The organism is Virgibacillus kekensis, from assembly GCF_042654125.1.
Taxonomy (GTDB): domain Bacteria; phylum Bacillota; class Bacilli; order Bacillales; family Amphibacillaceae; genus Lentibacillus; species Lentibacillus kekensis.
Genome location: NZ_JBHSFU010000004.1, coordinates 519044 through 576714, shown reverse-complemented (window position 1 = coordinate 576714; position 57671 = coordinate 519044). Strand labels below are relative to the sequence as shown.

The 57671-nt window shown below is 37.6% G+C and carries 44 protein-coding genes, 5 pseudogenes and 2 riboswitches (2 of these 51 running past the window's edge); of the genes and pseudogenes, 44 read left to right on the top strand and 5 right to left on the bottom strand.

Annotated features, from left to right (window positions below; genetic code table 11):
• The 8 genes and pseudogenes from ACFO3D_RS07040 to ACFO3D_RS07005 all read left to right on the top strand — a co-directional run.
• Positions 1-508 (top strand): annotated as a pseudogene (locus ACFO3D_RS07040) (Cof-type HAD-IIB family hydrolase) (it extends 272 nt beyond the left edge of the window).
• Positions 509-867: 359 nt separating this feature from the next.
• Positions 868-952: riboswitch (cyclic di-GMP riboswitch) on the top strand.
• A gap of 95 nt (positions 953-1047) precedes the next feature.
• The gene (locus ACFO3D_RS07035) at positions 1048-9618 is read left to right on the top strand and encodes an RHS repeat-associated core domain-containing protein (RefSeq protein WP_390294201.1); all 8571 of its coding nucleotides are present in this window, start codon (positions 1048-1050) and stop codon (positions 9616-9618) included.
• Between the two features lie 16 nt (positions 9619-9634).
• A complete protein-coding gene (locus tag ACFO3D_RS07030) occupies positions 9635-10171 on the top strand; it encodes an imm11 family protein (RefSeq protein WP_390294199.1) in 537 nt (178 codons plus the stop codon).
• Positions 10172-11019: 848 nt separating this feature from the next.
• Complete coding sequence (locus ACFO3D_RS07025) at positions 11020-11244, top strand: DUF1659 domain-containing protein (protein ID WP_390294197.1); 225 nt, start codon at positions 11020-11022, stop codon at positions 11242-11244.
• 34 nt (positions 11245-11278) lie between these two features.
• Positions 11279-11494, top strand: a complete 216-nt coding sequence (locus ACFO3D_RS07020) for a DUF2922 domain-containing protein (protein ID WP_390294195.1) — start codon at positions 11279-11281, stop codon at positions 11492-11494.
• Between the two features lie 95 nt (positions 11495-11589).
• Complete coding sequence (locus ACFO3D_RS07015) at positions 11590-13290, top strand: aryl-sulfate sulfotransferase (protein ID WP_390294193.1); 1701 nt, start codon at positions 11590-11592, stop codon at positions 13288-13290.
• A 154-nt stretch (positions 13291-13444) separates the two neighbouring features.
• Complete coding sequence (locus ACFO3D_RS07010; RefSeq protein WP_390294191.1) at positions 13445-15322, top strand: S8 family serine peptidase; 1878 nt, start codon at positions 13445-13447, stop codon at positions 15320-15322.
• 220 nt (positions 15323-15542) lie between these two features.
• The gene (locus tag ACFO3D_RS07005; RefSeq protein WP_390294189.1) at positions 15543-16385 is read left to right on the top strand and encodes a nuclease-related domain-containing protein; all 843 of its coding nucleotides are present in this window, start codon (positions 15543-15545) and stop codon (positions 16383-16385) included.
• A gap of 459 nt (positions 16386-16844) precedes the next feature.
• Here the strand turns inward: ACFO3D_RS07005 and ACFO3D_RS07000 are convergent, their stop codons facing one another.
• The 4 genes from ACFO3D_RS07000 to ACFO3D_RS06985 all read right to left on the bottom strand — a co-directional run bounded on the left by ACFO3D_RS07000 (position 16845) and on the right by ACFO3D_RS06985 (position 20873).
• Complete coding sequence (locus tag ACFO3D_RS07000; RefSeq protein ID WP_390294187.1) at positions 16845-17069, bottom strand: hypothetical protein; 225 nt, start codon at positions 17067-17069, stop codon at positions 16845-16847.
• Between the two features lie 87 nt (positions 17070-17156).
• Complete coding sequence (locus ACFO3D_RS06995) at positions 17157-19169, bottom strand: putative bifunctional diguanylate cyclase/phosphodiesterase (protein ID WP_390294185.1); 2013 nt, start codon at positions 19167-19169, stop codon at positions 17157-17159.
• Positions 19170-19241: 72 nt separating this feature from the next.
• A riboswitch (cyclic di-GMP riboswitch) is annotated at positions 19242-19327 on the bottom strand.
• A 150-nt stretch (positions 19328-19477) separates the two neighbouring features.
• Positions 19478-19642: an aspartyl-phosphate phosphatase Spo0E family protein gene (locus ACFO3D_RS06990; RefSeq protein ID WP_390294183.1), complete on the bottom strand. Its 165-nt coding sequence runs from the start codon at positions 19640-19642 to the stop codon at positions 19478-19480.
• A gap of 223 nt (positions 19643-19865) precedes the next feature.
• Entirely contained in the window at positions 19866-20873 is a 1008-nt protein-coding gene (locus ACFO3D_RS06985) for a C40 family peptidase (protein WP_390294181.1), read from the bottom strand.
• A 255-nt stretch (positions 20874-21128) separates the two neighbouring features.
• On the opposite strand from ACFO3D_RS06985, the gene ACFO3D_RS06980 reads away from it, so the two are divergent.
• The 27 genes and pseudogenes from ACFO3D_RS06980 (at position 21129) to istB (ending at position 49285) form a co-directional block, all read left to right on the top strand.
• Positions 21129-21893: a YveK family protein gene (locus tag ACFO3D_RS06980; RefSeq protein WP_390294179.1), complete on the top strand. Its 765-nt coding sequence runs from the start codon at positions 21129-21131 to the stop codon at positions 21891-21893.
• Positions 21868-22563: a CpsD/CapB family tyrosine-protein kinase gene (locus ACFO3D_RS06975; RefSeq protein WP_390294177.1), complete on the top strand. Its 696-nt coding sequence runs from the start codon at positions 21868-21870 to the stop codon at positions 22561-22563. The genes ACFO3D_RS06980 and ACFO3D_RS06975 overlap by 26 nt, the downstream gene beginning before the upstream one ends.
• A 192-nt stretch (positions 22564-22755) precedes the next feature.
• Positions 22756-23526, top strand: a complete 771-nt coding sequence (locus ACFO3D_RS06970) for a tyrosine-protein phosphatase (protein ID WP_390294175.1) — start codon at positions 22756-22758, stop codon at positions 23524-23526.
• Positions 23527-23622: 96 nt separating this feature from the next.
• Positions 23623-24390 carry a tyrosine-protein phosphatase gene (locus ACFO3D_RS06965; RefSeq protein ID WP_390294173.1) on the top strand — a complete coding sequence of 256 codons (768 nt, stop codon included), beginning with the start codon at positions 23623-23625 and terminating at the stop codon, positions 24388-24390.
• A 94-nt stretch (positions 24391-24484) separates the two neighbouring features.
• Positions 24485-25144 (top strand): response regulator, encoded by a 660-nt coding sequence (locus tag ACFO3D_RS06960; protein WP_390294171.1) that lies wholly within the window; start codon positions 24485-24487, stop codon positions 25142-25144.
• A 115-nt stretch (positions 25145-25259) separates the two neighbouring features.
• Entirely contained in the window at positions 25260-25925 is a 666-nt protein-coding gene (locus ACFO3D_RS06955; RefSeq protein ID WP_390294169.1) for a transcriptional regulator, read from the top strand.
• Positions 25926-25992: 67 nt separating this feature from the next.
• Positions 25993-27822 carry a polysaccharide biosynthesis protein gene (locus tag ACFO3D_RS06950; protein WP_390294167.1) on the top strand — a complete coding sequence of 610 codons (1830 nt, stop codon included), beginning with the start codon at positions 25993-25995 and terminating at the stop codon, positions 27820-27822.
• Between the two features lie 21 nt (positions 27823-27843).
• Complete coding sequence (gene galU, locus ACFO3D_RS06945) at positions 27844-28725, top strand: UTP--glucose-1-phosphate uridylyltransferase GalU (protein ID WP_390294165.1); 882 nt, start codon at positions 27844-27846, stop codon at positions 28723-28725.
• Between the two features lie 311 nt (positions 28726-29036).
• Complete coding sequence (locus tag ACFO3D_RS06940; protein WP_390294163.1) at positions 29037-29381, top strand: type II secretion system protein; 345 nt, start codon at positions 29037-29039, stop codon at positions 29379-29381.
• A gap of 394 nt (positions 29382-29775) precedes the next feature.
• Positions 29776-30891, top strand: a complete 1116-nt coding sequence (locus tag ACFO3D_RS06935; RefSeq protein WP_390294160.1) for a DegT/DnrJ/EryC1/StrS family aminotransferase — start codon at positions 29776-29778, stop codon at positions 30889-30891.
• The gene (locus ACFO3D_RS06930; RefSeq protein ID WP_390294158.1) at positions 30891-31544 is read left to right on the top strand and encodes a sugar transferase; all 654 of its coding nucleotides are present in this window, start codon (positions 30891-30893) and stop codon (positions 31542-31544) included. Before ACFO3D_RS06935 ends, ACFO3D_RS06930 begins: the two co-directional genes overlap by 1 nt.
• The gene (locus tag ACFO3D_RS06925) at positions 31541-32059 is read left to right on the top strand and encodes a GNAT family N-acetyltransferase (protein ID WP_390294156.1); all 519 of its coding nucleotides are present in this window, start codon (positions 31541-31543) and stop codon (positions 32057-32059) included. The genes ACFO3D_RS06930 and ACFO3D_RS06925 overlap by 4 nt, the downstream gene beginning before the upstream one ends.
• 1 nt (position 32060) lies before the next feature.
• Positions 32061-33116 carry an aspartate aminotransferase family protein gene (locus ACFO3D_RS06920; protein ID WP_390294154.1) on the top strand — a complete coding sequence of 352 codons (1056 nt, stop codon included), beginning with the start codon at positions 32061-32063 and terminating at the stop codon, positions 33114-33116.
• A gap of 42 nt (positions 33117-33158) precedes the next feature.
• Positions 33159-34259, top strand: a complete 1101-nt coding sequence (locus ACFO3D_RS06915; protein WP_390294152.1) for a lipid II:glycine glycyltransferase FemX — start codon at positions 33159-33161, stop codon at positions 34257-34259.
• A gap of 48 nt (positions 34260-34307) precedes the next feature.
• Positions 34308-35411, top strand: coding sequence for a glycosyltransferase family 4 protein (locus ACFO3D_RS06910; RefSeq protein WP_390294150.1), 1104 nt, complete (start codon positions 34308-34310; stop codon positions 35409-35411).
• A complete protein-coding gene (locus ACFO3D_RS06905) occupies positions 35412-36656 on the top strand; it encodes an O-antigen ligase family protein (RefSeq protein ID WP_390294148.1) in 1245 nt (414 codons plus the stop codon).
• Positions 36657-36699: 43 nt separating this feature from the next.
• Positions 36700-37215, top strand: coding sequence for an acyltransferase (locus tag ACFO3D_RS06900; protein ID WP_390294146.1), 516 nt, complete (start codon positions 36700-36702; stop codon positions 37213-37215).
• A gap of 2 nt (positions 37216-37217) precedes the next feature.
• The gene (locus tag ACFO3D_RS06895; protein WP_390294144.1) at positions 37218-38396 is read left to right on the top strand and encodes a glycosyltransferase family 4 protein; all 1179 of its coding nucleotides are present in this window, start codon (positions 37218-37220) and stop codon (positions 38394-38396) included.
• Entirely contained in the window at positions 38381-39490 is a 1110-nt protein-coding gene (locus ACFO3D_RS06890) for a glycosyltransferase family 4 protein (RefSeq protein ID WP_390294142.1), read from the top strand. Before ACFO3D_RS06895 ends, ACFO3D_RS06890 begins: the two co-directional genes overlap by 16 nt.
• 127 nt (positions 39491-39617) lie before the next feature.
• A complete protein-coding gene (locus ACFO3D_RS06885) occupies positions 39618-41051 on the top strand; it encodes a lipopolysaccharide biosynthesis protein (RefSeq protein ID WP_390294140.1) in 1434 nt (477 codons plus the stop codon).
• Positions 41052-41228: 177 nt separating this feature from the next.
• Positions 41229-42513: pseudogene (locus ACFO3D_RS06880) on the top strand (nucleotide sugar dehydrogenase).
• A 66-nt stretch (positions 42514-42579) separates the two neighbouring features.
• On the top strand, positions 42580-42990 hold the full coding sequence (locus tag ACFO3D_RS06875) for a DegT/DnrJ/EryC1/StrS family aminotransferase (RefSeq protein ID WP_390294138.1): 411 nt from the start codon (positions 42580-42582) through the stop codon (positions 42988-42990).
• Positions 42991-43021: 31 nt separating this feature from the next.
• Positions 43022-44032, top strand: a complete 1011-nt coding sequence (locus ACFO3D_RS06870; RefSeq protein ID WP_390294136.1) for a Gfo/Idh/MocA family protein — start codon at positions 43022-43024, stop codon at positions 44030-44032.
• Positions 44033-44089: 57 nt separating this feature from the next.
• Positions 44090-45459 (top strand): annotated as a pseudogene (locus ACFO3D_RS06865) (UDP-glucose dehydrogenase family protein).
• Positions 45440-46465, top strand: a complete 1026-nt coding sequence (locus ACFO3D_RS06860; protein ID WP_390294134.1) for an SDR family NAD(P)-dependent oxidoreductase — start codon at positions 45440-45442, stop codon at positions 46463-46465. The pseudogene ACFO3D_RS06865 and the gene ACFO3D_RS06860 overlap by 20 nt, the downstream one beginning before the upstream one ends.
• 607 nt (positions 46466-47072) lie before the next feature.
• A pseudogene (istA, locus tag ACFO3D_RS06855) lies at positions 47073-48582 on the top strand (IS21 family transposase).
• On the top strand, positions 48566-49285 hold the full coding sequence (gene istB / locus ACFO3D_RS06850; protein WP_390294132.1) for an IS21-like element helper ATPase IstB: 720 nt from the start codon (positions 48566-48568) through the stop codon (positions 49283-49285). Before istA ends, istB begins: the two are co-directional and overlap by 17 nt.
• Before the next feature lie 430 nt (positions 49286-49715).
• On the opposite strand, the gene ACFO3D_RS06845 is transcribed toward istB, so the two are convergent.
• Positions 49716-50105, bottom strand: a complete 390-nt coding sequence (locus tag ACFO3D_RS06845; protein ID WP_390294130.1) for a helix-turn-helix domain-containing protein — start codon at positions 50103-50105, stop codon at positions 49716-49718.
• A 707-nt stretch (positions 50106-50812) separates the two neighbouring features.
• On the opposite strand from ACFO3D_RS06845, the pseudogene ACFO3D_RS06840 reads away from it, so the two are divergent.
• The 9 genes and pseudogenes from ACFO3D_RS06840 to ACFO3D_RS06800 form a co-directional block, all read left to right on the top strand.
• Positions 50813-51316: pseudogene (locus tag ACFO3D_RS06840) on the top strand (YjiH family protein); the annotation flags it as partial.
• A 557-nt stretch (positions 51317-51873) separates the two neighbouring features.
• Positions 51874-52635 (top strand): IclR family transcriptional regulator, encoded by a 762-nt coding sequence (locus ACFO3D_RS06835; protein ID WP_390294128.1) that lies wholly within the window; start codon positions 51874-51876, stop codon positions 52633-52635.
• A gap of 164 nt (positions 52636-52799) precedes the next feature.
• Positions 52800-53150 carry a cupin domain-containing protein gene (locus tag ACFO3D_RS06830; protein ID WP_390294126.1) on the top strand — a complete coding sequence of 117 codons (351 nt, stop codon included), beginning with the start codon at positions 52800-52802 and terminating at the stop codon, positions 53148-53150.
• 57 nt (positions 53151-53207) lie between these two features.
• Positions 53208-54254, top strand: coding sequence for a TRAP transporter substrate-binding protein (locus ACFO3D_RS06825; RefSeq protein WP_390294124.1), 1047 nt, complete (start codon positions 53208-53210; stop codon positions 54252-54254).
• 109 nt (positions 54255-54363) lie between these two features.
• Positions 54364-54867, top strand: a complete 504-nt coding sequence (locus tag ACFO3D_RS06820; protein ID WP_390294122.1) for a TRAP transporter small permease — start codon at positions 54364-54366, stop codon at positions 54865-54867.
• A 4-nt stretch (positions 54868-54871) separates the two neighbouring features.
• Entirely contained in the window at positions 54872-56158 is a 1287-nt protein-coding gene (locus tag ACFO3D_RS06815) for a TRAP transporter large permease (protein WP_390294120.1), read from the top strand.
• A 30-nt stretch (positions 56159-56188) separates the two neighbouring features.
• Positions 56189-57064, top strand: a complete 876-nt coding sequence (locus ACFO3D_RS06810; protein ID WP_390294118.1) for an HpcH/HpaI aldolase/citrate lyase family protein — start codon at positions 56189-56191, stop codon at positions 57062-57064.
• Positions 57065-57080: 16 nt separating this feature from the next.
• On the top strand, positions 57081-57557 hold the full coding sequence (locus ACFO3D_RS06805; RefSeq protein WP_390294116.1) for a MaoC family dehydratase: 477 nt from the start codon (positions 57081-57083) through the stop codon (positions 57555-57557).
• 29 nt (positions 57558-57586) lie between these two features.
• A protein-coding gene (locus ACFO3D_RS06800) for a CaiB/BaiF CoA transferase family protein (RefSeq protein WP_390294114.1) crosses the window boundary here: on the top strand, positions 57587-57671 show its beginning. Its footprint extends 1106 nt past the window's final position; 85 of the gene's 1191 nt are visible here — the first part of the coding sequence; it begins with the start codon at positions 57587-57589; its stop codon lies beyond the right edge, outside the window.

Genomic DNA, 57671 nt, shown 5'->3' with positions numbered 1-57671 from the left:
AGCGTATGCTGCCGAACGAGGCCATCCCCTTGTGTATGTAAACCAGGACGACTGGTATGCGAATGTCACGAACGATGACCGGATGAAAGTGGCGATTGAGTCACTGCGGGTTGATGTACCTGTATAATACGCCCCTGAGTTTTACAAAGATGGCGGCACGGTCTACCAAGTTCTGCTCTTTTCCCCAGATGATGACCGGGAATATGGCGAGCGGTTCAAACAGCTAGATTTTATTCGCTGGCATGAAAACTCCGTCGATGTTCTTCCATCTGGAGGGTCCAAAGCTGCAGGGATTGAGAGAATGGTTGCTTATTTAGGCCTATCCAATAATGATGTTTATGCTTTCGGCGATGGGTTGAATGATATTAAAATGCTTCGTGCAGTAAAGAATAGTGTGGCCATGGGAAACGCGCCTGATATAGTTAAACACGCGGCCAAAATGGTGACCAAAGACGTTCACGACGATGGGTTGTTGTACGGGCTGAAGATGATTGGATTGGTGAAATAAAAGAGACTTGTTGGGTCTCTTTTTTTTTATGGTGATTGTGGTAGTAGCCAAAAAGTTCCTATTGAAACTTGGTATTTAAATGTAGAACATCTACCGTGTCTCTTATTAGGTTATCAAAACTAATAATTTACATAGAGGGATTAAACTTTTATCTGGCCTATTTTCATGCACACCCGTAGCACTAATTTAGTAAGAAAAAATATCCACTATATATCTAGGTAAAAAGACTTAAAAACAGCAAAATATGGATATAAAATAGTCCGAAAGGTTAACTTTTTCATAGAATTACCGATGAATAATTAAGTGCAATATTTTGAAAAAGGCATCTATGGGTCATTTTACATACATAAACCAACTAATATTTATTCGGGCAAAATCGTCGAAAGGCGATGACGCAAAGCTACGGGTCTAATACCTTTTGGTAATGACCGCCGGGTTGCTAGAAAGATTAGCGGGGCTTTGCATGCATGCAAGGTCTTTTTGGTTTTCTCATCAAAATATATTGCAAATCAAATAGACGATAGAAACGGGGGAACAAGATGAAAGAAGCATTAATGAAAATATTAAACATTATTTTAGTCCTGACACTTTTGTTTAGTTCAGTATTAATCCCTGTGGAAAGTTCAGCACAGGCTCTGAGAGCATCCATGCAAAAGAGCTTTATGGATCCGCAGTCCATATTGGATTTGCTGCCAACGAATCAGGCAGCATCACCTGGGGCTCCTAAGCCAGCGGAAAGTATAATGCCTACAATGCCGAAACCGTTGGAGAAAAAACCTATGCCCAAAGGTCCAGTCAGTAATGAAGCAGGCACCCAAAAGCCTGAGCCATTACAAAACCGTCCGGACAATGTCAATATTGCCACGGGAGAATTAGCGATGGACTTAACGGATCTAAATATACCTGGTATTGGGTTTAACTTTAAGCTGAAGCGAACCTATTCAAGTGATAATAATAAGATAGGTGCTTTTGGCCGTGGATGGACGTTTAACTTTAATTCTCAATTAAGAATATATGAGAACTATAATATGTCCGAGACTCGCAGTGATGGTAACATCCTAAACTATCAATTTGTGAAAAAAGATCCGGATGCTTACGTGACCAGTTATGATGACGATAAGTTGATCAACTATGAGCTGGATGCAGGGGAATTTAAAGAAGCTAAAAATGGTGATCAATTAAAGCGTATTAGTAAGGAAGAGTATGTCGTAACGGGAACGCACGGGACGAAAATAACATATAAAGGATACTTCGCTCCGTGGCGAGCTGAAGAAAATCCAGGTGATTATGACTTTAGTATCGGCAAAATGATCACCCGAAAAGATCAGTACGGTAATACAATGCGATATCAGTATGATAAAAAAGGGCGACTCGATAAGGTAATTGATACGGTTGGTAGAACAATTGATTTCTCATGGAATGGAGATGTTATCTCTAAGGTCACTGATTCCACAGGGGAAAGTATAGATTACGGTTATGATAGCCAAGACCGATTAACCACCGTTACTTTCCATGATGGTCGTACGACTGAGTATCAATACTCGGGTAACAGAATCACGGGTATATTGAATGGGGCAAATGAAAAGGTTGGTTACCAGTATACTAATGGACGGGTAACCCAAATAACCAATCCAGATGACAGTGTTGCCTACAAATTAAGCTATAAAGAAAATGATTCGGGCGATGTAACTGAAACTAAGTTGATGAATGCAGCAAACGATAGCTGGATTTTTAAGATTACTGATCAAAAAATCGAAACGGAGATAAATCCTTTCGGCCAAAAAACTTCATATAAATATGAGAATGATTTACTGTCCGAAAAGATTTCACCTGAAGGTACACTGTCTTTTACATACAATAATGAAAATAATAAAACATCACAGCTGCTTCCTGATGGGACGAAAACTTCTTATAGCTATCATCCGAAGTGGGATATTCCAGAGTTAATTACAGACAACCGGGGTAATCGAACGTCTTTTTCGGTAAATGATGAGACTGGAAATGTGGATCAAAAAATTGAAAATGGTGTTTTATCCAAATACACCTACGATGAAGAGGGACGGATTCAAACTGTTGAAGATGCCAACAAAAAGAAAATGGTATTTTCATATAAAAACGGGAATCTGTCACAAATTAAAAACGGTGAGAATGAAATAACAGATTATGAGTTTGATAATCTCGGAAGGCTGGAAAAAAAGGTGCTTCCATCAGGGAAAACTATTAATTTTTCTTATGATAAAGAGGGAAGACTTCTTTCTAAAAAGGTCGGGGATCAAACTTTATATCAGTATCGCTATGATAATGCTGGGCGCCTGAAAAAAATCATTGATCCATTAAAGAATGAGGAAATTTATGATTATGATAAAAATGGTAACCTGGATTACTTCAAAGATTCACTTGACAGGGTATTCAAATATGATTACTATCCGACAGGGCAGCTGAAAAAGAGTGTTAGTCCAGCCGGGGCAACATCTTTTACGTATGATAAAATCGGCCGCGTTCATACATTGAAATCTAAAATCGGCACTACCAGCTATACCTATAATAAGTACGGCGTTGACACGGTGGACAGCCCTTATGGATTTTTTGACTACGATTATGACAACCAGGGGCGGATTGAAACCGTAACCGATAGTCTAAATCGGACTACAACGTACCAGTACTACGCTAATGATCGGTTAAAAGCAGTTAAAGACTCCGCGGATCGGGTGCACAAGTATACCTATTACGATAATGGCAGATTAAAAACAGAAACACTTCCTAATGGCCAAACTGTTGAATTTTCCTACAATAATTTAGGAATGCTTAAGTCAAAAACATATGAAGATGGTACAACTGAGAGCTTTACGTACGATGATGCCAAGCGGTTGAAGAGCGAAACAAACCGAGAAAATGCAACCACAAGCTATCATTATGAAAATGGCGAACTAACCAGTATGACCGATGCGCTCAACCAGACCACGACTTTTACTTATTACAGCAACGGTCAATTAAAAAAACGGGTTAGTCCTGATGGGTTTGCTACAACGTATACCTATAATCCGAATGGGTGGTTAACTTCGGTTACAAACGCCGAGAAGGAAACAACTTCCTATCAATATGATGATGCCGGAAGAGTTGTAACCATCATAGGTCCCGAGCAAGGTAAAAGCTCTTACACGTATGACACACAGAACAGGCCCTTAACGTATAAAGATCCGATGGGCTATGAATATGAGTGGGAATATAACGATGCTGAAAATAAGTATACATTTATCCGACCTGATGATTCGAAAATTATTTACCAATACAATAATCTTCACCAGATGACCGCATTGACCAATCCATTGGGCAAAACAACCAAATTTCAATACGACGATGCGGGTAGACAGACAAAGATTATTGAACCAATGAACAAAGTTACTGAATTTAAATATAATGCGATTGACCAGTTAAAGAAAAAGATTCGACCAGATGGAAAGAGCATTGTTTATGAATATGATGAATACGGGCGGTTGGAAAGTAAAAAGAATCCACTAAATCAATTAACAAGCTATGAATACGAAGCAACGACTGGGCACCTTTCTGAAGTTTCATCGATAAAAGGAACCTTTTCGTTCGAGTACGATAAGATGGGACGAAAAACTTCGGTAACTGACCCATTAGGCAACATATCTAAGTGGGATTATGATTTGCTAGGGCGGTTAACAAAAGAGACTGATCCAGCAGGGAATGTAACCGAGTACCAATACAACCCTCGCAACCTGTTAACGGATATAGTTCGACCGAATGGAGGAGTCATTGAACGGAATTATGACGGTGCCGGTCGGGTAACCTCCTTGATAGACCCACGAGATGGTGTGACTGACTATGTCTATGACGAGAATGGAAATATACTATCCGTAACCAACCCGGAAGAAGAAACAACTTTCATGACCTATGATAAAAATGGACAGCTTATTACCTATACAGATGGTGAGAATCATACAACGACTTATTCATATGACAAACTCGGACGATTATCACAGGTAGAGAAACCGCTCGAAGCAGTTATAGATTATGAATATGACAAATCAGGACAGCTCAAATCTGTCAAACAGCCTAACGGAGCTGTTACTACCTATGAATATGACGATCTTGGCCGCCTGGCTAAAGAAAAAAGTCCATTAGATTATGTTACGAAATATGAATATGACTTACTTGGAAATATAACATCTATCAAGGATGCCGCCGAAGAAACCACTACCTACGAGTACGATGCATTGAACCGTGTTTTATCACAAACAGACCGTCGAGGGAATACATCCACTTATGAGTACAACGACCAAGATGGGATTGTAAAATCTATTGATTCATTAGGCAATAAAACGGTACAAGAGTACGATGCTCTTAATCGTATGGTTGCGACTACTAATCCTCTTGGACAAAAAACATCGTTTAAATATGGTCCATTAGGCAATGTAGTGAAAGAAACGGACGACTCTGGAAATAAAGAGATATTCGATTATAATTCTATGGGGCTATTGGATTCCTATGTAGATAAAAACGGATACAAATACAGCTACACATACGATTTATCCGGAAATCAAACTAGTGTGACGAATCCACTGGGACAGACAACTAGTTATCAATACGATTTAGCAAATCGTTTAGTAAAGGAAGTGGGGCCTCGTAATGGCATCACCCAGTATCAGTATAACGATGCTGGTAAAATAACTGAATTGACCGACCCTGAAGGTGGGAAATGGCAGTACAGGTATAATGACTTGGGTTATCAGATTGCAGAGGTAGATCCTCTTGGTAGAACAACTGCATTTACGTACAATAAAATTGGGCTTACTACCTCAGTTACTGATCCTGCTGGAGCGAAAACCCAATTTGAGTATAATCACCTTGGCTGGCTAACTGAGAAACAAGATGCTGAAGGAGCAGTTTATAAATATAACTATAATCCGTTAGGTCAGGTTACTAAAATGACCAATCCTCTTGGGGATAGTTATACGTATAACTATGATGAAGAAGGCAATCTTGTTGAACAAACTGATCCATTAGGAAGGGACATACAGTACAAATATGATAAGCTGGGTCGATTAACAAAAACAAAGGATCAAGCTGGATTTGAGACGTCTTATAATTATGATGCGGCAGGTAACCTAATAGCAGAAATTGACGCAGCCGGTTATAAAACAAAATACAAGTATAATAATTTAAACAGATTAATAAATGTGAAAGCACCAGGAGGTTCCGAGACCAGCTTTGAATATGACCCTGCAGGAAATCAAGTTAAAGAAATAAATGCACTTGGAAATGCAACCCTCTTTAATTATGATAAACTGAATCGTTTATCATCGGTAACTGATCCACTTGGAGGGAATTCAAGTTACCAATATGATTCAGCGGGTAATTTAACAAAGCTCACGGATCCAAATGGAAATTCGAGAACCTGGGAGTATGATCTAAAGGGACAGACTATCAGCGAAATAAATTCTCTTGGTGATCAAACCGAATTCCATTATGATTCTGCTGGCCAATTGACAAAGAAAGTTAATCCAATAGGGGATACGATTAATTATACGTACACTCCGAACGGCCAGATGGAATCTATGAATATGGATAATTCATCCTTCACGTATAACTATGATGCAGTAGGCAGATTAACTGAGATGGCGTCACCGGCCTCAGTTGATCATTTTGCATATGATTCGTTAGGAAGATTGGTAGAACAAACCAATGTAACACTCGATAAACAATTATTCTACAACTATGACAAAGTGGGCAATGTAACATCTCTCAAGAATAGTGAAGATCGTACCATATCCTATACGTATAACAATAGGAATCTGGTTTCAAGTATCACTGACCCCGATGAAAACCAGACTACTTTTGAGTATGATGCACTTGGTCGTGAAACGAAGCGTCTGCTTGCTAATGGAAACACAATTTCCAAAACTTATGACCCGGATGGAAATATATCCCGTATAGAAAATAACCATATGACATCTATTCTGGAGGATTCATCAATAAGTTATAAGTACAACGCTGTGGGGAATAATATCAGCCAAATTACAGATGAAGGCGACAAAACAACATTCCAGTATGATGCGTTAAATCGTTTGGTGGATGCACGTTATCCAAAAGAGAAGCTGGAAAACATACAGGAGAATATTTATACACCTCCACAAATCAAAAAGAATAACCAGAGTGGAGGTAACCAAAAATCTTCAGGATACGCGGAAGATGATGAGTTAAGCAGTTTTGGTTTCATAGATCTTCCAATAGATTCAACTGGTGATTCTAGTACATTGGATACACCGGAGGAATCTAATACAGAACACAGGAGTGAGCAAACCACTTCCAATAGAGATGGTAGCTTCTATCAGGGTGACGAAGATTTTACTTTAGCTGAGAATTCCGGTGAAGATGTTAATCTTGAAAATGACAGTGAGACCAAAGAAGAGAGCATGTCATTTTTCGATAATATAACCGAAACATTTAAGGAAATTGGGGAAACCATCAAGAGATTTATTCAACAAATAGGCGAGTTTTTCCAATCAGTATGGGAAGGTATTGGAAGCATTTTCAGCACATCAGTGGTACATGCTAGGCAAGTTGAACATGGTAACCCACATTCGAAGCATGGAGGCAACACTAGTTCCGAATCAAAAGAAAAGCTTGGTTCAGAAAAGGCAAAGAATAAAGATAATCAACAGGAGCCTGCTGAAAACAATGAAATTCAGGAAAATGAATCAAATAAGAAGGAAAATCAAAAATCTGCTAATAGTAATGGGCATGACATAAATAAGAAAGAAAACAAAAAACCTGAAAACAGCAACGGCAAAGCTAATAAACAAAAGCGTGGAAAAGGTAAAAATGAAAATTTCCACGGTGGTAAACCGAAATCGTGGAAGGAATTTTATTCAGAGGAAACTCATCCTGAACCGGATTATATGATGGACCCTGCTGCCCATGTTCAATATGAATATGATGCAAGTGGAAACCGGATGAAGATGATTGTTGACGGTGAGGTAACAAAATACGAGTATAATGAAGCAAACCAAATGACACGTGCAGGCGATACTTCATTTATCTATGATTCCAATGGAAATATGGTAGAAAGGCAATCCGACGAAGGTGATGTAAAGTACTCCTATACGGCAGATAACCGGTTGGAAGGTGTTTATTTTACTGACGGTAAACAGGTGGATTATCAATACGATGCCCTGCGTCGTAAAGTGGAACGTTCGGTTACCAGCTACGACACGGCATACCTGAAGCAAGTCGCAAAAGGAAATGGTAATGGTCGACGGAATGCACTGCAGCGGGGCAATGGAAACAAATATGGACTCCAGAAGAAGCTGGCAGGCGCACTATCTTCCGAGACGACACGTTATCTGTACGAGGGAATGAGCCGGAATGTCATGAAGGAATATGGAGTGAACGGGCAGCCACTGGCCGAATACTACTCGGCTAACGGACAAGTAACTTCCCGTAAAATGTTTGGTTTCCATGGAAGAAAAGCACCCGGAGTTGATGGGAATATCCGCACCAGAGGCGGTCTGTTATACTATGACTATGACCAGACAGGAAACGTGCTGGGACTTACAGACCGAAAAGGCGAAACAGTCATGCAATATCAGTACGACGCCTTTGGAAATTTGTTTACCGATATGCCGGCACCATATAATGCAACTGGCTATACCGGGAAGACTTATGACCCTGCTTCCGGCCTGATGGACTATAGTGCACGTTGGTACAGCCCATCTAATGGACGATTCATTACGGAAGACACGTATCCGGGAACGTTATCCCAGACCCAGTCACAGAACCGTTATGCATATGTGATGAACAATCCGGTTAATATGGTAGATCCGACAGGACATGTTCCCCAATGGGTGAAAGACAGGGACAGTCACTCCCTGGAGTACGACAAGAACGGGACGAAATATGTGGAATTATGGGGTTATGTTCCAGGCTCCTATACCCGTACAGAGTCTGACACGCGACTCATCGGAACGGAAATGGAACTTAGGTTATACCGGCAGACGTTTGAGCGGACAATCACGGAATCGTGGACCTATGACTATACCAAGTATTTTATAATTGACCAAATACCGAAAATATTGGAAGAAAGCAATCGTTATTTCGAGCAGGAGTCCACAAAGCAATGGTCCAAGGTCATCACCGCAGAAGAAATCATGCATCAGAATGCTGATGTAATCGCATCTTACGGGGCGCCACCGCATGCCAGGGTGGTCAGCACCAGCTCGACGTTGGATGGACAATCGTTCACCAAGGGCTTGATTTACGGAGATAAATGGCGAGCTGATGCATACGAACAAATGAGGGATCAGATTCAGAAGCATACGGCAGCTGCGCCTCTGGTTGTGGAACCGCCAAAGCCTAAGAAAACATCCTTATTTGGAGGCTTTACATCCTGGTTCGGCAACAGTGTTTCCAAGGTCGCCGATAGCGTTGGAAATGCGGTTCGTTCGACTGTGGAGGAGATCAGGACATGGGATGCCGGTGCCATCATCCATGGAACCCTTGATGCGGCGGGTGTCGTTCCGGGATTGGGGATAGTACCAGACCTTATCAATTCCGCGTACTATGCAGTCGAAGGTGATTACAAGAACGCAGGGTTATCCGCTATGGCCTCCATCCCAATAGCTGGGTATGCAGCCAATGGGATAAAATACGGATCGAGAATTGTTGATTTGAGGAGAGTAGCCAGGAAAAATGTGGGTGGTGGCTCTAAGGGTACTAGAGAAGCTAATTTAAAGAAACAAGGGTTTCAAGATCACCATATAATTAGTGACAAAAATAAGTTGACAAAAAATCACGAGTTGCTAGATGCGGCTAGATATGATTTGCAATCTCGAAATAATAAAATATTTTTACCGACCAATGAGTCCTTGCATCCCACAAGAAGTATTCATAAAGGGAGACATACTAATAGCGTTAGTGAAAATTTAGCAAATCAAATGGATGAAGTTCTTGAATACGGTAGAGCAAATGGGTGGACTCAACAACAATATAACGATACTCTTCGTGGTATAATAAGTGGAGAGAGACAGTTGTTAAGAGATGGCAGTAGAGCTTTAAATAAAAATAAACGCCCTTGGGGTAATTAATAATGAGGTGATATACTTGTTATGGATTTGGTCTGTTCCGGAAGATTTTCCAAATAAAAGAATAGGTGAATATGTAAAAGGTAGCGGTACTGATAGATTTATTTTTAGAGAGGGAAGAGAGTTAACTGAGCAAATAGTCCCCCCGAAAATTGTATTTGAATGTTTAGAAAAGCACCTAAATGATGTATTGCCGAATAGTGGACTATTGTTGATAGTTTCAAAAAAAATAGTAGATATTCTAGCAGGAATTTGTCCTCAAGATATTCAGGTGTTTGAAGCAAATGTTTATATAGGGGAAAAGAAAATCCCTGATTACTACCTTTTAAATATAGTAAATGCTGTTGAGGTATTGGATAAAAGTAAATCAGAATATACTACAATTAAAGGAACTGATGCAATACTGAACTTTAAAAAGATAGTATATAAATTTGACGTTTTACCAAACAATCATCATATAGTTAGAAACCTTGATTATAAGTCTCATGTTCTTGTATCTGATGTTCTTAAAGAGGGTTTTGAAAGAAATAATATTAAAGGTGTTCAGTTTACTTAAAGTTATACCTTGATTGGCTATTAGCCTTTCAAGGTTTTTTTATTTTTATAAGTTTTATGTTTAAACAATTACTTTCATTTAAATCAAAAACTCATGAATGTTAACTGACATACGAGATTGGTAGCAATGACATTTAAATATACTTACTACTCGATTTAAAATTAAACAAGAGACAAAGCTCGTCGTGACAAATAAGGAAATAAACTTGTACAAAAGAAAAAAATGAATCAATAAAAGGAAAAGTTTTTGTTGGGTAGACATAGAATAATGCTTAAGTGAAATTCATAACTCATGATAGTTGTACCATCATGGAGTATCATGTTAATGCTTGGATTGGCGGACATGAACGATAATTAGGCGAGATGAAATTTTACATGGCAGCGGTAGTTATGACATGGATTGGCTAATAAACTAACGAGAATGACAAAGCTCGTGGCGATAAACAATGGATAACGTGAAAGGGCGTTCTTTTACTGCTTTGGATTAAAAATTTTGGGTTGTTGTGTTTTTACTAAAGACGGTCGTATAATACTCGCTATTCGTTTAAAAAGCGTTACATAAATTTTAATTTGCGTAACAGAGAGTAGAAAATGCCATGAAAGTTATAGGAGTATATACGATGATCTAAGGACAAGGAAGGGATGGACATAGTCTTGATTCGAAGAGAAAAATCAAAGGATTCTACAAAAAACAATTTGACTACAACTTTAAGGGAGTTCCTTATATCTAATCCTCTTCTACCTTTATATTCGTTTCCAGGCCAGGAAAAGTGCTTGGGGATTTTTTTATTTCTGATGCCTCCCATTTCACCTGAGATTCGATAATAGGGGTGGAAGGAGGTGAACGACATGGCAGTAGCCACAATGACCGATTCATCATTACGTCTGGTGCTTGACAATGGGATTGATGCAATCTCAGGAAAGCAGCTTTTTAAAGCAAAGAGCTTCAACAACGTTAAGCCAGGAGCAACAGCTGATCAGCTTTACGCAATCGCAACAGCAGTAGCACCATTACAGCAACGTCCGCTCGCATCTGTTGAGCGTAAAGACAGCGCGGAAATCACCGCAGTCTAATCAATTAAGAAAATAAAGGAGAGGAGGAGACACGATGAAAAAACTGGAACTTAAATTTGAAAATGCTGATGGAAAAACAGTGACATATTCACTGGAACAGCCTATCGAACCGGTGGATCCTGCAGCTGTTAAAGCAGCAATGGATACTATCGTTACACAGAACGCTTTCACATCATCCGGCGGAGACTTGGTGAGCATTAAAAGTGCTCGCGTGGTTGAACGTAACGTACAGGACATTGAATTAGTCTAAAGATTCTATTAAAATTGGAGCCAGCAGGTTTACGCTGGCTCTTTTTAGGGTAAGTAAAATTGAATGTGCAAAAAAAGAGGAGGAGGAGCAGAACAGTGAACAAAAAAACAGGTATACCCATCTTAGCCGCAGTAATCGTGGCAGCTGGTGCTTACTTCATTTTTACATACACCAACGAAGACTTCACTCCCCAGGAAGCACTAGTTGACCAAGCGGAAAAATCCGTATCTGCCAAGGAAGTCGACTACAAATATCCCCCTACCCCAGTAGTAGACACTTTAATGAAGAAACAGAAGAAAGTGGAACAACAGATTCTGAAAGAAAGCGAAGGAAGTACTTTCTCAGATCCTTATATAAACCTTGACCCCTATAACCGATCCCCGCTGTCTGCCCTGATTGTTTTTGAGACCGAAGAAGAGGCTGAGGTTACTTTTACTGTAAAGAGCAAGAACGGCGATGCCGATATTACGAAAACCATTCACAACTTAAAAACACAGCACCAGCTACCTGTGCTTGGTTTGTATCCAAACTTTGAAAATACTGTAGTGATTGAAGCAAGAACTGAATCTGGAAAAACAATGAAGAACACGGTTACAATAAAAACCAGCGAACTACCTGAATATATTCCCGAAATAAATATTAAAACATTGAAAAAAGACTTGGTTGAGATGCCGGAAAACGGGCTGACTTTTGCAGTTCCAAGTACGAAATATCCATACGGATTCGATCTGAATGGCGATATCCGCTGGTACAGCTCCGAGTACAATAGTCACGTGTTCAAACAGCTGGAAAATGGTAATTTTATATTTTTAGGAAAAGACTCCAACAGAGGTAAGACTTATAATCGTTTGTTTGAGATAAATCTGATGGGTAAAATCTATAATGCTTTCAAAATAAGTGCAGAGCCTGCCCATTCAGAAGCCAAGGGTATGGAAAAAACGCTAATTCATCATGATATATCCGAACTCCCTAGTGGCAATTTAGTCTTAACTGTTCACGATGATGACGGGGAATATCTAGAGGATACCATGATTGTAATCGACCGTCAGACTGGTGATATTTTAAAGGAGTTCGATCTCAAAAATCTGTTCCCGAAAGATGTCTATGAGAATTTCGAGAACGATGGCGAAGAGAATGCAACGGATTGGTTCCACCAGAATTCGGTTGTTTATGATGAGAGCGACACCAGCCTCATTATTTCCGGTCGTAACCAGGATGCGGTGATGAAAATAGACTACGAGACAGGAGATGTTATCTGGACCTTGGCTCATCCAGAGGGATGGTCGGATGCATATGAAAAGTATTTGATCAAGGGACAGGGTGAAGATTTTAAATACCCTGGAGGCCAGCATGACCCGACAATTTTGCCGGACTTTGATAACAATCCGGACACAATTGATCTCTTAATCTATGACAATAACGTGGTTGTAACACGTGGGGATGAAGAGCTCTCTGAACAGTTTAGTGCGGCTACACATTATCGTATCAACGAAGAAACACTTGAGGCAGAAGTTATCTGGACTTATGGTAAGGAACGTGGTCCAGAGTATTTCACCAATATAATTGGAAGCGCCAAGTACATGCAGGAGAGCGGAAACATTCTGGTAGACTTTGGCTGGGTTGATGAAGGTAAACGAAGTCATATTGTGGAAGTTACCGAAGATGAAGAACCTAAAGTAGTGTTCGAAGCAGTAGCAACTGACTTTCCAAAAGGTGCCTGGGTCTATAGGTCTCAGCGTTACTCACTGTACCCGGACACATGGGAAAGACGATATTGGATTTCAAATGAGGAATAGTATCAAAAGCCGGTTATCATTCCGGCTTTTTTCTTTATATACGCCGACATGATAGTACTTGTTCTTGTATATATCGACAAAAGACCTACAGACAAATTCATCTTTTATTGGTAAAATCTATTAATTAAGTATAACTAAAAGGGAGATACATAGATTGCAGAAATCACATAAACTATTTCTTGTTATCTTGTCGATATTATTTATAATTTCATATCAGCCGGTTCACTCGTATGGTGCAGAGAGTTCAGAGGTAAATGTGATTATTGGTTATGAAAATAGCTCTGGAAAGCAGCTGATTATAGAAAATAGCAATAACATAGAATATCAGTCTAGCCATTTGAAAGCAATGGCTGTAACAATTGATTCCGATCATCTGGATGTTATACGCCAGAGCCCGGAGATTGCATATGTCGAAAAAAATATTCAAATTGATTTGTCGAATCTAGATGATAATATCGAGGAAACACCAAAAGCGATGTATGAAGACTCTCAGCAGTGGAATATACAATCAATTAGTGGACCACGTGCCTGGAAGGAAGGATATACGGGTAAGAATATTAACATCGCGGTAATCGACACCGGTATTTCTTCCCACCCGGACCTTGAAATTGCAGGCGGGTACTCCACCGTAGACAATGTCACTGATTGGACCGATGATAATGGCCACGGGACACACGTGGCAGGAGTCATTGGAGCCGAACAGGACGGCTTTGGAGTTGTTGGTGTCGCCCCTGATGCAAATATTTATGCGATTAAAGCGCTCGACAGTAATGGGGAAGGAACGTTAGATGACCTGATTGAGGCAATTGATTGGTCCATCCAGCACAACATAGATATTATCAACCTGTCGTTGGGTACTGATTTCAACAGTCAGACATTTGAGGATATCATCAATAAAGCATACAACGCAGGAATCCTGATTGTTAGCGCAACCGGTAACGGTGGGAAAGGTACTCCAGTCATGTTTCCCGCCAAATATGAGAATGTAATCGGAGTCTCGGCGGTGGATGAGACCTTCAATATCACACCGTTCTCGTCAACTGGTCCGGAAGTGGAATTCTCGGCTCCGGGTATGAATATCATCAGTACCTATCTTGATGGGGGATATGGAATTGCCGATGGGACCTCCCAGGCATCACCGCATGTAGCTGGAATCCTAGCACTACTGAAGGAAAGGTTTCCTAAAAAGAGTGCTGCCGAACTCAGGGCGGACTTAGCTAACTATACGCAGGATCTCGGCATGTCAGGTAGAGACAATTTGTATGGACACGGGTTTGTGAATTACTTTCCTGACCTAATTGCCCCCGAGGAAGTCACCAACGTTAAGTTTGAAAAGACTACGACATCATTCTTCGTAAGCTGGAAGAACCCGGTGGATAAAGACTTTACAAAACTTTATATGTATTTGAATGGTGAGCTGGTTACGGAATTTACGGAAGAATCAATACCCGGATATGCAGTTAAGGGATTGGAACCTAATACCGAGTATGAGTTAACTTTTCGCTCTGAGGACCGTTTTGGTAACCAGTCAAGAGGTGTTACGCATAAGGTAAAGACATTGCCGGTCGAAGTGGTGATATCTGAAAAGGAAATGGAAAAAGAAGAACAGAAGCCAGAGCAGAATGATGAGCAACCTGAGGAAAACGTGAAAGCAGAGCAGCCAGTAGTGAACCAGGAGTCTACTGAGAAACCAACAAATGAACAAGAAACAGAAGTGCGGTCTGATATAGAAGACCAACCGCTAAACAAGAAGGAAGAGAATCACATAGCTGAACAGCCTTCAGAAGGTGGGATGGTTGTAACAATACCTAGCCCAGTTAAGCCCAAACCTGAAAAAGAAAATCCTGTAGGTGAGGAAAAGACTGAGAAAAAGGAATCTGTTGAAGCATCATCCGTAAAGGATAAACCAAAAGAAGAGACCCAATCCTCGGACAAAGAGAAAGAGGAAGAAAAAGGGTTCTTCGGTAAACTCATTGAATCAATTGCTGAAGTGTTTGTATCAATCGTCAATTGGATAACGGGGTTATTTTAACGAAAAATGGGCCAGCTTTTGTGCTGGTCCATTTTTATTGCTCTATCAAAAATAATAAAATTAGTTTTTCTGAGAGAAGGAGAGTGGTGTTCTCTAATTTTCCCTGGAGGATAATCCTATTTTGATGATGACTAGGGGGAGGAGTATGCTATTTTGTTCTTTTTCCAATTCCAAATAAATAAGATAAGATAGCTCCAAACGGAATGAGGAGACATATGCCATGATAATCAAGAAAAGGAGGAAACCACTGCCTCTAGAGAAACTTGATGCAGCTATTCCACGACTTTCCCCACAATTCCATGACTGGCAGAATATAAAAAGTGATGCCGCCATAATGCAAAAAGGGTATACCGGCGAGTTAAAGGTTGATTACCATCTCGAATACCTGGCTAATCAATATACCATTCTTCAAGATGTCTATCTTAAGGTCAACGGAAAAAACTTTCAAATCGACTCAGCGATTATTGCCGAGCACGCAATTTATCTCGTAGATGCTAAAAACTATAGTGGAACGATAACGTTTGATACTATTCTCAAACAACTTACCCGCAGTGACGGGAAAATGGAATCAGGTTACGAGTACCCGATCACCCAGGTGGAAAATCAAAGGTTCCACCTCCAAAATTTGCTTTCGCAGCAGCACCTCACTAATATCCCTATTTTCTGCTTAATCGCAATAAGCGAGCCATCCACCGTAATAAAGGTTATAGGAGACACCGAATCCCTCAGCAAAATAGTAGCTCACGGAGCTCGAGTCCCATCAATGATTTTGGAAAAAGAACAGCAACTGAAACAGGAAGGATATCGCAAGCTATCACACAGAAAAATAGGAAACCATATTCTTAATCTCTGTGGCACATTTGATAAGAATAGTATCAAGCAATACAATATAAAGCCCACTGATCTAATGCCTGGAGTGTTTTGTCCTGAGTGTGGAAAGCTGGGAATGGAGCGGATATATGGAAGCTGGCATTGCGATAAATGTGATAACTACTCAAAAACAGCTCACCTCAGTGCATTATCGGATTATCTATTATTGGTGAAAACCCTATATGACGAATAGAGAATGCATGCGCATTTACAACTTAAGTCTCGAAATACTGCCACCAGGTTGCTGTTAAAAAGTGGATTGAAGTATATTCATAATAAAAGAGTGTGGATAAGAAGATAGAGTGCGATAACGCCTTCAGGCCGAGCGAGCATACCCCAAAGTCGAGCGACCGCACTCTGAAGTCGAGCAAGCACGCTTCGAAGTCGAGCGACCGCACTCTGAAGTCGAGCGAGCACGCTTCAAAGTCGAGCGACCGCACTCTGAAGTCGAGCGAGCACGCTTCAAAGTCGAGCGACCGCGCTCTGAAGTCGAGCGAGAACAGCTCAAAGTCAAGCGGACACACCCCAAAGTCGAGCGACCGCACTCCGAAGTCGAGCGAGCATACCCCAAAGTCGAGCGAGCAAGCCAAACAGTCAATCAACCCCTCCTCAAAACAAAAAACATCCAGCCAAGGCTGCATGTCCTTTAATACTATACTTTCTCATATAGGTTTTCTTTCTTTACCCTGTATTTGTGCCAGCGTTTTTCAACAAGGCCTTTATCGACTAGGTTAACAATGTTCCTTTCAATTTTCGGATTGCTGGATACTTCCTCAATTTCGACTGTACGAGGGTATTTCTCGTCCAACTCAACCAGAATGGACATTTCAATCAGGTTCAAATCATACTCTTCTGCAACTTTTAAAATATGTTTCATAGGGCCCCTCACTCTCTCTGTACAATTCACCACTGTTCGTTAAAGTGCTGATTCCCTTAGTTGAATATATTAAACCATACTATTAACTCATTTTTCAATGAGTCTATTTTCCTTTTCTTTCCTGTAAAAGGCATTATACCACTGCTCAAATTTTCCCACGGTAAGGGGCCGGCTGTAAAAATACCCTTGACCATACACTTGTTGTTTCATCAGGAATTCCATTTCCACTGCAGTTTCTACACCCTCTATTACGACTTTGGCTTCTAGATTTTTTCCAATTTGGATGATAGTCTCTAACAATGAACGAACACGCTTATTCTCTAGAGCATCATTTAAAAATGATTTGTCAATTTTCAACTCGTCCACTTCTATATTTTTAATCATACTTAAGGAAGAGAATCCGACCCCAAAGTCATCCAGAGAAATTCCTACGCCAAGACAACGTAATTCGGTGATGTTTTGCTTGGCATCTTCATAGAAAAGAAGAGCTGATTCCGTAATTTCAAGAGTGATCATTTGGGGTTTAACATCTTCCTCAAACAATATTTCCTTAATCCGGTCGACAATAGTCGGGTGCATCAGCTGTTTAGTCGAAAGATTTACGGAAATAGGGAACCCATTCATTCCATTCTTGTTAAAACGTTTCAAATGCTTACAAGCCTCCCGCAGTACCCACTCACCAATTGGGATAATTAGGCCATTATCCTCGGCAATCGGAATAAATTCTTCAGGGGAGATTTTTCCTAAATCACACTCCCAGCGCAACAGTGCTTCGGCACCGGCAAGGCAACCGGTATTTAATCTTATTTGTGGCTGATAGTACACTTCCAGCTCCTCGTTCTCAATCGCTTTATGTAGTCGCGTCTCCAGCAGTGTCCTGCGTTTCATTTGCTTATTCAGTTCATCATTGTAAAATTGATAATTGTTTTTACCGCGTTTTTTAGCAAGATACATAGCGAAATCTGCCATTTCAATCAGACTTTCTGCATCATTACCACTCTCCGGAGCAAGACTTATACCGATACTTGGCGTTGCAAGAATTTCTGTCCCTTCCACCGTATACGGATCATTCATTTCACGGATGATACGCTCAGCAATTTCAATAACCTCATTAACCTCTGCATTCTCTACTAGAACAAGAAATTCATCGCCACCAAGTCTAGATACAATATCCCCCTCACGTAGACACGACTGTAGACGGTTAGCAATCTGCCGCAGTAGGAAATCCCCTGCACGGTGACCAAATGTATCATTAATTCGCTTAAAATTATCAAAGTCAATAAACATTACCGCTAAAGTTGAATGCTTTTCCAAAGCAGTTTGTAAGTAGTTCTGAAACCAGTTTCGGTTTGGAAGGTCAGTTAGCGAATCACGATATGCCATTTTATTCATTTGATCTTTAGCAATTTTGGATGTAGTCACATCAAATATAACGCCGTCAATCTTAGTGAGGACGCCTTTTTTATTAAACACCGGTGTACCACGGTCCTCGACCCACCGGATTTCTCCATCCGCACGGTGAATTCGGTAAACAATAGAAGTCTTTTCCCCTGTCATTTGTTTGTCAATTGCGTTCAATAGGATTGGTAAATCCTCTGGATGGATTTGCTCTTTCCAAAGATCTGGTTTTTTTTCGAATTCTTTGCGAGAAACCCCATAAACCTCGGCATTCCCTTCCGAAACCGTAACTTTTCCAGTAATCAAATCTCGTGTCCAGAAGGTGATGTCATTATTACTGAAAATTTCCCTGATTTTCCTCTCTTTGGATCGGAGTTTCCCTGCTAGATAGCCAATCGAAATTGATGTGATAAATCCAATAGAGTTAACGATCAGTGCCCGGATGATATAAGTAGTGCTGAGGGAAGAAAAGGTTTGAAAATCTACACCGATTCGTACGCCTAATATTAATAAGAGTACAGCGATTCCGCCTACCAATCCTAAATGATAGGAGAACAGGGTCACGGAAATTAAATTAATCACCCAAAAAGTCCCCGTCCGCGGAGTATTGGAAAATAATTCAAAATAGAGCGAGAGGGATAATAATAAAATACTGATTACCCAAACGTGGGCAGGGATTTGCCTGATATGAAATTTTATCATTGTGCGTCACCTTTCTTTTTTTATAAAAAAGGGTGAACCAAAGAAAATAAGGTTCACCCCTAGGGCGTCTTCTCCGGCAGCAGGGCTACCATTGCATAAAATGCATTAGGTCCTTTGCTTTGCGTCCTTACCTTTCGATAAGTTTGCCATTATCGTTCTAGTTATTTTTCACTATAAATGTATTATCGGCAATAAGTAATGAAATTTTAAATAGGTGAAACTTCTAAGGCGCGGAACACATAACAACCCAACGCCTTCTCAATAAAAAAGTGAACCTCAAGAGGTTCACTTTAAAGGGCGATGTTAATCTAGTTTGCCAAATACTTCTGATACTCTACTATAAGTTTGTCCAGTTCCTGACTGCACTTCAATGTGTCTTTACTCGCAATCCCATGCTTGTCGGCTGTCTTAACCAGTTTCTTTCTTTTCATATAAATGACTTCCTGCAAATTAAGCACGTTTTTATCCTGCATACTCACTCTTTCTCCTTAGCTTATTTAGCTATATAATGGTAAAATATTACTGTATTATAGTCCTATAATACTATATTAGTCAATAAAATTAACGACAATAAAACAATAAATAAACAAAAAAATTTCACTCACCATGTTTAACATTCCAACACCCTGGGTATATGCCTACTAACAACACAAAAAAGCACCCGGCTGCCACCGGATGCTATCTCGTAATCTTATTTTAGTGGAAACGCTTGTACCCTGCAAAGTGTTTGCTCCAGTATGAGTTGCTTAGACTGGTCATTTGCACGCCATCAGATGATGCGTGGATGAACTTGTTGTTTCCTACATAGATACCCATATGTGAGATTCCTGCTTTGTAAGTACCTTCGAAGAATACAAGGTCACCTACTTGCGGGTTGCTCACGCTGAATGATTTGGTGTAATATCCAGCTGCTGAAGTACGGTGCAGATCCATACCTGCCTGGTTGTATGCCCAGAAGATGAACCCACTGCAGTCAAATCCTGCTGGAGAGTCGCCACCCCATGCATAGTTAACACCAACTACACTTTTAGCTGAACTTACAAGTTTGCTAACGTTATAGTCTACATTGGACGTTTGTGAGCTTCCGCCAGTTGAACCTGAAAATACGTTAGAAGAAGATCCTCCAACATTCAATTTCTGTCCAACGATAATTAGATCTCCACTCAATCCATTCCAACGCTTAAGGTCTGAAACGCTAACCCCGTGGCGTGAACCAATTCCGGATAGAGTATCCCCTGCGCGTACAGTATAAACACTTGATGATGCTACTTGTTGCTTAGGTGCACTGTAGCTTGAAGATCCACTCTTGGAAACTGTTAATTTATCTCCTGGATAGATTAAATGTGAATTCAAGTTGTTCCAATTCTTTAATTGGGAAAGTGAAATGTTGTGATTGCGGGCTATTTCGCTTAGCGTGTCACCGCTGACAACTGTATAGGTGGCTCCGTTCGATGTGTTAGATGATGTAGTAGTAGAATTAGAGTTTGATGATGTTTCGATAACTTGGTTTGGATATATGATATTGCCCGATAGGCCATTAATAGATTTAAGCTGCGATATACTAGTGTTATATTGTTGAGCGATTCCCCATAATGAGTCTCCACTCTTTACTTTATAGGAGGCTGCTTCTGCTTGTTCGGTACCTACAAAAGCTGATGCGATGACTGCACTTGCTGTTACGGACATAAAAATTTTCTTATTCATATTTTCTCGTGTTCTCCCCTTAAACTTAATATGAACTGAGTATAGCATGGACAAGTATCCCTGAATAGGTGAATAATGGAAATGTAATGATTGTAATATTGGTGTAATATATAGGGGTATTCTGTCTATTAAATTTTCAAAAAAAGCTAATACATTTCCTTTATATGTGTTATAATTTCGGTTATGATGTCGAAATAAATAATATAGCATACATACAGCATGGATCATTACCCAGAAAATTGGAGGTAAGCCTATATGGAAGAAACGATTTCCCTCAAGGAAATATTTGAGGTGATTAAGAAGCGCCTGCTAATGATTATTAGTTTAATAGTTATTGCGGCAGTTATCGCGGCAGTTGTTAGTTACTTCATATTAACGCCTAAATATGAAGTAAGCTCAATGTTTGTGGTTAATCAGCAGCCACAGGATACCGCAACCCAGTACAGTGTAAATGATATCAGGACGAACGTGGAACTTATTAATACTTATAATGTAATTATTAAAAGTCCTAGGATATTGGAGCAGGTAGTGGACGAGTTGGATCTCAGTTATACAGCTGGTCAGCTCAGTAATAAAATCGCCGTTTCCAGTGCTGAAAACTCGCAGGTTGTAACAGTAACAGTCACCGATCCTGACTCGGCACTTGCTGTGGATATTGCCAATTCCACGGTCAACACTTTCCAACAGGAGATTCCGGAACTGTTGAACGTGGACAACGTACATATTCTGTCAGAAGCAGAATTGGACGCGAATCCATCACCAGTCAGCCCGAACCCACCACTGAACATTGCTATTGCTATAGTAGTAGGTGCCATGGCAGGCGTGGGGATTGCATTCCTAATCGAATATCTTGATAACACGATTAAGACGGAAGAAGATATTGAAAAAGAACTTGGTGTACCGGTGCTCGGTGTAATCACCCACGTGTCTGATGAGGATATTCGGAGCGGTCCCTTTCCGGGAACATCACAATCGAGAAGAAGGGGTGGATTAGATGGCGCGCAAAAAAAATCAGTCTAGGAATAATAAGATGCGGCATCTGATTGCCAACCTTAATCCGCGCTCTCCAATCTCGGAGCAGTATAGGACATTGCGGACAAACTTGGAGTTCTCCTCACCCGACGAGGTGCTGCAAACAATGCTTGTAACTTCTTCTGGTCCAAGTGAAGGAAAGTCTATGACAACCGCCAACTTGGCAGTGGTTTATGCACAGCAAGGAAAAAAAGTTCTATTAATCGATGGGGATCTTCGGAAGCCGACCCTTCATTACACTTTCCGACTGGACAACCTAAAAGGGCTTAGTAATGTCTTGGTTGGCGAAACAGCACTTGAGGATATAGTTGTCCCAAGTGAAGTCGATAACCTCGACCTGATTTCATGTGGTCCAATACCACCAAACCCATCCGAATTACTCGCTTCCATGCGGATGAATCAACTGCTGAATGCTACCCGTAGATCATATGACATTATAATATTTGATACTCCCCCGGTGCTTGCAGTTGCGGACGCACAGATTCTAGCAAATATAGTTGATGGTGCACTTCTTGTAGTACGTTCTAAACAAACGGAGAAGGAAGCTGCCAGAAAAGCAATTGAACAACTTCAGACAGCAAAAGCGAAAATATTGGGTACCGTTTTAAACGACCGAAATAAGAAAGAAGCAAACTATTATTACTATTATGGAAAATAATAGACACATTAAATTCCCCCTTTTCCTTTATGTGAAAAGGGGTCTTCTTTTGTCGCAATTTGTCTAAAAAATTCGAAACTATGACTTTTGTAAGTATAAAGTGACTTTTAAATGACGTTAAGTGGTTTCATTCTCGACCCTTGTGTTGGTATACTACATCAATAGGAAATATGACCTACAGGGGGAGCTAGAATGATAGATATCCATAGCCATATATTGCCCGGTCTCGACGACGGAGCGAAAACAGTTACTGAAAGTATTGTAATGGCCCAGGAGGCAGCCGAAGAGGGAATCACCAAAATCGTCGCCACCCCGCATCATAACAATGGTACATATAACAATTTTGGAAATGATATTGCCCAAGCTGTCACAGCATTGAATGGCCAGCTTGAAAAAGAAAACATACCAGTTGAAGTGCTGGAAGGACAGGAGACTCGGATTTACGGAGACCTTCTTAATGATTTGGAAAATGACAAGGTGCTGTCGCTTAACCGGACGAGCGGCTATGTACTTGTGGAATTGCCATCACTGCAGGTTCCCAAGTATACAACACAGCTGTTGTTTGATATGCAGATTGCCGGATATAAGCCGGTTATCGTGCATCCTGAACGTAATCAGGAGCTGCTTGAAAATCCGGACAAGCTTTACCGGATTGTTAAAAATGGCGGACTAACTCAGATAACAGCCGCGAACCTGCTAGGATTACGAGGAAAGAAAATCCAGCGTTTTACCAATCAGCTGATTGACGCGAACCTTACGCATTTTATCGCTTCGGATGCCCACGGGGTAAAAAATAGAAGTTTTCATATGCGGGAAGCGTTCACGTATATCAAGAAAACGTATGGTAACGCTACAGCCTTCAACTTCATGGAGAATAGTGACCTTGCTATCACGGGACAAACCATAAACATTGAGCCACCTGAACGAATCGTATACAGGAAAAAATGGGGAATTTTTCGTTAGATATCCCTAATTAGTAGCCAGTCCCTTCCTTTTTTTGTTATACTTAAATTGAATTTTTAAATAATTTAAACAACATACATCTAGGAAGTGAACAAAATGATTGATATCCACTGTCATATTCTGCCCGGTATTGATGATGGGGCACAAACTTATGGAGATAGCCTCAACATGGCTGCAGCGGCTGCCAGCCAGGGAATTAAGAAAATAATCGCCACGCCCCACCACCGGAATGGCAGCTACCACAATATTAAAAGTGACATTATTGCGCATACAACTGAACTGAACCAGCGACTCAGGGATGAAAACATTCCCGTTGAAGTCCTTCCGGGACAAGAGACAAGGATAAACGGCGATATGGTTCAGGATTTGGAACAAGGTGAATTGCTTCCCCTCAACGAGACAACTAAATATGTTTTCGTCGAATTTCCGCCGGGTCATATACCCCGCTATGCCAGTCAACTCCTGTTTGATTTGCAGGTAGCAGGTTATGTACCGGTTATTGTTCATCCGGAGCGGAACAGAGAAATCGCCGAGAATCCTTCCGTTATATATGAGTTTATTCAGAAAGGTGTGCTCTCGCAGATTACTGCAGCCAGTATATGTGGCAAGTTCGGGAAAAACATTCAGAAACTATCCCATCAGCTGATAGAAGCTAACCTTTCTCATTTCTTAGCCTCGGATGCACATAATACGTCCAGTCGCGGTTTCTGTCTTGCGGAAGCCTACGAGGAACTACAGAAACAACATGGAAGAGAAACCGGTTTTCTTTTCATGGAAAACTGTGAACTCCTTATTAATGGCCGGACTGTTAATCGTGAGGAAGCTCAGCGAATCAAGAAAAAGAAGTTTCTGGGAATTTTTTAGGGGAAATGTCCTAGGGTGTACATTTATTTGCATACCAAATAAGCTACTATAAAAATACAGTAAAGCTGTTCGAACGGTAAAAGGGGTTGTAGCTGTGATTAAAGTAATACTTGTAGAAGATCAGCGACTATTCCGTGAGGGGACGGAATTATTAATCAACAACACGGACGACATCAAGGTTGTTGGTATGGCCGGGAATGGCGAAGAAGCAATAAATCTTTTGAAAAAGGAAAAACCGGATGTTGTATTGATGGACATACACATGCCCGGGATGGATGGTATCAAAACCACGGTTTACTTAAAAGAAAACCATCCGGATGTAAAAGTGGTTATGCTCACTTCCGCTGCGGATGAGGAACTGGTAATTAGAGGGATCAATGTTGGGGCTGACGGATTCTTGCTTAAAAACTTGTACCATGACAATCTAATCCAGGCAATCCGTAATGCATACCGTGGGCAGTCGGTTTTATCCGGTGAGGTTGCAGAAATTCTCGTTAATAAAATACGGAAACTGACGCTAGATCAAAAACAGATTCTCGGCAGGAGGCTGGAAAACCGTGGTATCCAACTGACAAAAAGAGAACTAGATATCGCCTATCTGTTTATGGATGGTTACACAAACACAATGATTGCCCAAAAGCTGTTTCTAGGGGAAGGCACAATTAAGAATTATGTTAGTGAGATTTACAACAAGCTGAATATCCGCCATCGGAAAGATGCAATAAGTTATTTAAGGCAATTACTGAAGCAGTAATAATGACTTATTTTTCCAAAAGTCACTAAAAAAATGACTAGAAATGATGTATGATTAATATGTTAATTAATCGACAATGTCGCTAATTAACCAGAACATTATAGGCGGTAATATCATGCTAAGACTATGCTATCTAAGTAAACGGGACATGCAACAGGCTGTCCGCGACATCATACTCGGGCATCCTAAACTGGACCTGGTAATCAATCTGTATATAACAGATAATACTGCTGAAATGGCAGCAGAATTGGAATCTGACATCGTTCTGATTGATACGGCCTACTTGGATGAAGCTGCTGTAATAAAGACAGCAGAGGATGTAAATCAATTAAATCCGGATAAAAGAATTATTATATTAACGGAAACGGAAGAGGAAAACCATCTGTTAACGCTGGTGGAAGCACCAATTGATAGTCTGGTTGTAAAGTCGGACGACAAGCTGGATCGTGATATCTACCAGGCGGCACATGCGGTGATGGAAAACCAGTTTCTAATTCCGATAAAAATTACCGGATTACTAATCAAACGTTTGAACAATATGAAGCTGACCAGTATGGACATGTTCTCCACCCGACTTCAGCAAAATGGTATACCATTAACAACCAAGGAATCGCAGGTAGCCTATTTTGTGAAACAAGGCCTTAAGAATAAGGAGATTGCCGAGCGCCTTGACATGAAGGAAGGCGCGGTAAAAGTCCATGTCAGCCGGATATATAAAAAAACAAAGTCTAACCGACGTAAAGGACTTATTAAAGATTTAAATAAAATCTATTCTAGTTAGCAATAGTTCAAATTTTCAGTGCGATTAAGTTTAATGCATGATAGAATGTTAGAAAGGAGTTGAGGTGATGACATATGGGATAAGGGTATCCTTGTTGATGATTCTGGACTCTATTATTGTAACTTTTGCAATTTTTGTTGCTTCCTGGGTAGTCTACCCGAACATAATCGAATACAGTTTGCAGGCATTGGTCATAAGTTCCATCGCCCTACTGTTTTTTCATCATTTATTTGCTATTATTTATAAGTTATATCATAAAGTATGGGCGTACGCGAGTGTTGGGGAACTTATTACAATTGTTAAAGCTGTAACGCTTTCGATTATTGGAGCGGGGATTGTACAATTTCTCGTAAATGATTTCATTATATTCCGTAGAGCGCTGATTGTCACCTGGTTATTACATATTGTTTTTATCGGTGGTTCGCGGTTTATTTGGCGTATATTCCGGGACCAGTACATTATACCCGATGGAAACAAGAAAAGAACGTTGATTGTTGGTGCAGGGGCAGCTGGCTCGATGATTGCACGTCAGTTGAAAAATAACCGTGAGAACACGGAACTTCATCCTGTGGCTTTTGTCGATGATGATTTAAGTAAGCAGAGGATGCAGATTTACGGCATCCCGGTCCTTGGAAGGTCAAAACATATAACCGAAATAGTCGATAATCATAATATTGAGCATATCGTTATTGCTATTCCATCTTTGCAGAACGGAGAACTCAACAACCTGGTAATGGAGTGCAACAAAACGAATGCCAAGGTACAGATGATTCCGAAGATCGAGGATATTATGACCGGGAAAGTATCGGTAAACAGTTTAAAAAATGTCGAAGTTGAGGATCTGCTTGGCAGGGAACCGGTTGAACTCGACATTGATGCAATTTCCGAGTACGTTACAGGTAATACCGTAATGGTCACCGGAGCAGGGGGGTCGATTGGCTCCGAACTATGCCGGCAACTGATGCGCTTTTCTCCGGGAAAGATATTACTGCTCGGACATGGCGAATTTAGTATTTATACAATTGATATGGAACTTCGTGAAAAGTACGGTGACACCGATATAGAGATTGTCCCGATAATTGCCGATGTACAGGATAAAAAACGGATTTTCGATGTGGTTGGAACACACCGTCCGTCGATAATTTATCATGCTGCAGCACATAAGCATGTACCACTTATGGAATACAATCCGCATGAAGCGGTCAAGAACAATGTGATTGGCACACGAAATGTCGCCGAAGCGGCTGATACATTCAGTACCAAAACATTTGTAATGGTTTCCACGGATAAGGCGGTCAATCCTACGAATGTCATGGGAGCAACCAAAAGAGTTGCCGAAATGGTTGTTCAGGACCTGGCACAGCGTAGTGAGACTAAGTTTGTTGCTGTTCGATTCGGCAACGTGCTTGGCAGCCGCGGAAGTGTAATTCCACTGTTCAAAAAACAGATTGAGCGTGGCGGGCCGATTACGGTTACTGACCCAGAAATGACGCGTTACTTTATGACAATTCCAGAAGCATCCAGGCTGGTTATTCAGGCAGGGACACTTGCCAAGGGTGGTGAGATATTTGTTCTCGACATGGGTGAACCGGTTAAGATTGTTGACTTGGCAAAAAACCTTATAAAGCTCTCCGGCTATACAGAGGATGAAATTCCAATTCAATTTTCTGGTATCCGTCCTGGAGAAAAGATGTACGAGGAACTGCTTGGAGAAGATGAAGTACATCCAGACGCTGTGTATGAGAAAATTTATGTAGGTCGGACAAGTATGGTGGATTCAGCATTATTAAATAAGGTAATTGCAGATTTCAACAATTACTCAGCAGAATCATTAAAAGATGAACTAATGAAGATTGTATACATGGAGAAGACGTTGTTGGCGGTTAAAGGGTCATAGTTATACAGGGGGTTACTGAACGTGAAAACCATAAAGAAAGCAATTATACCAGCTGCTGGTCTGGGCACACGATTTTTGCCAGCAACAAAGGCCATGCCTAAAGAGATGCTTCCAATTGTCGACAAGCCTACGATTCAATACATAATTGAAGAGGCAATTCAGTCAGGTATTGAAGATATTATCATAGTTACCGGTAAAGGCAAGCGCGCGATTGAGGATCATTTTGACAATAACTTCGAACTTGAAGATAACCTGATTAAAAAAGAAAAGTTTGAACTATTGGAAAAGGTGAAGCAGCCGTCCAAGGTGGATATTCATTATATCCGCCAAAAAGAACCACAGGGACTCGGCCATGCCGTCTGGTGTGCACGAAAGTTCATTGGCAATGAGTCATTTGCCGTTTTACTCGGAGATGATATTGTCCAGGCAGACACACCTTGTCTAAAGCAATTAATTGAGCAATACGAGCAAACACAGAGTTCAGTGGTCGGCGTGCAACAAGTGCCGCAAACTCAAACACACCGTTATGGAATTGTAGACCCAAGCACCATTGAAGGAAGACGCTACCAGGTCAATAACTTTGTTGAAAAACCGGCACAAGGCACTGCGCCATCTAACCTGGCTATTATGGGGCGATATGTCCTCACACCAGAAATTTTCACCTTTCTGGATCAGCAGGAGATTGGCGCAGGTGGTGAAATCCAATTAACGGATGCCATTCAGAAACTTAACGAACTACAGAAAGTCTATGCCTATGACTTCGAAGGTAAACGGTATGATGTCGGTGAGAAACTCGGCTTTGTTAAAACAACTATAGAAATGGCATTGGAAAATTATGAAATTAAAGATGAGTTATACAACTATCTTGAGCAGTTGATGAAAGACAATGCATTAAAAGTTTGAAATCCTGTTGTTACAATAGGGTTAAATAGTATGTAGCCTGACCTCTTTGTCACTACAAAACTATTTACCCTTCTTTTGTTTGAAACCAGTTTTGAATAAGTTTTAAATTAGGTAATGTCTCCTAACCTATATCAGTGGAGGCACTCGGCTATGCTGTGGGTTATATCACCTTAGACACTTGTTGTCATTAGTGTGGCGTGAGGTGGGGTTGGATGCCCCTATATTTTTAATAATGTAACCCGCCGGTACAGCTATAGTAAATAATATATTTAGAATATTAAATACTATGGAAAATAGGCGGTTGGGTGAAGTTGAGAAAAAAGACAAATGGTTTCACGTTGATTGAACTTTTGGCCACATTAGCTATTTTGAGTATTGTAGTTTTAATTGCGGTATCCCTGTTCTCTGATCAGATAATAAAGGCAGAAGCAGAGGTTTGCAATGCAAACCGAGAGATGGCAGAAAAAGCATATGAAAGGGAACTCTCCGTAAATGGAGATGATCCTTCAGTAGCATCATTCATAATCTTTTTAGATAAATATGATAAAGACCTATGCCCGGAACACTTTGCGATATCTTATAGCGGCGGCTTAGTGCTATGTGCTGTGCATTCAAATTATCAGAAGGAAGATACTGAAGCAGTGCCTTTTATATAATGAATAAGTTTATTCTGAGCCTATTCCTTGAAGGTTAGGCTTTCTTTTTTGGGATAGAATAGTGAAGTGGAACTGACTATCGTTGTTAGATAGACTGCTAGAAACCTTGTGGGATAAGGGGTTAAGTTGTTTTTAGTGAGAATCATAGATTGTTTGAATGGTATATATAATAGGAAGAAACACGGTTTAGGGTGATGAATACAAGAATATCTATTTCGTATTTGTCGGGTAGATTGAATAGATATTACGAGGTGGCTATCAGAAGTAGATAACGATTTTAGTGGTTTAGTAGTTGATTGAAATGAAGGAATAATAACAGATTTTAATTAAGTCCTAATCTACTAAAATATTAACTTAACAAGGGAAGGAAGTCTAGAAGATGGAGTCGACAAAAGTGAAAGAAAGAATATTCCTCTCTTCACCACATATGAGTGATGAGGGTTTTGAAATGCAATATATAAAGGAAGCTTTTGATACAAACTGGATTGCACCCCTTGGTGAAAACGTGAATGGGTTCGAAAGAGAACTTGCCGAAAAAGTTGGTTCTAGATCAGCTGCAGCACTATCCTCTGGAACGGCTGCTATTCATCTAGCTCTTAAAGCAGCAGGAGTCGGAGAAGGGGATATTGTTTTCTGTCCGACACTTACTTTTTCCGCTACTGCAAATCCAATTATCTACCAAAATGCAGTTCCTGTATTTATCGATAGTGATTTTGAAACTTGGAATATGAGCCCAAAAGCATTAGAAGAAGCTTTTGAAAAGTATCCAGAGGTAAAGGCAGTCATCGTTGTTCATCTATATGGTTTATCCGCTGATATGGATAAGATTATGGCGATTTGTAAGAATCATAATGTTGCAGTAATAGAAGATGCTGCTGAGTCTTTGGGTACTTACTATAAAGGTAAGCATACAGGGGCTTTCGGTGACTATGGCATCTTCTCTTTTAATGGAAACAAAATTATTACTACTTCTGGTGGTGGGATGCTAGTTTCCAATAATGAAGAACATATTGCAAAGGTAAGATTTTGGGCGACTCAATCAAGGGACCAAGCAAGGCATTACCAACATAGCGAATTAGGGTTCAATTATCGAATGAGTAATGTTGTTGCCGGTATTGGTAGAGGACAGCTTAAGGTGTTGGATAAGAGAGTTGAGAAGAAGAGATATATTTTTGAATTCTATAAAAGAGAACTTGGTGAGCTTGAGGGTGTTGAATTCATGCCAAGTAATGAATGGAATGAACCAAACTACTGGTTAAGCTCGATGACTTTGACTGGCAAGGTAAGGCCAATCGACATTATGGAGGCTCTTGAAAAAGAAAATATTGAATCAAGACCAGTGTGGAAGCCGATGCATATGCAGCCATTCTTTGAGAAATATAATTTCGTTGGAACGGATGTTGCTGAAAGGTTATTTGAAAATGGTGTTTGTTTACCATCGGATACGAAAATGACGGATGAGGATTTGGAGAGAGTTACAAATACTATTAAAGGGTTGTGGTTTAAGTAATGAATAATTCCAAAGGTGGTATTTATAGAAAATTTATAAAAAGGCCGTTGGATTTTATATTATCATTGATTGCCATTATTGTTCTTAGTCCGATATTTATTGTTGTTGCTATTTTTGTTAGAACGAAACTGGGTAGCCCTGTGCTATTTAAACAAAAAAGACCCGGGCTTAGCGAAGAAATTTTTATGATGTATAAGTTTAGGACAATGACCGATGAGACAGACGAAAATGGAAATTTCCTTCCTGATAGTGTAAGGCTTACGAAGTTTGGTAGGCTTTTAAGATCGACTTCTTTGGATGAACTGCCGGAACTATTTAATATTCTTAAAGGGGATATGTCTATTATTGGTCCTAGACCATTAGCAGTACAGTATTTACCTTATTACACAGAACAAGAAAGAATTAGACATGCGGTGAGACCAGGGCTATCAGGTTTAGCACAAATAAACGGAAGAAATACAGCTTCATGGGAACAAAGATTTTCTTATGATATAAAATATGTTACTAATATTACATTTATTGGAGATATAAAAATTATCTTTGGAACAACCTTAAAAGCTATTAAAAGAGCCGACATAGGTGAACGTGGTGTTGATTCACAACCTGACTTTGATAAATATAGAAAGAAAAAATTAGGAGGTACCTCAAAATGAATATTATTGGTGAAAAAGTACTCTTACGTGCAATTGAGATGTCTGATAAAGATATATTACTAGGGATTATCAACGACAGTGAAACAGAGTATTCGCTTGGAGGATGGTCTTTTCCTGTTTCTAGTATAAATCAAGAAGACTGGATTAGAGCGCAAAAGCTAAATGAAAAGGTCTTAAGATGTATGGTCAGTGATAAAAAAGATAATAAGACCTTAGGTACAGCCATCTTATCAAATATTGATTATAAAAATGGTAATGCGGAAATTCACATCAAGTTAATTAGCGATGCTAGAGGTAAAGGTTACGGAGCTGATACCATTAATACTCTAATAAAATATACATTCGATGAATTGAGACTCAATTGTGTTTATGCTCATGTTAATGCCTATAATATTGCTTCACAAAAACTGTTTGAAAGATGTGGATTTGTAAAAGAAGGAGTATTAAGGAATAGGATTTATAAAAAAGGCGAATATCATGATGTCATAGCATTTTCAATTATAAAAGAGGGATAGTATGGAAATTGGAAGTGAGTTTTGGATTGATAATATACCAGAAGATACCACCTATAAAGGAATGCCTAATTGGTTAAATAATTTTGGGGATTCTATCCTTACATCATCAGGTCGAGGGGCAATTAGTTTATTATTACAACAAGTCGCTCCTTATAATAAATCAGTTCTTCTGCCGGCATACATTTGTGATTCTGTACTTCTCCCTTTTATTGAAGATGGATACACATGTTACTTTTATGAAGTTGATGAAAAACTATCACCAATTATCGAAAGTATTGAAGTATATGAAAACATTGGTGTTTTTCTCCACATGGGATACTATGGCTTTCAAACTAATTTTAATCTACTAAGTGTACTTCAATACTTTCAGAGACAGTCCACTATAATTATTGAAGATGTTACGCATACCTTATTTTCACACTTTTATAGATATAAGGAAAATGACTTTTATGTTGGAAGTATTAGAAAATGGTTTGGAGTACCTAGCGGTGGTTTTTTAGCTTCACCTAAGAAAAACCTTAAAAGACCAGAATTTACTAATGATGAAATTTCAGGGTTAAGAACAGCTGCTTTAGTCAATAAAGCTAATTATATGAAAACCAATGATGAAAGTCTAAAAAGTCTATTTCTAAATCAATTTTCCGATGCTGAAATTTTATTAGATAAAGATTTAAATCCTTATAGTATTGATAGCTTGTCGATGAAACTAATTAATTCTTTAGATGGGTATGAGTTGGTAAGTAGGAGAAGAGAAAATTTCAGAGCGCTTTTGGAAGGGTTAAATAGTGTTAGTTATTTGGAAACTCAATTTAAACATTTGGCAAAATATGAATGTCCAATGTTTTACCCAGTAATAATCAAGGAGAAAAGGAACGATGTACGGAAGAAACTGATTGATGAAAGAATATATTGTCCAGTACATTGGCCTATACCTGATCAAATTAAAGAAACTAATTTAAATTTAGATATATATAATACTATTCTTTCAATACCATGCGATCAAAGGTATGGATTAGATGAGATGGAAAGGATAATTTCAATTTTTCAGAGTCTATAAATCAAGAATATTGTTACCCATTAGTGAGGGAGTGAACAAATATTGTCTATAAGTACAATTAGTGAAGTACAAAAGGCTAAATATAACCTTTTAATAATTGGATTAGATGAACAAGAGAAGTGGGATCAGATTGTAAAGGGTTTTAATAATTATGATGTATACTATCTTTCAGATTATGTCAAAGCATTTAAAATACACGGGGATGGTAATCCAATGCTTTTCTATTATGAAGATGAAAATATTAAAGCAATAAATGTTGTAATGAAGAGAGATATATCTGTTGATAGTAGGTTTGCTGGAAGAATACCTTCCAAGACCTATTATGATATAACAACCCCATATGGTTACGGAGGTTTTTTAATAGAAGGAAAAGTCACGGAAGATAGCCTGAAAAACCTCGATGACAAATATAGTTCTATATGTAAAAAAGAGGGGATCATTAGTGAATTTGTTCGTTTTCATCCGGTTCTTAACAATGCAGAAGATTTAAAAGGTATCTATGATGTCACTACTCTTGGAGATACTATTACAGTAGATTTGAATTCACTAGATCATATTTGGAACAATTTTACTAGCAAAAATAGAAATATGATTAGAAAAGCTATGAAATCAGGAGTAGAAATCTTCTGGGGTCGCAAACCTAATTTGTTTGATGAATTTATAGGCTTATACAATGCAACTATGGATAAAGACAATGCACTTGATTATTACTATTTTAATAGAGATTTTTATAATAGCATTCTAAACGATCTAAAATATAACTCATTGATGTTTTACGCTATGTATGAAGAGAAAATTATTGCAATGTCGATGATTTTGTATTCAAATGAACAGGTTCATTATCACTTGTCAGCGTCTGATAGAGAGTATCAACACCTGGCACCATCAAACTTATTATTATATGAAGTTGCATGTTGGGCATGTGAAAATGACTATAAAAGTTTTCATTTAGGTGGAGGACTTGGAAGCAAAGAGGATAGTCTTTATAAGTTTAAAAAAGTATTTAATAAAAACTCAGCAACTAAATTCTCAATTGGTAGAAAAATAGTCGATGAAAAAAAATATAGAGAGTTAATTGAAATCAGAGACAATGAAGTTGGCTATAACAAGAATACACAATTTTTCCCCAGTTATAGAGGATAAGACGCTATTTGGAGTCTATTTAACCACAGTGTTTAGGAGAGAGTAATGATGGCAAAAATCCTGATATTGGCGAACAATGATGTAGGGTTATTTAAATTTAGAAAAGAGCTTATTGAGGAATTAGTAAAGGAAAATGAAGTTTTTATCTCACTACCTTTTGGAGACTATATACCAAAATTACAAGAACTTGGGTGCAAATTTATTAATACACCTGTTTCTAGAAAAGGGACCAACCCTATAACTGATTTGAAATTATTATTAAATTATAGAAAAATCATTAAGAATACTAGGCCAGATGTAGTTTTAACATATACAATTAAACCTAATGTTTACGGTGGTATAGCTTGCAAAATGAATTCTGTTCCATTCTTGGCGAATATTACTGGGCTAGGAACTGCGGTTGAAAATGGAGGAATACTGCAGAAAATCACTTTGCTTATGTACAAAATATCATTAAAAAAGGCAAATTGCGTTTTCTTTCAGAATAAAGAAAATCAACAGTTTCTTAAAGATAAGCTTGCCATTAAAAATCATAGACTGTTACCAGGATCAGGAGTTAACCTTTTACACTTTTCATTTATGGAGTATCCGCCACCTGATGTAATCAGATTTCTTTTTATTGCTCGGGTGATGAAAGAAAAAGGAATTGATCAATATTTGGATGCTGCTGAGTACATTAAGAGGAAGTATCCAGATACAGAATTTCATATTTTAGGGGCCTTGGAAGGTTCTTATGAAATTAAGTTGAAAGAAATGCAAGCCAAGGGTATTATTCAGTATCATGGATTACAAAGTGACGTTAGAAAATTTCATAAGTTCTCACACTGTACAGTACACCCGACATATTATCCTGAAGGTATGTCAAATGTATTACTTGAAAGCTCTTCTTGCGGAAGACCAGTTATCACTACAAACAGAAGTGGTTGTAGGGAGATAGTAAATGAAGGTGTGAATGGATATTTTGTTGAGCAAGAGAATAGCCAAGACTTGATTAAGAAAATTGAAGCCTTTTTAAGGTTAAATCATGAAAAAAAAATACAGATGGGGCTTGCTGGTAGAAAAAAAGTAGAAGAAGAATTTGATAGACAAATTGTAGTTGATGCTTATATTAATAAAATAAACTCTATAATACAGAAAACTAACTTAACATAAATGCCTTTGGGGGATTCTATGGTTATCTATAAGAAACAATTCTATAAGAACATGATTTTTTTTCTATTGCTCCTTAGCATACTATTTCGTGGCCCTACTTTCTTCAAAATATTCTCCTCGAGTTTCGGGGAAATAAGAATTAGTTATTTATTATTGTTTTTTTTGAGTTTTGTAGTCTTTTTTATATTAAAACATAAGATAACAATAATTGAATTTATTATTTTCGTAACAATATTCATAACCATTTTGTTGAATATGTTGCTATTACAGACCTATAATATTGAATACCTTGTGTATGTATTACAAGCATTCGCTTACTATTACATTCTGTCTGCATTAGTAAGATTGATTTCTATAAATGAGTTATATAAGAAATGTAATATTATGTTAATTGTTTTTGGGATAATGTCTGTATATGAAATTTTAACCGGTAAATTATTCTTTCATATCGTCGTACCTTATGAAATTAACAGTTTTAGTATTTACGAACGAGCTTATTTATTTTTCTACAATGGAAATAATTTATCGTTGTTTTTACTTAGTCTATATGTAATTGTACTCGGGTATAATTTGATAGAAAAAAACAAGACTAAGTATCTATTAGCACAACAGGTTTTACTATTTTTTATTTTTATAATGAACGATTCTAAGCTTTCTTTAGTTGTATTTCTAGTCACGACAGCACTATTTTTTATAAAGAAGTACACGTATGACTTTAAGAGAAAGAACTGGAAACTCATACTATATGGCATTTGTTCAGTATTTATAATCATGTTATTGATAAAAAATTATTTTGATTCGAACATACATTTTATAAATGTTTTCTTTGACAATGCTCAAGTAAATATAACAAATGATCCAAGATTTGACTTATATTCAAATGCAATTCAAACATTTTATAGTAATCCACTCGGTATTGGATTAGGTAATTCAGATTACTATTTTTCAACGAATGTACATTCGATTATCATACAATTCATTGTTGAAATTGGTATATTTGGGCTTATATTTTGGATTTTGTATTATTTCTTTGTATTAAAGGATAATTTAAAAAATATTAAATATAATGATAAATTTATGGCTAATGTAATAAGGTATTACGTTGTCTTATTCCCAATAATTTCCATGCAAGTTAGCAGAGTCATATCTGATAACGCATTAGTTTTTATGTGGGCACTATTTTTAGTACTACTGAAATATTACACTAGTAGTAAGTTTGAATTTCGAAAAGAAACATTGATTTGAAGCAATGTTTCTTTAAAATATTTTCATTGTTGGGAGGAGTATTGTGAAAAAAATATTATATATAGTATATAGTTTATTATTTTCAAAGATACCTGGGGGCAGTTATAGTATAGGGAAAAGTATTAGAAGGAACTTTCAACGATTATTAGGTATTGAATTAGGACTTAATTCAGTAATAGGTCACCATACTATTATTTCATATCATGTGCTAAATAAATTAAAACTTGGCAATAATTCTGGGATTGGGCCATACTCACATGTAACGGGTACAGGAAAGATAATACTTGGTAATAACGTAATATGTGCTCCTAAAATAACATTTGTAACTAGATGGCATGATCTATCCTATAATGAAAAGGGAGAAAAAATGAACATTCAAAAAGATGGTGATATCATTATTGGCGATGACGTCTTTATAGGGACGAATGTCACTATTTTACCAAAAGTAATTATAGGTGAAAAATCAATTATAGCTAGTGGAACAACAGTATATAAATCAGTGCCTTCACATAGCTTTGTTAGAAGTTCGAAAATGGTTATTGACAGGTTGGAGGAATAATAATGAATATTGCTTGTATTTCACATTATTCCCCCTTATATAAAAATAAATCTAATGCTTGGATGCAGGATTTTTACTCATCAGTTGATAACTTTGCGGATATCAAAAATGTTTATTTTTTTCACATTAGTTATGAGAAACAAAAAGAAATTGAGATTAATAAAGTGGAATTAAATAAAAATACCACGGATATTTCAATTATAATTCCAAGAAAATATAAGATTTTAAGGAAATTAAATACTTTTGATAAAAAGTTCATTTCTATAATAAATAAAGTAGTAATGGGCTTTCTTAGTCAAAATAAAATAGAATTCGACATAATCCATGTAAATACCCTATATTACGCGTTTTTTATCGATATATTTAAATCAAATTCTGATACGGGTAGGTTTTTCTTACATCTCCACGAAAACAATAAGTTATTAAATAATATATTAAATAAACGTAAATATTCATCAATTAATTTTATTGGTAAATATGATTATGTTATAAGGCAAACGGCGTCTGAAATTAATGTTGTAAAGAAATATAATAATAGAATATTATATTTACCAAATGCATTTGATGATAGTAATTTTCATTATGCTGAAAAAAGAGCTGATAATGAGAAGATTACAATATTAAGTATTGGTTACTTGAGAAATACGAAAAACTATAAACTATCATTAGAAGTAGTTAAAAATATAATGAATAAAGGTTACGATGTTAATTATAATATTATAGGTTCAGGACCAGAGTTAAAAACATTAAGGAAATATGCCAAAAAAGTTGGAATGGATAATATTGTTACATTTCATGGATACCAAAATAAAGAAGACATTCAAAAGTTCTTTAAAAATAGTGATTTGTTACTAAATACGAGCTACTTTGAAAGTTTTGGAAATGTTTTTTTGGAGGCTTTAAAAACTGGAACACCGATTGTGACGTGTGCAAAAGGTGGCCCAGAATATATTTTTAAATGGGCTTCCAATAATATGTACCTAGGTGAACATACTGAAACTAATATCGAAAAAATCTCTGAAGCGGTAATAAAGGTCGTTAAAGTTAAACAGGGCATCATTGATATGAGAAAAGTAAGCCAAATAGTTAGCCACAGATTTTCTAGTGAAAGGTTTTTGAATGATCTAATTGATATAGGAAAGAACGGAGAGAAGAATGTAAATGAATGGTGGAAAAATTAATGAAGAATATCTGCTTTATTATCAAAGTTACTAATAACTATGGTGGAGCTGAAAGAAGATTTGCAAGATTAATAAATTATATTAGTAATGATAAAAGATACAAAATTAGTGTCATATTAGTAGGAGAAAGTAGCAATACAAAGAAGTTTAAAGCTGAATATCTTATAAATAAGAATATTAATATATTTGAAATAAATAACAATATAAAAGTTTTAGCCTTAATACCAAAATTAAATGTTGATATTATACATTTTATTACAGTTAATACTTCTTTTATATTTTTATATACAAATTTAAAACTTATTAAGAAGAATTGTGAGCTAATTTTGTCATTAAACTCTTATGATCTTTGCCTAGGCGAATACAAGAATATATTGCAAAAAATTACCTTTCAGAAGTTACTTAAAATAGTTAACAAGATCGATTGTCTATATCCTTCTTATATTGAAAATGTCAAAAAAATATCACAAGAAATTTCGACGTCAAAAGATTTGAAAATATTTTATCCAGAGAACTCCTTTACAGACCTAGATAAATTCCAGCCTTCAGATAACAAAAATAAGGTTATAGTCTTTGCATCGCGATTGATTGCACAAAAGAACCCAGTATTAGCAATAAAATCGATTAATGAATGTCGTACTATTATACGAGCAAATAATTATAAGGTTATCTTTGCAGGAGGTGGACCTCTATATTCAAATTTAGAGGAATATATAAAAAACCATAATTTAGAGGACATTGTAAAAATGACTGGAAATGTTGATTTAAGTAACATACTTCCAAAATCAAGAATATTCTTATCTCTCCAGGAAATGGAAAACTATCCATCGCAATCGCTACTAGAGGCGATATCTTCTGGAAATTATATCATCGCTTCAGATGTTGGTGATACAAAAAGAATTATTGATGAGAATTTTGGTATGTTAACGAACTTAAAACTTGCTGAACTAGTTGACAGATTAGTTGAGGCTATTAAGTTTACTAACGATAGCAAAAAGATGAGTGAAATATCTACGAGGTCTAGGGAATTCGCAATAAAAAACTTTAAAATTTCTTCTTATGCTGAACATATCAAAGAAATCTGGTCCCAATAAAATCAATATGAAGGTTTTGAAATTATTTTTTATGCCCGTTCCATTCATTTTCATACTTAAAAATCTAAAAAAGGAATTTAATTTAAGCAACTTTTTACTAAAACAAAATTAAGGGGATTAGATTAATGTGGAAGATAGTTTAAAGCGGTTGGTAAGTAGGTTCTTCTCTTTTTCTTTAGGACCATCGATAGCGGCTCTTATAGGTCTGATTATAGTTCCAATAACTACTTATTTTGTTTCGCCGAGTGAGTTTGGGAAAGCATCTATGTACACCCTTGCCTACACTATCGGTTCTATATTTATTTATTTTGGATTGGATCAATCGTTTTTAAGAGAGTATCATTCAAATCCCGATAAACGTAAAGTTTTTGCAAATGCAGTTATATTACCACTTACATTCTCTGTGGTTTTATGTGTAACGCTATTGTTTTTCTATAAAGAGATATCTATGCTTTTGTTCGGTGAAATAAATTTTATAGCAATTTTTTATCTATCATTTTCACTGATTTTAGCGATAGTCAATAGGTTTAGCTTGCTGAAAATTAGAATTCAGGAAAAAGCTAAATTATATTCTGCATACACAATTTTGATTAAGCTCCTAGAAGCAATAATATTGATAATAATATTGTTTTATTATGATAAATCTTTTATAGGAATAATTAAAGCTACATTTTTTAGTTTGCTTGTAGTAACACTCATTCAATTTTTAAGTACTTTTAAAGATTGGAAATCCATATTCCAAATTGATAAGGTGTTAATAAAGAAGCTTTTGGCCTTTGGTTTACCATTGGTACCGGCGACAATTATCATATGGGTTTTTAGCTCGATGGACAGACTTGCATTAAAATATTGGTCTACTTTCACTGAATTAGGTATATATGCAGTCGCATTTAAAATTGTTGCGATTTTAGCAATCTTTAAACAGGCATTTGCTACTTTTTGGATTCCGACGGCATATAGGTGGTATGAAAATAAAGTTTCAAATAATAAATTCGAGAAAGTAGGACAACTCGTAGCTTTCTATATGGGCCTTATTTTCATTGGAATAATATCATTTAAGGATTTGATAATACAAATTTTAGGAGGTCCATATTCAGTTGCAGCTTTAAGCGTGCCGTTTTTACTTTTTTCTCCTTTGATGTATACAATGTCAGAATGTACCTCTTTGGGGATAGCTTTTAAGCGGAAAACAAATTATAACATTTTAATTTCAGTCGCTGTTGCAATCCTAAATCTATTTGGTAATTTCCTTTTAGTGCCCAAATATGGAGCTCTGGGTGCATCAATATCAACTGGAGTTTCATATATAGCATTTTTTTGGCTTAGAACAATGATATCTAGGAGGCTGTGGCATAAATTTCAAATAAAAATTTATATTTATAATACAGTATTAATGATAGTTGTAGCTTCAGTATCACTATTGTTTGATAGTCTAATATTAAATCTGCTTTTTATATTGTTATTATGCTTACTAAACATAAAAGCTTTAAAGTATTCGGTAACAATTATAAAAACTATTTTTAATAGAAAAGAAATAAAAATTAACTCAATTTCTAGGTAGCTTAATTCTTTTTTTACGATTGAGATTATACTTGATTTGCCAGCAATGTCAGGTATATTAATAACAAATTTTAGAAGCCATATGCTATTTGTATAAATGATAAATTGTTAAGCAGATAAGTCATTCTATATGTTAGAAGGAGGATAATAATATTTATGAATACTGTTACTTTAACTAGTGATTTATTTAAAGGAAAAACTACTAAACAAAACTGCACAACTAGGAGTCATTGGGCTAGGTTATGTAGGCCTTCCGTTAGCTGTTGAAAAAGTAAAAGCAGGTTATAAAACAATAGGGTTCGATGTACAAGACACTAAAGTGAAAATGGTTAATGAGGGAAAAACTACATTGGTAGACCTTGAGTCTCTTGTCAATTCTGGGAATTTATCAGCTACTACTGATTTTGCAAAAGTTGCACAAGCAGACTGTGTAAGTATTTGTGTTCCAACTCCTCTAGATAAGTATCAGCAACCTGATATAAGTTATGTAAAAGCTTCAGCAAAAAGTATTGTACCTTACATGCATAAGGATATGTTAATTGTGTTAGAATCAACAACTTATCCTGGAACAACTGAAGAACTTTTACTTTTAAAGCTGATACTTGAGGAACCTGGATTGAAATGTGGTGAGGACTTCTTTCTTGCCTATTCTCCCTGGTAACTTGACATTTAAAACAAAAAATAAACCTAAAGTAGTTGGCGGATGCACAGATAGATGCACAGATGTTGCGGCGGCACTTTATGAGAGTATTTTAGAAGCGCCTATTCATCGTGTGCCTTCACCAGCAGTAGCGGAGATGGAAAAAATTCTTGAGAACATATACAGAAATATTAATATTGGTTTAGTAAATGAATTTGCAATTCTCAGTAATAAAATGGGGATAAATTTTTGGGAAGTTGTTGACGCTGCATTAACAAAGCCGTATAGATTCCAAGCATTTTACCCTGGACCAGGACTTGGAGGGCATTGCATCCCACTAGATCCATACTATCTTTCTTGGAAGGCACGTGAATATGGCTATCATACATCAATGATTGAATCCTCTATGATGGTAAATGACCGGATGCCTGAATATTGCGTAGAGAGAGCAAGCAAAATCTTAAATGGATACAAGAAAGCTATGAATGGATCTAGAGTCCTTGTACTTGGTGTAGCTTACAAAAAAGATATTGATGACTATAGAGAGAGTGCTGCTCTTAGGGTAATTGATGAATTAGAAAAAGAAGGCGCAGATGTTGTTTACTTTGCCCCTTATATACCAGAGTATAATTTTCATGGAAAAGTTATAAAAGGTGAAACGGAATTGACAGTTGAAATTATCGGAAACGCAGACCTTGTTATGGAAACAGCAGATCATACTATAGTTGATTATGACCTTGTACAACAGCACGCAAAAGCTATTTTCGATACAAAAAATGCAATGAAAGATATAACGAATAGAGAAAATATTGAGCTGCTATAGAAAGGTTTCCATGGGGACCTCTTCCTTAATTAATTATATGGAATGAATATATAAGGAGAAATTATTATGAAGTATTTTGTACATGAAAGTAGTTACATTGATGATAATGTTAAGATTGGAGAAGGAACAAAGGTATGGCATTTTAGTCGTGAAAAACTGCAAAGTATTGTAGAAACAACTTTTATTCCAGAAACTTATTATTCTAGTTTTGCTCAATATACAATCAAACTGAGATCAAAAGAACAACGAGATGACCTCCAGGCTAAATTGAAAGAAAATGATATTCCAAGTATGATTTACTATACTAAACCAATGCATCGTCAACAGGCATTCACAGATTTACCATTCGAAGAGGCAGAATTGGCTGTTACAAATAACCTTTGCGATACTGTTCTTTCTCTTCCAATGCATCCATATTTAAAAGAGGAAGAAATAACAAAAGTATGTGATGTAATACAAGAATTTAGGAATGCTTAAGCACAATAATGTAAAGGAAAGAGGTTTTATTATGAATTTTGCTATTGTCGGATGTGGCTTTATTGCAAAAAAACATGCAACATCAATTGATAAAATTGATGCTGCAAAGCTCGTTGCAGTATGCGATAAAGTTCCCGCTACTATGGAATTTTACAAAGAAAAATATGATGCAAAGCCTTATACTAAATTAGAACAAGTGCTAGAAAAAGAGGATATTGATGTAGTTTGTATTTGTACACCAAGTGGTTTCCATGCTTCCATTGCAGTTCAAATAGCCGAAGCTAAAAAGCATATTATTGTGGAAAAACCAATTGCGATGACGATTGAAGATACTAATAAAATTATTGATGCTTGTAATGTCAATAATGTGAAATTAGCTGTGGTTCATCCCAATCGTTTTAGGCCGGTTGTTCAAGAGCTTAGGAAAATTATGGACAGGGGTTTATTAGGGAAAATTAGCCATGCAAGCTGCATTGTGAATTGGAACAGAAATCAGGAATATTATGATCAAGCTCCATGGAGAGGGACTAAACAACATGATGGTGGAGTTTTAATGAATCAGGCAATTCATAATCTTGATTTATTACTATGGTTTATTGGAAATCCCGAACAAGTGTTTAGTATGGAAGCAACAAGATTTAGGAATATAGAAGCTGAAGACGTCTCTGTCGGAACAATTAAATTTGATTCAGGCGCAATTGGAACAGTAGAGGCTTCAACTACTGTGTACCCTAAAAATTATGAAGAATCTTTAACAATATTTGGTGAAAATGGAACTGTAAAAATTGGTGGTACAAATGCATTATACTTCGAACATCTTGATATTATGGATATGTCCGATTACGAAATTAATGAGTTGAAAGAAAGTATTAAAGCAGATCCATGGGGAACTCCAGGTCACCAGTGGATTATTGAGGACATGGTTAATGCTAATAATGAAAATCGTAATCCAGCGGTAACAGGTGTAGACGGTAAGAATGCTCTTAAACTAGTATTATCCTTCTATGAATCTGCGAAAATAAATCAACCAGTTTATTATTAAGGAGACAAAAGTACTTTATTACTTAATTAGTTTAGAATAAAGGGGGATAGTATAATAATGTATAAAATAGCAGTGGCTGGAACAGGTTACGTCGGTTTAGTTGCCGGCGTTTGTTTTGCTGAAGTAGGACACCAAGTAACCTGTGATGATATAGATGAAAAAAAGCAGATCAAATGAAATCGGGAATCTCCCCAATTTACGAAACAGGTTTACAAGAACTAATGCAAAGTAATTATGCTGAGGGAAGAATTGATTATACTACAGATTACGAATCAGCATACAAGGATGCGGATGCTATTTTTATAGGTGTTGGTACTCCGGAGCAACCGGATGGTTCTGCAAATCTTTCCTACATCGCAACTGTTGCAAGACAAATTGCGGAATCAGTGGAAAAGGATTGTCTGGTTGTTGTTAAATCAACAGTTCCAGTAGGAACAAATGATAAAGTTAAGCAGTTTATTCAGGACTTTTTAGTCAACGACGTTAAAGTAGAAGTTGCATCGAATCCTGAGTTCTTGGCCCAGGGCTCTGCTGTCCATGACACACTACATGCAGAAAGAATTATTATCGGAACAGAAAGCGAATGGGCTGAAGAATTACTTATAAAAATCTATGGACCATTCCATTTACCTATTGTTTCAGTGAATAGAAGATCTGCTGAAATGATTAAGTATGCTTCAAATGACTTTCTTGCTTTGAAGATAACCTATATGAACGATATCGCAAACCTCTGTGAATTGGTTGGAGCGGAAATTCAAGATGTAGCTAAGGGAATGAGCTTTGATGAGCGTATTGGAAGTAAGTTCTTAAATGCAGGGATTGGCTTTGGTGGGTCATGCTTCCCTAAGGATACAAAAGCGCTAGAGTATATTGCTAAACAGAACAGTTATGAGCTCAAAACGGTTAAAGCGGCTATTGACGTGAATAAAGAGCAAAAATCAATGCTATATAAGAAAGCTAGTAAAAGGCTTATTACCTTTAATGGTCTTAAAGTAGCAGTGTTGGGATTGACCTTTAAGCCTGGAACGGATGATTTAAGAGAGGCAGCATCTCTTGAGAATGTGCCTTTATTATTAGAACAAGGTGCAGATATCTATGCTTATGATCCTGTGGGAGCAGAGAACTTTGCTAAAGTTCATCCAGAAGGTAAAAGTGGAAAAGGTAGTATCACGTATGTTGCAAATATCGAGCATGCATTAGAAGGTGCGAATGTCTGCTTTATCTTTACTGAATGGGGGGAAGTGAAAGCATTAACGCCTGAAACATATAAAAAGTTAATGAGAACTCCTTTAGTTTATGACGGCAGAAATATTTATCGTGTTGAAGATATGCAAGAAGCAGGAGTAGAGTATCACTCAATCGGAAGAAAACCTGCAATTAGAGAAGCAGCTAAGGAGTCGAAGAATCTTGAATTACAAAACTCTTGAACCTAATAAAACATACCTAATCACTGGAGCAGCTGGTTTTATTGGATACTACTTATCAAGAAGACTACTAGAACAGGGTTGCCGGGTTATTGGTATTGATAACGTCAATGACTACTATGATGTGAACCTTAAACATACTCGTTTAGGGAATTTGGAACCTTATGAGAAGTTTACTTTTATTAAAGGTGACATATCAGACAAGGATATAGTAACGAAGACCTTTGAAGAATACAAGCCTAATGTTGTAGTAAACCTAGCTGCTCAAGCAGGAGTAAGGTATTCAATAGAGAACCCGGATGTCTATATTCAAAGCAATATCATTGGCTTTTATAATATACTGGAGGCCTGCAGATATAACCCAGTGGATCATCTTATATATGCGTCATCTAGTTCAGTTTATGGTGCAAATAAAAAGGTTCCATTTGAGGAAACAGATTTTGTTGATAATCCAGTATCACTTTATGCATCTACAAAGAAATCAAATGAATTGATGGCTCATACGTATAGCCACCTTTACAAGATTCCGGCTACAGGGCTAAGATTCTTTACTGTTTACGGCCCTATGGGTAGACCAGATATGGCGTATTTTGGATTTGCAAATAAGCATTTCGCACGTGAGCCAATTAAGATATTTAATAATGGCGATTTTGAAAATGATCTTTATCGAGACTTTACTTATATCGAGGACATCGTCGAGGGAATTGAACGATTATTAAGTCATCCACCTGAAGGTGAAGTTCAACATAAAGTCTTCAACATCGGAAATAACAGTCCAGAGAAACTGATGGTGTTTATTAAAACGTTAGAAAAGGCTTTAAGTAAAGCTTTAGGAAAAGAGGTGCAATTTGAAAAGATTTTTGAACCTATTAAGCCAGGCGATGTACCTGCTACCTATGCTTCGACAGATCAATTGCAGAAAGCTGTGGGCTTTAAACCGGAAACTACGATTGAAGAAGGACTCCAGAAATTTGCTGATTGGTATGTGGATTATTATAAAGTAATGTAAATACTCCAATAACGCGTTGGGCCAATTGGTGTCTTGGCGGGTTGTTTTATGGTTTAGTGCGTTAAATTAGTAAAATACGCTGTATCATTTTCACCTCAAAGAGGATTATATGGATTTTGGCATAATCTCCTTGCTTTAGTCATCCCAGTTTCACCCTGATTAAGGCCAAAGAAATGTACCACCCTTGACATCTTTTTTTCCACCGATTGATACAAAATGTACCAGTGATTGACAAGCTGTTTACCACTTTACCTTCTGTATAATTAATGAGCATGCCTAGAGGCGTAACATTGTTATGCAGGAGGTATTTTTTATGAATCGTTAACGTACGGTATTGGAATTACACGGTGAGGGCAATCAGTCTTAGAGGTATTGCTGCGAGTGCCGGCAACTCTCGTCAAAAGGTAATGGAGATTATCGACTTAGCCGAAAGGAAAAGATTTAGTTTGTCCGCTGTTTATGGCAGACTAATAATGTAAGGAATGGCATTTAATTTATGTAGGGGGGCTACGCCCCCCTACATAAAAAAAGAACCACTTGCCAACCTCTCCAAATAACTTTAAACTCCTCGTTGGACCAACAACGTTCGACAGGAGGCTATTAGGAGATGTTAGCAGTGGCTCAAATTGATTATATCAGACATGAAGTAAACCAGAAAGGTGATACTTATGCCAGCGTGGGAAGAAGGATGGGGATAGATTCCCGCACTGTCCGTAAGTATGCCAATCAGGAAGAATTCAAGAAAAGGGAGAAACAAAGCCGTCCCTCACCTGTGATGGATCCGGTGAAGCCCATTCTGGATAAATGGATTAGAGAGGATTTGAAGAAAAAGAGAAAGTATCACCGGACTGCGGAAAGAATGTTTCAGCAGCTAAAGAAGTTTCATAGTTTTAAAGGATCCGCAAGTTCTGTCAGAAACTATGTGGCTGAACAGAAACGGAAACTCAAGGGGGAAGTGACGGAAGCTTCATTGCCTCTGGAATCCTTTCCCGGAACTGCGCAGGTTGACTTTGGGACAGCGCCTTTTAAGTATCAATCAGAAACCATTGAATTGCCTTATCTGGTTATGTCTTTTCCTTACAGCAATAGTTTTTACTTTCAGGTTTTTCCGTCGGAAAACACAGAGTGCCTATTAGAGGGACTTAAAAGGATGTTTCACCATATGGGAGGCGTGCTAACACTATTCGATTTGACAATCTATCTCCTGCCGTCAAGAAGATTAAGGCAAAGGGTGACAGGGAGTTAACCGACATGTTTGAGAGGTTTGTCCTTCACTACGGATTCAGTTATGAGTTCTGCAATCCAGGAAAGGGAAATGAAAAGGGCCATGTGGAGGCGATGGTGAAATACATAAGGAATAACTTTCTGTTGTCGGAGAACACCATTGCCGAACTCGACCAATTTAACGAAACGTTACAACGGCGGAGGAAGACCGCGATCGACCCCACTACGAAAAGAAAATAAAACAGACGGCACTGTTTAAGGAAGATCAGGATAAATGGTTGGCTCTTCCCGATAAATCCTTTGAGTGTGCTCTTCGTATGGATCTGAAGGCTGACAAATGCGGAATGGTATCCGTGGATGGAAAGCACTATTCTACTTCCCCTAGATTTGCGAAGCAGAGGGTAAGGGTTAGTATTTCCTATAACCGTGTAATCATCGTGGATGAGAATGGGGAAGTCATTGTCAGACACTCCAGACTGTATGGGGTCAGAAAGCGTTCGATGATATGGCAGCCTTATCTTACATTACTATCCAAGAGGCCCAGAGCCATTAAGTATTCCAGCCTGTATGAGCATTTTCCGAAAATATGGACGGATCATTTGAATAGTTGTACGGAGCCGGAGCAAAAAGAAATCTTACGATTACTGGGGCAGCTGTTAAAGAATGAAGACTTCAGTTTATTAAACGAGGCATTAAGAATTGCTTCCGTGCACGGCCATCCGAGCGCCGACCAAATCAAGCATTGCTTCTATTCTTTGATGAATCAAGAGACCCCTCATACAGCAATCAAACTTAATATGTCCCTGCCAAAAGTGCCGGACATAACACGTGGGCTGTCTCATTATGACTCACTCCTCCAACAAGGAGGTGCGGCAGATGACCGATCAAATTGAGGCATACGCCAAGCGATTGAAACTAAGCTGGATTAGGGAGAATTACCATGCCATCGAAGCTACAAGTAATCAGGAGTACCTTTTGAAGCTATTTGAAAAGGAAGTGCAGCATCGCGAGGAAAGGAAAGTTAATTTACTATTAAGTCAGGCACAGCTCCCCAAAACGGGACACGCTCCGTTTCAATGGGAACATATTCAAATCCCTCAAGGGATCGATCGGGAGTACGTGTTAAATGGGGACTTCATTAAAGAGAAGGAGAATTTAATTCTATACGGCGGGGTCGGGACAGGCAAGACCTACCTGGCAACGTTGATCAGTTTGAATGCCATACATAGGTTTGGCAATCGGGTGAAGTTCTTTACGGTGGCCCAATTGGTGAACAAGTTGTTGGACGCTAACCAGCAGGGCAGTCTAACAAAGCTGATGAAGCAAATTGAGAAACTGGATTTATTGGTTTTAGATGAACTCGGATATATCCCTCTCCATAAAGAGGGGGCAGAGCTTCTCTTCCAGGTTATCTCCATGTGCTATGAGAGGAAGAGTATCATCATAACCACTAACTTACAGTTTGGGCAGTGGAACCATGTATTTGGAGACCCTGTACTAACGGAAGCAGTCATTGATCGACTGATTCATCATTCGCATTTACTTTTATTTACCGGAGATAGTTTCCGATATAAGGAATCATTACTAAATGAATAAATTAGAGGTGGCAATGTGGTTACAATTTTAATTGCCAATTCATACATTTTTTACTTGCCAAATACATGTCCGCTGGAAGAAGAGGTGCCCGAGCGATGGATTGAAGAATTTCTCATTCCTGTGTGGAGCTTAGAGGAATCTGGGCGCCAACCTCTTGTGAATGCTTACAGCCATTTAATTGATCCAGTAAGGTCATCTTTTTGATCCATCTCGGACATGAATTTGACCCAATCAAGACATCACTAATCCGCCCTCCTATATCATGAAGAAGCATATATGTGCAAATTTATTGTATTGGAGTTTTTTATCAGTATTTTCACTAGAGAATAATTAAATGGACTTTGTTGTTTCTGTTGGGTATAGGAAGCATAGAAGCTAAATATCATCTTTGGGTGTTACCAGGAAAACTTGTAGCCTTATCAAAAAACCCTTACTTATTCTTTGCTTTATGCGCAACCCAATCAAAGTGTTTACTCAACTCTATCACTTCTTCTTTTTCTAGCAACCTCCAATCGTTTTTCTTTAGAATGTATGAATCTTTAATATTATATTTATGGAAAACATTGAGCACTTCTTTAAATGATTGATAGGATACAGCTCTACCAGCATTAGGGGAGAATTCTTTACCTGTTATGAGATAATCAATTGAAACATCAAATAGCTTTGATACCTTTTGCAGAGTATCCAGGGAATGACTAGCTTCCTCACGTTCGTAAGTGCCGAATACATTTTCAGAGAATCCAAGAATCTTACTTCCCCCTCTTTTGGTGTATCCCTTTATCTCGCGTTCATTTTCCAACCTTCTGCCAAATCCTTCCATCCCATATTCCCCCTTCTATCGCATAGAAAGTAACACAGGGGAACACTGGAAATTATAAAAACATAATAAATGTGTTCAAAATTTGTAAATTCATTAATAATAAACTATATTGTTGTGTATTTGCGAGGTTGGAATAGATTGGAATTAAACTGTATATGGGGGTTGAAATGGTTGGGAGTGAGTTTCATGCGACATCTTATAAAATGTCCAAGTTGCAAGGTCTTCTTTAAGAGGAATGACGTTGTAACGCTTAATTACCTGAACACTGTTTTCTATATTGGTTGTTTTGATAGCGGTTACAGTTGGCCCATAAAGGATATGGATATCTACTTCAGGATTATAGAGCGTTATCCATACCTGGCATAGGGAAGCCAATGGAAAGGGGATAAAAGAATTGAAGGAAAAGCTACTGATAAGTCATGCAGATTATTTTCACAAAATCAACGAAGAATGCTTTATTACAAAAATAAATTTGTCACTCAGTCGATGAATATAGAAGGGTATCGGGATAGCCTTTATTTGAAATGGAAGCTTTACAATGAATTTCAACCTGATCACGGTTTGCTTGCCAGTTATTTCAATTGAATGATGCAGCAAAAAATGGCGGAAATGATAAATCAGGATCGTTCTTGTTAAGGGACGCATATATATCATATCAATTAAGAAGATACATAGGGTTTATTATCCTCCACTATGTCTTTTTCTTTCCGGAAAAGAAAATTGAGGGTAACAGGATTAAAGAGGCTTGGAGTCAGGCTATGAACACAGCGGATAATTCTTTACCACTTTTTAAAAATATCTGGGTCAATCTTAAAGATGGATTTATTATGGCAGCGGCTATACTCCCATCCATTTTATCGGTTGGTTTATTGGGATTGGTTCTTGCCACCTATACACCTGTCTTTGATATCCTGGGTTATATTTTCTACCCTTTCACAATAGCCCTACCTGAACCGTTGCTTGCAGCCAAGACTGCAGCTATTGAAATAGCTGAAATGTTCCTGCCGGCATTGCTCGTAGTGGAGGCTTCCTTGGTTACCAAGTTGTTGTTGCGGTACTATCTGTATCAGCAATAACCTTCTTCTCAGCTTGGTGCCATGTATTTTATCGACGGATATACCAATCAACATTCCAAAACTGCTAGTCATATGGGTGGAGCGTACAATTCTTACTATATTATCGTTACACCGATTGCTTATTTGTTGTTGTGAAGTTTTCTAGATGGGGCCACTCTAGGGTGACCTTTAATATTTGACTGTTTTTTTCGCAATTAATGTTTAAATTGATATTGATAATATACAATGCCTAACAACTGAGTTCTAAGTTTTCCAGGTATGAAAGTAAGTAAAGAGGTAGATTTTCCTCTTTTCTAATAGTTCAGATCCAAAAAATTTCATGACGGTATACGTGAAAATGTTTCTTTGCGTACTGACTTCTGATAAATGGTTTTATATAGATTCACTAACTTGCGAACGCTCATAATTGGGAAGCTAACATTGTAGATCGAATTAAAACTTCTTGTAAGAAATGCTCTGCAGTTTGTTAAACTAACAATCTGTAGTTTTTTTAATGGTTGGTAAATGTATTGGCACCACAAGGTGAATTCTTTGTTAACAAGATGTCGAGGGTGGTTTTATATAGGGCAATCTTTATTCATTTATATTTTTGAATGCAATCTAAATAAATAACTTAATCGGCCTTGTGCTATTTTTTTATATAAGACATAATGATTAATAAAGTTTAAAGATTTTTCAATGGAGGTAATAAGTTGAAACAAAATACGAATCTGATTTCAAAAACAATTACCATTCTAAGAGCATTCACCGATGTGAAAATGGAGTGGGGGGTGAATGAATTATCTCGCTATGTAAACATTCCGGTGGGTTCGTTACATCGTCATCTTAGTATCCTTAAAGAAGAAAATATACTAAATGTATCTTCAGCAACAGGAAAGTATACTATTGGTGAAGAAATGATTCGATTATCATCAATTGTATCGTCAAGAGTTAAAATCAAGGATGTTGCTAAACCCTTTTTAAAAAATTTGGCTAAGACAGTAGACCAAGCTGTTTATTTAGCTCTATATCACCCTCAATATAAGAAGTTATCTTTTGTTGAAAGTGTACAAAGCTCCAATGCTTTACAATACATTCTTGACATAGGGGTTTTACAACCTGTACATATAGCTGCGAGCGGTAAAGCGATCCTATCCCATTTGAGTCAGGAAGAGAGAGAATCGCTAATTAGTAATTTGGAACTGGGCAATCATGAGATAAGAAATTTAAGTAGGGAATTGGAAGTAATCCGCAATGAGGGTTATGCAATGACTGCCAACGAACGTAAAAAAGGTGCTCTAAGTATTGGGGTTCCTGTTTTTGATGTTTCACACAAAGTTATAGGTAGTATAATCACTGTTATTCCAGTTAACAGTTTTGAAGCGTCTCAAAAGGAATTCATTGTCCATCATACAAAGAAGACGGCTAGCGAAATCTCATATGCTATAGGATACAATGAGCATATTGATAAATAAGAATATTTGTAGATATTTTAAACAATTTATTGAAACTTCAAAAGGTGTATGTTATAGTTAGAAAAATTCAATTATTAGAAATTGGATTTATTTTTTTCCTTCAGTATTGGAATGCTATTCCATCCAGTGGAATAAAATTACCCACATAGAAAGAGGAGGAGCGAATGAAGTATTGGAAACATGAGAGTGAAATTACTAGTTACATACCGCCAAATCATGATTTTACAAATAACAGAAGGATGGTCAGTAAGGAGGATGGGATAAACAATGTAGAAATGATTATCGGAGAAATGAAGGAAGGAGGAGGGGCAGTACCCCATTCACATGATGATATTGAACAACTTATGTACATTCTTGAGGGGAGGATGTATGCGAAAATTGGGGAAGACGAAGCGGAATTAACCCCTGGATATTCCGTGATCATTCCCAAAAAGGTGACACACGATATAAGGAATGCAGGCAAGGGGACGTTGAAATTTGTTTTAATTTATAGCCCGGGTAAGAGGGGAAGGTAGTTATTTTTGTTAGAAAATGTAAACCCTTTCATTAAAAATAAGTAGGAGGTAGAGATCATGATGACAAGAAAGTTTATGATTGTTTGTTTAGTTTTAACATTCTGTGGTGTCATTTTGGCTGCATGTGGTGATAGCTCGTCGAGCAGCCAAGCAGAAGGTAGTGACAAAATTAAATTGAAGGTAGCGGATTCATTTCCAACTACAAATCTACTGTCCAGTGAAGGTATTGTTTATTTTATGGATAGGGTGGAGGAACTCACTAACAATAAAGTAGAATTTGAATACTTCCCGGCAGAGCAAATAGGTAAAGCAGGGGACTTTTTGAATTTAATTCAATCAGGAACAATAGATATCGGATATACATCATATGCGACAGACAAATTACCATTAACCGAAGTACCTACCCTACCAGGAGCCTATAGTACCTCCCAGGAAGGAACAAAGATATTCTGGAAATTAATGGAGGGTATGCTGATTGAGGAAGAATATAAGCCAAATAATCTTCGTCCTTTGTGGGCTGTACCGATACCACAGTATCAAATAGCAACCAAGGATAAAAAGGTTGATAGTTTGGAAGACGTTAAAGATTTAAAAATGCGAGCAACAGGCACTATGGAATTCAGCCTTGATGAATTAGGTGCTTCTCCAACGTTTATGGCAGCTCCAGAGGCATATACCGCTCTTGAAAGAGGGACTGTGGATGGAGTTGTATTCCCATTCACCAGCTTTAAACCTTATCAAATGCAAGAGATTATAGAATATTCAACAGGAAATGCAAGACTTGGGAGCTTTAATGTGGTTTACTCCATTGATCAGAAAGTATATCAGGAATTGCCAAACGATGTAAAGAAGGCTATCCAAAAAGCAGGCCAGGAAACAATGGATCATCTCTCTAAATTATTGGATGAGAAGAATAAAGAACTAAGAAAAGAGTTCAGTTCACAGATGGAAATTGTGATGCTTGAGGAAGCAGAACTTAAAAAATGGGACAAAGCATTAGAACCGGTTTGGGATAGATGGGCGGAAGACCTAGAAAGTCGGGGTATTCCTGCGAACAAGGCAATAGAAAAATATAATAAATTTAAAGAAGAAATAAGTGAATAATGACAAATTAATATTGTGTAAGTGAGAAATAAAGAGGGTAATTTCCTTAAATTTACCCTCTCTTTATTTAAATATTAAGGATGATCCCTTTTCCCAGAAAGGAGTTTGTATGAAAAAAATAAATAGCATTTTCGATAAGGTAGAACGTGCTTCTTTATTTATATCCAAATGTGGATTATTTGCAATGATGGTCCTTGTTTCATCTGATGCGATAGGCAGATATTTTTTTAATAGTCCAATAGTCGGAACGTATGAATTTGTAGAAATGTACCTAATGATGATTACTATTTTCCTTAGTATGAGCTATGTCATGAAGATAGGCGGCCATATCCGTTTGGATATTGTAATAGATCGATTAGCTAAAAGTGTGCAAATGAAGTTGAATTTCTTTTACTACCTGATAGCAGCGGTTTGGATGTTTTTCATTGGATACTATGGGATGCAAATTACGATTGAGGCCTGGGCAAAAGATCTTACACAATCAGGAATAGTTTCATTTCCCTTATGGTTGTCATATATATGGGTTCCGATTGGTGCATTCTTATTTTCAGTAAGATTGATCCTACTATGCATAAATATGAAAGGAACAGGGAGTGTTTTGAAGGGGGAATGAAATCTTGACTATTTTTATACCATTGTTATTGCTGGCTTTATTTCTGATATTTGGTATGCCAGTCGCATTTGCAATCGGGATTTCCGGATCAGTCGGATTGATTCTTGCCGGGGGATGGGATTCTTTTACGGGTATTTTACTCACTGCCCCATATGCGAGTGTAAAAAGCTTTCTGTTGAGTGCCATCCCTATGTTTATATTGATGGCTTCATTTATGACAGTCAGTGGAATAATGAAGGATCTCATAAACGCTGCTTATAAGTGGCTCGGTAGATTGCCAGGAGGTTTGGGGATTGCAACCGTATTTGCCGGGGCAGTTTTGGGTGCAGTTTCCGGCTCAAGTCAAGCATCAGCTGCTACTATGGCAAGTTCTGTCGGGCCTGAAATGAAGAAATACAATCATAAAACACCTTTTATTTTAGGCGTAGTAAGTATTTCGGGAACACTAGCATGTATGATACCACCTAGTATTGTATTAATACTTTATGGAATCCTAACCGAGACCAGTGTAGGTGCTCTATTAATCAGCGGTATTATACCGGGTATTTTAACTGCTTTAGGTTACATTATCGTCATTTTCATTTGGGTAAAAGTTAAACCTGAAGTTGCTCCGAAAATAGATATAAAACCAACAATAAAGGAAAGGATATCCTCACTTAAAACTGTATGGCCTATGTTAGTTATAATAATTGCTGTACTAGGTGGGATATACAGTGGATTCATTACAGCCACTGAAGCTGGAGCTGTTGGCGCATTAATTACTTTTCTGGTAATTCTCTTCATGGGAAGATTTACCTTTGCAAAGATAAACTCGGCACTAAATGATGCAATAAAGTCTTCTACGATGATTCTAACGATTATTATAGGCGCTCATATTTTCGGTTATTTTTTAACAATAACACAAATAACTCAGCAGCTTGTGATGCTCGTTGAAGGAATGGAAGTTTCACGATATGTAATCTTGTTATTAATTGTATTCATTTATCTGATTTTGGGGCTATTTATGGATCAATTGGCCATTTTAATTCTAACGCTTCCATTAACTTTTCCAATAATAATATCGCTTGGTTTCAATCCAATCTGGTTTGGAATCATTGTCACCAAAACTGCTGAAATAGGGTTGGTTACGCCGCCATTGGGGATGAATGTCTTTGTCGCATCAGGTGCTTCTGGCCTGAAAGCTTCGGAGGGATTTAAGGGAGTCGTTTGGTTTGTATTGATGGACTTATTAGTGTTGGCAATATTGATTCTTTTCCCAATACTTTCGACGTGGTTACCAGGAAAAATGTAAGAACTTTAATCTATATGGGAGGTAAGTGAAATGAGCCTTTTTCGAACCTTTTTGTTTGTTCCAGGGTCTAATAAGAGATGGTTTAATAAACTGGCAAACTATGAATCAGACAATATTATATTAGATTTAGAGGATAGTGTTCCCCTTGTCAATAAAGACGAAGCGAGGGAGAATGTATTAAATTCTATATCAGTTTTAGCTGCTCAACAACAGAAAGTTTATGTACGCATTAACAAAGAGGCCTTTGTATACTCTCAAAAAGATCTTCATGCAGTTATTCAGCAAGATTTAGAAGGATTAGTACTACCAAAAGTAAATGGTCCTGAAGATATTGAAGAAGTTTCGAGTCAAATTGCAGAAATTGAGAAGGTTAAAAACTTACCAGTCGGAAGTGTGAAATTAATACCAACCTTGGAATCTGCTCGTTCTTTATACTTGGCATATGAAATTGGGTTAAAGGACAGAGTCATAGGTATTGCCGGACTTACAGCAAAAGACGGGGATATTCAACGCTCAATAAATTATCAATGGACTCCGCAAGGATTTGAAACGCTTTACTATCGGTCCAAAATTGTTCTGGCAGCACGAGCAGCAAATGTAATTCCGATTGGTGGATTGTGGCAGGAGGTACATAACCTTGAAGGGTTAAAGAAAAGTGCTTCCTTTAACAGGCAACTTGGTTATGATGGGGAGATGGTGTTACATCCATCTAACGTACCTATTGTAAATGATATATATTCTCCGACCGTAGAGGAAATCGACTATTACAGAGGCATGTTAATCGAATTCGAGAAAGCTGAAGAATCGGGATTAAATGCAGTTATTTATGATGGGAATCATATTGATGCTGCCCATATAAAAACCGCAAGACGCGTGTTGGATTATGCAAGCAAAATCTATAGTTAATTCATAAGGGGGGATTATGATGGGCCATGGGAAGTATTTTGAAGAATTAAATGTTGGGGATGTATATGAACACGGTATCACCAGAACTGTAACAGAAACTGACAATTTACTGTTTACGACATTAACGCATAATACTCAACCTCTACATTTGGATGAAGAATATGCCAGAAACACCTTTTATGGTGAGAGAGTCGTTAATAGTCTATTTACGTTATCCTTTGTGGTCGGGGTGAGTGTAAGTGATTTGACCTTAGGAACTACTCAAGGAAATCTGGGATTTGAAAATATAGTATTTCCTGCCCCTGTTAAGATTGGGGATACGCTATATGGAAAAACAGAAATAGTTGATAAAAGGGAATCTAAGTCGAGGAAAAATGCTGGAATAGTATGGTTTGAACACAGGGGCTACAACCAATATGACAAACTAGTTGCAAATGTTAAACGGGTAGGTTTAATGCTAAAGAAAGATAGCAAAGAACTACAGACATCATAAGAAAGAATTGATTATTTAGGAGGGATAACTTGAGTGGACCACTAAGTCATCTTAAAGTCGTGGATTTCTCCTCAGTATTGATGGGTCCCTATTGTACCATGTTGTTAAGTGATA

Excerpts from the sequence above, each read along its gene's own strand:
- ACFO3D_RS07035 (WP_390294201.1), top strand. The coding sequence starts at position 1,048 with ATGAAAGAAGCATTAATGAAAATATTAAACATTATTTTAGTCCTGACA.
- ACFO3D_RS07025 (WP_390294197.1), top strand. The coding sequence starts at position 11,020 with ATGGCAGTAGCCACAATGACCGATTCATCATTACGTCTGGTGCTTGAC.
- ACFO3D_RS07020 (WP_390294195.1), top strand. The coding sequence starts at position 11,279 with ATGAAAAAACTGGAACTTAAATTTGAAAATGCTGATGGAAAAACAGTG.
- ACFO3D_RS07005 (WP_390294189.1), top strand. The coding sequence starts at position 15,543 with ATGATAATCAAGAAAAGGAGGAAACCACTGCCTCTAGAGAAACTTGAT.
- ACFO3D_RS07000 (WP_390294187.1), bottom strand. The coding sequence starts at position 17,069 with ATGAAACATATTTTAAAAGTTGCAGAAGAGTATGATTTGAACCTGATT.
- ACFO3D_RS06995 (WP_390294185.1), bottom strand. The coding sequence starts at position 19,169 with ATGATAAAATTTCATATCAGGCAAATCCCTGCCCACGTTTGGGTAATC.
- ACFO3D_RS06990 (WP_390294183.1), bottom strand. The coding sequence starts at position 19,642 with ATGCAGGATAAAAACGTGCTTAATTTGCAGGAAGTCATTTATATGAAA.
- ACFO3D_RS06985 (WP_390294181.1), bottom strand. The coding sequence starts at position 20,873 with ATGAATAAGAAAATTTTTATGTCCGTAACAGCAAGTGCAGTCATCGCA.
- ACFO3D_RS06980 (WP_390294179.1), top strand. The coding sequence starts at position 21,129 with ATGGAAGAAACGATTTCCCTCAAGGAAATATTTGAGGTGATTAAGAAG.
- ACFO3D_RS06975 (WP_390294177.1), top strand. The coding sequence starts at position 21,868 with ATGGCGCGCAAAAAAAATCAGTCTAGGAATAATAAGATGCGGCATCTG.
- ACFO3D_RS06970 (WP_390294175.1), top strand. The coding sequence starts at position 22,756 with ATGATAGATATCCATAGCCATATATTGCCCGGTCTCGACGACGGAGCG.
- ACFO3D_RS06965 (WP_390294173.1), top strand. The coding sequence starts at position 23,623 with ATGATTGATATCCACTGTCATATTCTGCCCGGTATTGATGATGGGGCA.
- ACFO3D_RS06955 (WP_390294169.1), top strand. The coding sequence starts at position 25,260 with ATGCTAAGACTATGCTATCTAAGTAAACGGGACATGCAACAGGCTGTC.
- ACFO3D_RS06950 (WP_390294167.1), top strand. The coding sequence starts at position 25,993 with ATGACATATGGGATAAGGGTATCCTTGTTGATGATTCTGGACTCTATT.
- ACFO3D_RS06930 (WP_390294158.1), top strand. The coding sequence starts at position 30,891 with ATGAATAATTCCAAAGGTGGTATTTATAGAAAATTTATAAAAAGGCCG.
- ACFO3D_RS06925 (WP_390294156.1), top strand. The coding sequence starts at position 31,541 with ATGAATATTATTGGTGAAAAAGTACTCTTACGTGCAATTGAGATGTCT.
- ACFO3D_RS06920 (WP_390294154.1), top strand. The coding sequence starts at position 32,061 with ATGGAAATTGGAAGTGAGTTTTGGATTGATAATATACCAGAAGATACC.
- ACFO3D_RS06910 (WP_390294150.1), top strand. The coding sequence starts at position 34,308 with ATGGCAAAAATCCTGATATTGGCGAACAATGATGTAGGGTTATTTAAA.
- ACFO3D_RS06905 (WP_390294148.1), top strand. The coding sequence starts at position 35,412 with ATGCCTTTGGGGGATTCTATGGTTATCTATAAGAAACAATTCTATAAG.
- ACFO3D_RS06895 (WP_390294144.1), top strand. The coding sequence starts at position 37,218 with ATGAATATTGCTTGTATTTCACATTATTCCCCCTTATATAAAAATAAA.
- ACFO3D_RS06890 (WP_390294142.1), top strand. The coding sequence starts at position 38,381 with ATGGTGGAAAAATTAATGAAGAATATCTGCTTTATTATCAAAGTTACT.
- ACFO3D_RS06875 (WP_390294138.1), top strand. The coding sequence starts at position 42,580 with ATGAAGTATTTTGTACATGAAAGTAGTTACATTGATGATAATGTTAAG.
- ACFO3D_RS06870 (WP_390294136.1), top strand. The coding sequence starts at position 43,022 with ATGAATTTTGCTATTGTCGGATGTGGCTTTATTGCAAAAAAACATGCA.
- istB (WP_390294132.1), top strand. The coding sequence starts at position 48,566 with ATGACCGATCAAATTGAGGCATACGCCAAGCGATTGAAACTAAGCTGG.
- ACFO3D_RS06845 (WP_390294130.1), bottom strand. The coding sequence starts at position 50,105 with ATGGAAGGATTTGGCAGAAGGTTGGAAAATGAACGCGAGATAAAGGGA.
- ACFO3D_RS06830 (WP_390294126.1), top strand. The coding sequence starts at position 52,800 with ATGAAGTATTGGAAACATGAGAGTGAAATTACTAGTTACATACCGCCA.
- ACFO3D_RS06825 (WP_390294124.1), top strand. The coding sequence starts at position 53,208 with ATGATGACAAGAAAGTTTATGATTGTTTGTTTAGTTTTAACATTCTGT.
- ACFO3D_RS06820 (WP_390294122.1), top strand. The coding sequence starts at position 54,364 with ATGAAAAAAATAAATAGCATTTTCGATAAGGTAGAACGTGCTTCTTTA.
- ACFO3D_RS06810 (WP_390294118.1), top strand. The coding sequence starts at position 56,189 with ATGAGCCTTTTTCGAACCTTTTTGTTTGTTCCAGGGTCTAATAAGAGA.
- ACFO3D_RS06805 (WP_390294116.1), top strand. The coding sequence starts at position 57,081 with ATGATGGGCCATGGGAAGTATTTTGAAGAATTAAATGTTGGGGATGTA.